We start from the raw sequence: 57,671 nt of genomic DNA, 5'->3' as shown, positions 1-57,671 counted from the left end.
CGGCAGCCCCATTCAACAGAATAGAACTTTTGGTCGCTCCCTGCAATAACACACTAAAATCAAAGTTCTTATATTGGAAACCGAAAGGAATACCGAACATCAATTCCGGACTACGCGGATTTCCCATTGCCGTACGGTCTTCATCATCAATCACCCCGTTGCGGTCCAAATCTTTGTAGACAACATCCCCCGGAATCAATTGTCCCCAAGGCTGATAACCGATCTTGTTCAGACGATCGGCTTCTTCCTGATCGGCTGCAAAATGGTCGAACACATAGACGAAGTTTTCGTATAGACGTTTACCGGTTTCCTTGCGCCAAGAATTCTTGCGGGCAACTTCCGCTTTATATTCCAGACGGTTACGGGAGAAAGTCAGGTTCGGACGGATATAGTAACGGAAATCTTTCCCGATCTTATCGTTCCAACTCAATTCAATGTCCACACCGCGGTTGCTCACTTCACCCAGATTCTGCAAAGCAGCATCCTTACCTACAATGTCCGGATATCCCATGATACCGTCACCGTTCATATCGGTAATAATGTCAAAGCGATATTCGTAAAATGCGTCTACAGTCAATGCCAACCGTTGATTCAAGGTAGTAAAGTCGACACCGACATTCAGTTTACGAGCTTTTTCCCAAGTCAGATTCGCATTAGCCAGATTACCTTCGGAAGTTCCGCCTACATTCGTGCCGAAGTTATTACCGAAATCGTAACCGCTACCACCACCGTAGAAAGCCAGATAAGGGAAACGGCTACTGACATTGTCACTACCTACCAAACCATAGGAAGCTCTTACTTTCAGAAAGTCAATCCAAGAAGCCTTCTTCATAAAATCCTCTTCAGAAACTACCCAACCGACTGAAGCTGCGGGAAAGAATCCGTAACGTTTGCCCGGAGCAAAGTTTTCGGAACCATTGTAACCGAAGTTAAATTCCATCAGATACTTCTGATTGTAATAGTAAGCAAAACGTCCGGTAATGCCCTGACTATGATAGGCCAGTTCATTGTTGACAGTACGGTTGCCACGGTTTGCCAATAACATGGCTGTCAGTTCGTGACGGTCGTTGAACAAACGGTTGTAATCCAAACGTGCCTGTATATAAGTACGTCCGTCGGAAGCATTATGACTGAACCCGTTGCCGATAGTCTGGTCAATATCATATTTGTTACCCGTTTTGTAAGCACCCGTATAGTGTCCGCCTGCCATATAAACATCCGAACCTTCGATCGGCATAAACGTGGCATATTTCGGATATTCACGATAACCGTCTTTGTAAGTATCTAGTTTGCGGTTAATCCAGCGTCCTTCGGAAGCATCATAAGAGAACATCACTTCCGCTTTTAATCCTTTCATCAGGAATCCCATATCCAGGTTCATGGCAAAACTACCGTTCAGATAAGTGTTCTTTTCATTCAGATAACCGGTACGGCTCAATTCACCCAAGATGTTATAGCGATAGATATTATCTCCATAAAGCATTCCACGAGGATTCTGCTGAATATATTCCTCATTTTGAGGATGTGAGTTTTCCTCTACCAGGATAGGCAGATAAGGGGGCTGTGTAGCACAGATTGTCATCAGGCGACCGGCAGTCGTACCTGGCGCATTACGGTCGGTAATACGGGCACCCAAGTCTAGACGGGTACTCAAATAACGATTAATATTGATATCGATGTTCGAGCGGAAGTTGTAACGGGTGAACCTGGTTTGCGAGTCATATTCACCGGCATTCGAATATTTGTAGTTACCGCCTTGTGAGAAGTAATTGGCCAATACATAGTAACGTACCTTGTCCGTACCTCCACGAATGGAGAGGCTGACATCTTCCTGCAAGCCCGGTTTGAAGGCAAAATCATAATAATCCCAGTCATATCCCAAGCCATCGGAGTTATCCCCTTTGGCACGGCGGAAGTTATCAATAGCCTGTTGAGAGAAAAGGTTCAAGCTGCTGATATCAGCTCCCGTCATCTTGGCATCGTTCAGTCTGGCTTCATTATATAAAGTTGCATAATCGGCAGAACCTAAATATTCGGGGAAACCGATCGGCTGGTTAATACCGATAGAGGCTTTCAGGTTCACGGTTGCCTTTTCCGCTGCCTTACCACGTTTGGTAGTAATAACGATTACACCATTTGCACCACGGATACCATAAGCGGCAGTGGCCGAAGCATCTTTCAGGATAGTAAATGTTTCAATTTCATCCGGTGCGAGGTAACTCATGTCACGTTCAATTCCATCGACAATGACAATGGCACTCTGATTACCGTAAGTTGCTTTACCACGAATAAACAATTCACTTTGGTCAACTCCCGGCTCACCACCTGCATACTGGTTTACAATCAAACCCGGCAAACGTCCGGCAAGCGCATTGTTGATATTGGCAGTAGGACTCTGCGTCAAATCTTTCGTTGTGATGGTAGCTACAGAACCGATCATGGTTTCTTTACGTTGTTTGGTATAACCAACCACAACCACTTCCTGCAATGCTTTCGTATCTTCCTGCAATAAGACAGTCAGTTCTTTCTTCGCACCGGGAACAATCTCCTGCGGTTGGTAACCCAGATAAGAAAACACCAACGGAGCTTCCGCATAAGGCAGTTTCAATGTAAACTTACCATCCATATCCGTAATCGTACCTGCATTGGTCACTCCTTTCACGACAACAGACACACCGATCAACGGGTCATTTGTCGTCTTGTCCAATACCGTACCCGACACTGTTATTTTATTACTTTGTGTGGCCTGCACCTTTGCCATTCTTCCCGTTTGCGCCACACCCTGCAAAGGTATACCTGCAAGAAGAGTGCAAGAAACAGCCACCAGACAAATATTTCTTTTTATATGTATCATCTTTTTTTTTCGATTTTCTATGTGTAATAAATCAATCTTATTCCTCTGCTTTCTTACCGAAATCCGGTCCGACCCAGTTGGGCTTTTCAGTAGCCTTACCCTGCACCCAGTCTTCATAGCGGGCACGGATTTCAATCATGGTCGCTCCCGGAACTTCCGCATTCAGTTCTATCGTCAGCCGGTCTTTATTATCATTACGATTACCAAATTCCGGAGCTTTGGCCCAATCATATTCCCAAACGTAATATCCTTCGGGATGAGCCAACGTCCAAAGCACATCAGAACAGCTGCGCAATGCAGCGATAAACTTATTCTTGGTCTTTTCCGGATAAAGGCTGTTAGTCGGCTGTTTCACCATATCCAGGAAGTAACGGACAAATATTCCACGGAATAAAAGATTATCTCCCGAATTTCCTTCACCACTGAATACCGGATAGTTGGAATCCATTTTCTTATTCACTTGGTAAGAGCCGAAAGCAACCGCATTACGAAGATATTCCTCCTCACCGGTAGCATTGTACAATTCCAGGGCAGCCGCCATAAATGTTCCCTGATTATAAGACAAGGCTACTTTATCAGGATCTCCCGGTGTACCGTCATCTTTAATACTCAAATTATCATATACCTGTCCGGTGGAAATATCACACAGATAAGCCGTCATCCAGTTGTATACCTCTTTGGCGAAGTTCAGGTAATAAGCAGCCTGCTCTTCCCAACCGTCTTTAGCCTCCTTAACGGTAAGCTGATACAACTTCATAGCCAACAGGCAACCGGGACCATTAGAGCAAGACATACGCGAAGCCGGCGCATCCGTTTTCCATGCCATTCCTCCTGCCCCTTTGTAGTCATTCTTCGCTCCCTTGATATGATTCCACATCTTCATCAACGCACTGTAGTAATCCTGATCGCCAGTCAACTCGTATACCCGCAGGGAAGCTAGTGCCATCCATTCCATATCATCATAGAAGTTATTCCAAAAATCCTTGCCACCATAACCGCAATGCTCATTCCAGTCATCAAAAGCCGGCAGGAAAGGTTTCATGATGTTTTCATACAAATAAGTCTGATATTCGGGATTGTTCGCATGGCGGATATAAGCATCGGTGATAACATCCAATGCATGTCCCTGTGACCAACCACCGCTACCGCCTGTACTTGTTGGTTCTCCGGTTTCCGGTGTATTCGGTTTTTCCCAATAGATGCTTCCGCAAAAGGTATTCCGTCCACTGGCATTCTCATAGAAATATTTGATATATGTTCCTGTACTTTTGTCGGCTGCATCCGTCCAGTTCACATCCGACACATATTCGCCGGATGAGTTACCTTTGTAGATGTCTCCCAAATCGCCATCGTCACAAGCTGCGAATATTGCCAGTGCACCGCTTAACAGCAAAACTCTTTTTGATAATGATACTATATAGTTCTTCATATTATTATTCAGTTTTAATCTTCATTCGTTTCCGAAGCTACCCAACGGTGGGTGTACGTTCCAAACTCTGCATTGAAATAAAGGGTTACATCGGTTTTCACCGTAGCATAATATACATTTCCCTGTATAGCACCCCACTGCAGTAATTCGTCGCAGAAACGGAAACTATAATCCCAGGCATCAGTACCCAATGCTAATTGATATAGATTATAATAACTCTTATCGGTATCTAAATTAGGCTGTCCCTTATCTCTTTCCTTATGTCCCCAACGGTAAGTCGTTCCGTTGATCTCCATCTTAAAGCTATGACGGGTTTCACCGCTTCCTGCCCAATCCTCTTTTTGCTTACGTGCTGTATAATTCTTCACGCCCCATTTGCCATATCCCAGATAGTCGAAGTTTTGTCTGTACCCTCCAGACTGGTTATAAAGATATACGGCTCCTATCTCATCATAACTGATGGTTTGTTCACCCATATTGATAGTAATACGATAAATACCCGATTGAGGGACAGTCACCGTATATTCTTCACCATCGTTACGTTCACGCAGCACTCCATTATCGTCTACATAATAATAACACTTACGACCTTCGACAGTAGACATAAAGACAAACGGCTGGTTGGCTTTCAACTGAGTGAAAGTCTGATAGATTCCTTCATTCTGACGGAGCATTTGTTGTGCTTCCGCTTCATCACCATCATCTTCCGTACCCACACCCGTGATGTAAACCGGGTCATTTTCAGCAGGCATATCATCGATGCCATCCATCATGAAGATCACGAAATAGCCTTCCAGACTACTAAGAGCCTGATCCAATCCGCAATAAGCACGCACCTTCCAACGCAGTGTACCGTTGGTATTGCAACGGAATTTAGCCAGTTTACCTATTGTATTTGCCTGATAATGGGTCAAAGTCAACTGTGATTCCAAACCGTTATTGTCAGAAAAAATCGTTTCTACCGGTTTGGTAAAGTCTCCCCCGATCGTATCAATCAATACTTCATAACGATATACTGTATTTCCGTGTTTCTCGGTAGGCGTCCATTTCAGAACAATATCCGTCAACGAAGCACCCGAAAGTACTACCCGCTCGCCACTAGCCATTGCATCCATTGTTCTAACAGGTTCAGGCGGAACAATCGGTTCATAATCATCCGGATCAAATCCCGGATTCAGTTTATTGTCACAAGCCGTCAGTCCGATAAGAAAAAACAGCAGGGCAAATTTGATTAGTTTTTTTGTTATCATATTGTTTCTCATATTATTATATTCCTAGTTTTAGTATGAATGAGGACATTCAATTGGTTCAAAGCGGCTCTTATCTCCATTATAAGTTGCAGGAAGTTCCGCTCCCCAGGCTGGTTTATTTTCGTTTATATTTTGCAGACAAACTTGCGCATCCAGTCCGTTACCGCCATTTCCCCAGTTCTCAAAAACGGTAGTGCCTCCAATACCTTTCGAAAATACCCAATATCCCATCAAATCAGGATATTTTTCCGCATCAAGTATTTTACACATATTCGTTTTTATTTCACTTTCGTCCAAAGCTCTTTTCCACATTCGTGCCTGGTAGACTTTGCAATATCCTACCCGATATGAATCTCCGGAACGTCCTATCAACAACGCCTTATCATTTCCACCCACATCCGTCAGATTTAAAGACGAGTTGGGAGCACAATCCTCATAGGAATTATCGGCAGGAGTCAACGTTTCTCTTTCTCCGTTGATATACATTTTATACGCCTCTTTGGTGCTTGATTTCGTTCCATCATATACAATAGCGACATGATACCATTTACCCGGAGTTTTACGTCCACCCTCTGGATTATCGCAAGGAATAGTTTGCTGACTACGGAAACGAGGATCATCTTTACCATTAATTTTAGTAGCTATTTCAAAACGAGGATTCTCATTTTTATTTTCCGCGCGAAACAAGAAAACACTTTCCAAACCTATAAACGATTGCATAGCACGAGTATAAGTCGGATAGAAAACAATCTCAAAAGTAAGCTGATTCATACTTTTCACCTCCGGATGTGACTCTGCATACTTTTTAATATCAATTTTGAAACATACATCATGTTCCAAACGATAACATACCGGATTCACATAGACTGGTAAGGTTAACTTCTGACCTGCTGCATCGGATAGCTCTAATGTTGTAGTCCCGAGCTTCTTTCCTGTCAGTTTTAACTTCGTAGTTCCGTCTTCCGTAACCAATTCAGCTGTTTTCAAATAGACTTTATTGTCCTCAGTAAGCTGTGCTAACTTATAATCGCCATTTCCTCTAGCGATAGCAATTTCAGTAGATGCTTCATAACCACCTATAATTAAAGAAGTGGCATCATTTTCCAGTTTAAGGTTATATGGATTCACTTTCACCGCAATCTCCTCCACAGAACCTTTCTGGTCTGTCACAATCACTTTCACATCACCTCTAGCTTTGGGTTTCAAGGTAATCAGGTTCTCTTTTTCAGTAGCTTCCACAATCGTTGCATCCGTAATAGGCTCGCCGTCTCCCACCTGATAAGTGAAACTATATCCGCCATTACCTCTCTCAATAGAGATATATTGAGATTCGGCATCCGGTTCGGCAAAAGTGGCTTCATTACTTTTCAGTGTCAGATCCACGATGTTCACTACCACAGGAATAGTGATTGTCTTACCTTTCTTATCTGTTATCGTAATATTTACCGGATCGGCTCCAGTCTCGAACTTGGCAGTCAACGGAATAACTTGTCCGGATAGTTCACCCACTTCCAAAAACTTATCAGCACCTTCCGGTATGGAAATCTGATAATCTCCGTTACCGGTCAAAATCTTCACCAGTCTCTTTTCACCGATAAAAAGGTTAAAACCTTCTTCCGGTGCATCTACCGTCAAATTCCAGAGTTTTGCTACCCGAACCAGCACTCTAGCCACTTTCTTACGTCCATCTACTATTAATATAGTGGTTTCCGTACGGTTATTTTCTTCCAACTGGCTATTTTCGGTAGCTTTTATAGTCACCTTATTACCATTGATTGTAGCCGTTGCCACACTTTCATCAAATGGTTTCACATAATAATCCCCATTGCCGGAGGTGATACTCACCGTAATTTCGTCTCCTTGTAGTAGTGTCACCGAATTATTATCGACAACTAGGTCAGTTGCCGGTTTCACTTCCTGTTCTTCTTTATCATCACTGCACGAACCCATAAAAAATGGAATGGTCAATGCTGAAAGAAATAAAAAACTAAGTTTCCTTTTCATTAGATTAAAGATTAATAAATTAATACTTTTCAAGTTTATCTACTTAAAACTTCGATGAGACAAAGATAAAATCACTAAACTCTACCAAAAGAAAATTAACTATCCTTTTTTACCTTTTGGCACGGATATTTACTATATTAACACGGATATTTACTTCTTCTTTTTCTTTAAAAATTCCCGCCACAGGCTACTGCTGAACCTCTTCCAAATGTTTCATCCGAAACTCTTTTGGCGTGCACTCATACTTTTCACGGAACACCTTAAAGAAAGTAACTTTGTTCGAGAATCCCGAATCGAATACAATTTCATCAATCGTCTTTTTAGTGGTCAGCAATAAATCTTTCGCTATGTGCAAACGACATTCCTTAATCAGATCGGTCGGGCTATCCTCTCCTATCTCTTCCATCTTCCGATAAAGACTCCGGGGACTGATTGCCAGCCGATCGGCGATATAACGTGGAGTCAAATCTTTGTTCGTTATATTATCATTGATAATCTTCAAAACCGACTGTAGGAACTTCTTCGACTCTTTATGCGTCAACTTCCCGTCCGACTTTTCAAAAGAACTGATCGGCGAACTGAAATAATTTTTCAACACCTCTTTCCGTTCTATCACCTGACAGACAGAAATACGAAGATACTCCGCACTAAACGGTTTTGTGATATACATTTCCGCACCGGCAGAAAGGGCTTCCATCTGTTGTTCCATCTCGTGTCGTCCGGAAACCACAATAATAGGAATATGCGCCGTCTCTTTCACCGATTTAATCCGCCTGGTCAGTTCAATGCCACCCATTCCCGGCATCATGACATCACAGATAATCACATTCGGATAAACCTCATTCATCACCTGATCCAGCCGTTCAGGGTCTTGCAAGGTTACCACATTGAAGTCAGCCGAGAAGATTTCTCCAATAAACCATAGCATTTCGATTTCATCATCGACAACCAAAAGCGTAGGACGCATCTTATCAAACTCATACTGGGGAAGTTTCAGTATCGATTGAGTATCTATCTTAGGGATGTATTCCGCTGTGAGCCGCTTGGTTTCCACCACTCCGGTAGTCAGTTCCACGACCGGCAAGGTTAGTGTAAACATCACCCATCCGTCAGGAGTATTTTCCACTTTCAACGTACCATTCAGCAACTTTGCCATATTATAAGAGATGGCTAGCCCCAGTCCGTTCCGTGAAAAGTTCTTTTCATCCTGATTCTCGAAATTATCCAAAATGGCATACCGATTAAAAATATACTGAAAATCCTTTTCCTTGATGGTACTTCCTTCATTCGCTACACGAAGAGTCAGCATGTTTTCCCCGCTCGTATCCACTTCAATCTTGATACTTTGTCCGTCGGGAGTATATTTAAAGGCATTAGAAATCAGATTAATAATAATCGTATTCAGAAACCCTTTGTCCGAGTTCCACATCACCTGCTCGGGTATCTTGCTCAAGAAAGTGATGTTTCTGGATTTAGCCATTTCAACAAACGTTTTGGCTATTCCTTTCACAATGGAAGACACATTCAATGATTCAACCCGCACTTCCCTGTTTCCCGTTTCAATCCGACGAAATTCGATCAACTCATGAATCAGGTTGTTGAGACGCTCCGCATTCGTCTGAATCATCTGTACGTAGTCCACGACAAATTTACTAAGTCCCTTCGATGAAAGGATTCGTCCGCAAGGACCATAAATCAAAGTCAGCGGAGTACAAAATTCATGTGCGATATTAGTAAAGAAACGAAGTTTGGACTCAAAGACATTCTTTTGATGGCGTTTCTCTATCTCGTTCAGCAATTCCTGCTTTTTACGTTTGGAGCGCAGGATAAAGGAACGTATCAGCAAGGCTGCCAGTAAAAGCAGACACAGGGCATAAATCAAATAAGCCCACCAGGAAGCATACCACGGATCACCTATACGAATCACCAGAGAATAGACATCACTCTCTTTATCAAAGACACTATTGTAATATTTCACCAGTAAGGTATATTCGCCGGGAGCCATATTCGTAAAAGAGACTCCGCTTTCCGAACCATTGTTTACCCATTGGTCACTCAATCCTTTTAGTTTATAGAAATAGGTACAGTTATTACCATTCAGATAATCCACAGAGGCAAATGAAACAGAAAAGAAATTCTGGTCATACTGCAAATTCAAGACTTCAGTTTCTTTTTTCCGGGTGAGAAATTCGCCCAGATTGTATTGTTCACCGAAGATAGACAGCTTATCAAAATAAACAGGAGGCATATAAAGCTGCTCCGGACGGCCATCCGCCCGGATAGCTACGACTCCATTGATTCCGCCAAAGAACAGAGTACCAGTCTGGGAATCCCGAAAAGCGGCTCCGTCACTAAACTCTACCACCTTTAAACCATCTCCAAAACCGTATGAACGAAAGACATTCCTTTTCGTATCGAAATTGATTAATCCAAGATTGGTGCTCAACCAGAAGTCGTCGGACGAGTTTCTAAGAATTGCATGAATGGTATTATTCAGGAAACCATTCTTGGCATTGAAGAGCTGATAAGAGGTTTCCGATGTGTACTTTATCAATCCGTAGCTCGTTCCGAAAAGATAGTTATTGCTGCTGTCTTTACTGATAGCGAGAATATTATTCAGGGTCATGTTTTCGTATTTGTGAGTAGACACCGGTTCCAGGCCATTCGTCGTTTCGTTATAGCGGAATACCCCATATCCTTTATTGCCAAACAACAGGTTGGCTTCATTCTCCGCATAAATAGTAAAGAAATAGTTCGATCCCAGTTCGCCGTCATTGATGATGTAACGTTGCGCATCCACAATCACCGGATTGTCCGATGTTCCGGCAATACGAGCTTTCACCACTCCCATGCCAACACTCGCCAGCCACAGTTCGGAATCTGCTGTTTCGTAAATGTCATGGATGTATTTGAAATCTTCGTTACCGATCCGTATTGGTATACTCTTGATACGTTTTTCCCGATATGAATAATAAGTTAATCCTTCTTCGTCTCCTATCCAAAGCAAATTCCGGTGGCTCTTGGCAAAACAATAAACGGCATTACTACTCAAAGCACTATTAGAGGTAGTCAACACCTCTGCCCGACAGTCGGAGATGTTTTTATCGAATTCGTAATCATAGATTTTAAGAATTCCGTTTCCTTTGGTTCCCACCCAGAAAGTACATTCATCATCAAGATAGATGGCACGCACGGGGCGTTCTATTTTCTCGGTGTAATTGCTAAGCACCATTGATTTGATAGAATAAAGCGGGTTCGAATAAAGATAAACGCCCTGTCCGTCAGTACCAATCCAGACAACATCCTGAAAACGGTCTTTCTTGAGACAGAATACACCGCTGTTGATAGGTAACGACTGAATTTGATAATGATCCGTCTCCTTCTGTTTTTCCAACAGGAGAATGCCATCCATCAAAAAGCCCACAAAATAGCTGTTATGATAATGAACAATGGACGAAATTTTGCCACGTTCCTGTATTTCCTTACCCAGATTGGCAATAAATTCATTCTTCTGGGTCGGAATATGGAAAGCATAGAAATTAAATTCCTTATCTATATAATAAAGAGATTGCTCGTCATTGAAACAATAAATCAAGGAAGTCTGATAAATCAGGTTTGTTTTCTGGGGTAACAGGGTGATATCTCCCGATGCGGCTTCCTGCTGTATGTCATAACAGCGGTTGTATCCTTTCATGACTACCCACATCCGGTTGTTACCGTCGATAAAGAAGTTTACGATATCGGAAATCGGGATTCCCGTGATATTGATTTTCTTGAAGACTCCTTCTTTTTTATGATAATAATAGATGCAGTTACTATCCTGGATAATGAACAGATTGCCATGACTATCCTTATTCATAAAGAAGAGTTTCTGAAATTCATTATAGTGAGTGATTGTATTGGTTTTCCGGTTCAAACGGTTCAACCCATAGTAGGTTTGAATCCAGTAAATATCTTCGCCCGTATACACAATATTGTCAATCAGATTACCAGATAAGTAATCCTCTTTGTCACGAGTCTTAAATTCCTCAATCTCCTGTCCATCATAAATATTCAGTCCGTCGCAGGTCCCGATCCACATCAATCCACGCTCATCCTGGCACAGAGATGTAATCGAACTATTAGACATATACTCTTTATCTGCAACTTGCTTCAAATTATAAGCATAAGCGTTATGTATCAATAGATTAAGAAAAAATAATAGAATATAAACCGACTGTTTTCCCATAGTGTATTATTCTTAGATTTGCTATATGACAAAGGTAAACAAAAAAACATTCCGAGCTTTTTTTTGACCGGAATATAAGTAAATTTCCGTGCCAGAGTAGTTAATTTTAGCGACAAGAGGCGATTTAACCTCTCTATTACTAGAAGCACATTCCTTTTCTCCCTATTTTCGTCGTAGAAATTATTTTCAAATCTATAAATTCATTTGTTCATGAAAACACATTTTTCATTTAAACACTTGCTATTTCTTGGAGGTGCCGTGTTGTACAGCCTGCAATCTTCTGCCGTTAAGAATCCGGTAGACTATGTCAGCACACTGGTAGGCACTCAATCCAAGTTTGAACTGTCTACCGGAAACACGTATCCGGCTACGGCATTGCCGTGGGGAATGAATTTCTGGACACCGCAGACCGGTAAAATGGGAGACGGTTGGGCGTACACGTATGATGCCGACAAAATCCGGGGATTCAAACAAACACATCAGCCCAGTCCCTGGATGAACGACTACGGGCAGTTTGCCATCATGCCTATCACCGGCGGACTGGTATTCGATCAAGACCGACGTGCCAGTTGGTTCTCTCACAAAGCGGAAGTTGCCAAACCTTATTATTATAAGGTATACCTTGCCGACCATGATGTAACAACCGAGCTTGCTCCCACAGAGCGTGCCGTCATGTTCCGTTTCACGTATCCGGAGACAAAGAATGCCTACGTGATTGTAGACGCTTTCGACAAAGGTTCTTATGTGAAAGTGATTCCGGAAGAAAACAAGATTATCGGCTATTCAACCAAGAATAGCGGCGGTGTGCCGGAAAACTTCAAAAACTATTTCGTGATTCAATTCGACAAACCGTTCACATTCGTTTCCACAGTTTCCGAAAACAACATTCTTCCGAATGAAACAGAAGCGAAAGGAAACCACACAGGTGCGGTAATCGGATTCGCCACGAAAAAGGGAGAAATCGTACACGCACGTGTTGCTTCCTCCTTTATCAGCCCCGAACAGGCGGAGTTGAATCTCAAAGAGCTTGGCAAAAACAGTTTCGACCAACTGGTAGCGAACGGAAGAGAGATCTGGAACCGTGAAATGAGTAAGATAGAGGTGGAAGACGATAACATTGATAACCTGCGCACCTTCTATTCTTGTCTATACCGTTCCATGCTTTTTCCACGCAGTTTCTACGAGATAGACGCTAAGGGAGAAATCATGCATTACAGCCCCTATAACGGTGAAGTGCGTCCCGGCTATATGTTTACCGACACCGGTTTTTGGGACACGTTCCGTTGTCTGTTTCCTTTCCTCAACCTGATGTATCCGTCAATGAATCAAAAGATGCAGGAAGGTTTGGTAAACGCTTACAAAGAGAGCGGTTTCCTGCCGGAATGGGCCAGCCCGGGACATCGGGATTGTATGGTAGGCAACAACTCGGCTTCCGTAGTGGCCGACGCTTACATCAAAGGGTTGCGCGGGTATGATATCGAAACTCTTTGGGAAGCATTGAAACATGGAGCAAATGCACATCTTCGCGGGACTGCTTCGGGGCGTCTCGGTTACGAGTCTTACAACCAACTGGGATATGTTGCCAACAATATCGGCATAGGACAAAACGTTGCACGTACACTGGAGTATGCATATAACGACTGGGCAATTTATACATTAGGCAAGAAACTCGGTAAACCGGAGAGCGAAATCGACATTTATAAGAAACACGCGCTGAACTACCAAAATGTCTATCATCCGGAACGCAAACTGATGGTTGGCAAAGACAACAAAGGCGTATTCAATCCGAATTTCGATGCAGTGGACTGGAGCGGTGAATTTTGCGAAGGAAATAGCTGGCACTGGAGCTTCTGCGTATTCCACGACCCGCAAGGACTTATCAACCTGATGGGAGGCAAGAAAGAATTCAACGCGATGATGGATTCCGTCTTTGTCATCCCAGGTAAACTGGGAATGGAAAGCCGCGGCATGATTCACGAAATGCGTGAAATGCAAGTAATGAACATGGGGCAATATGCGCACGGCAATCAGCCTATTCAGCACATGGTATATCTCTACAACTATTCGAGCGAGCCCTGGAAAGCTCAATACTGGATACGTGAGATTATGAACAAACTATATACCGCCGGTCCCGACGGTTATTGCGGTGACGAAGACAACGGACAGACTTCCGCCTGGTATGTATTCTCCGCACTCGGTTTCTATCCGGTTTGCCCGGGAACGGATGAATATATCATAGGAACCCCGCTTTTCAAATCAGCGAAGTTACATTTGGAGAACGGAAAGACCATCACTATCAAGGCAGATAACAACCAGCTTGACAACCGCTACATCAAGGAAATGAAAGTAAACGGGAAATCACAAACCCGTAATTTCCTTACACATGACCAGCTGATTAAAGGTGCTAATATTCAATTTCAAATGAGCCCCGTGCCCAATAAACAACGGGGAACCACAGAAAAAGATGTACCTTACTCTCTTTCGTTTGAATAAAATATTGTACTTTTGGAGATCAATGAATTATCTACCAAACAAACTATAAAAACATGAAACTGAAAAACCTTTTACTAATTGCCCTTGTTGCGATCGTCTTTTGCGGTTGTCAAAGTAACTATCAGCCTACTTCTATCACCGTTGCCTCCTACAATTTGAGAAACGCCAACGGTGGCGATTCAATCAACGGAAACGGTTGGGGACAACGTTACCCGGTCATTGCCCAAATAGTGCAATACCACGATTTCGATATTTTCGGCACGCAGGAGTGCTTTATTCATCAACTGAAAGATATGAAAGAAGCATTACCCGGTTATGATTATATCGGTGTAGGCCGCGACGACGGCAAAGAGAAAGGTGAACATTCTGCTATTTTCTATCGCACAGACAAGTTTGACGTGATAGAGAAAGGTGATTTCTGGTTATCGGAAACTCCCGACGTGCCGAGCAAAGGATGGGATGCCGTGTTGCCGCGTATTTGCAGTTGGGGACACTTCAAATGCAAGGATACCGGCTTCGAATTCCTTTTCTTCAACCTGCACATGGACCATATCGGCAAGAAAGCACGCGTGGAAAGTGCGTTCCTCGTACAGGACAAGATGAAAGAACTTGGCAAAGACAAAGAGCTTCCAGCTATCCTGACGGGAGACTTCAATGTCGACCAGACCCACCAGTCTTATGATGCTTTTGTGAGCAAAGGGGTGTTGTGCGACTCTTACGAGAAGGCCGGCTTCCGCTATGCTATCAACGGCACGTTCAACGACTTCGACCCGAACAGCTTTACGGAAAGCCGTATCGACCATGTATTCGTTTCTCCGTCTTTCCATGTGAAAAGATATGGTGTGCTGACGGATACTTACCGCAGCATCGTAGGCAAGGGAGAAAAGAAGCAGGCGAACGATTGCCCGGAAGAAATCGACATCAAGGCTTATCAGGCGCGCACTCCTTCAGACCATTTCCCCGTAAAGGTGGAACTGGAGTTCGACCAGCGTCAGCAGAAATAATCTTTGTATCTAATTATAACCTGAAAGTTTCACCACACAACCCGATATTCCTATGAGAAATATATGTTTTGTAGCCTGTATGTTATTTTGCCTTACCTCCGCAGTGGGAAAGACACCGGGAAATACCCGTTATCTTTCTATTGCCGACTCAATTCTATCTAATGTATTGAATCTCTATCAGACGAATGACGGACTACTAACAGAAACGTATCCTGTCAATCCCGACCAAAAAATTACTTATCTGGCGGGCGGAACGCAGCAGAACGGAATGCTGAAGGCTTCTTTTCTATGGCCGTATTCCGGGATGATGTCGGGTTGTGTGGCTTTATACAAAGCGACCGGAAACAAGAAGTACAAAAAGATTCTCGAGAAAAGAATTCTACCGGGAATGGAGCAGTATTGGGATAACAGTCGCTTGCCGGCCTGTTATCAGTCATACCCCACCAAGTACGGGCAGCACGGACGTTATTATGACGATAACATCTGGATTGCACTGGACTATTGCGATTATTACCAACTGACTCACAAGCCTGCATCTTTGGAAAAAGCCGTTGCATTGTATCAATATATCTACAGTGGATGGAGCGACGAGATGGGTGGTGGTATTTTTTGGTGTGAACAGCAGAAGGAAGCGAAGCATACTTGTTCCAATGCACCGTCTACTGTGCTCGGTGTCAAGTTGTACCGGCTGACGAAGGATGCCAAATACCTCGAAAAAGCAAAAGAGACGTATGCCTGGACGAAAAAGCATCTATGCGACCCTACCGACCATCTTTACTGGGATAACATCAACCTGAAAGGGAAAGTTTCCAAAGAGAAGTACGCCTACAACAGTGGACAGATGATTCAGGCGGGTGTATTACTCTATGAGGAAACAGGAGATGAACAGTATTTGCGCGATGCACGGCAAACAGCCGCAGGAACAGATGCCTTTTTCCGCACAAAAGCCGATAAGAAAGATCCGACTGTCAAAGTGCATAAAGACATGGCCTGGTTTAACGTAATCTTATTCAGAGGACTGAAAGCTCTGTATAAGATTGACAAGAATCCGGCGTATGTCAATGCGATGGTGGAGAATGCGCTTCACGCCTGGGAAAACTACCGGGATGAAAACGGATTATTAGGCAGGGATTGGTCGGGACACAACAAGGAGCAGTATAAATGGCTGCTCGACAATGCCTGTCTGATTGAATTCTTTGCAGAGATTTAACACTTCTTCTCCGCAACACTTTCATAATCAATACTAATCAACAAAAAAAGACTATTACCATGAATATAACTAAAGCCTTTTGTTTGTCCATAGCACTCTTGGGTGCTAGCAATATGCAGGCTATAACGAACAGTGATTTTGTCATCCAACAAGATAATACCCAAATCAACAACTATCAGACGAACCGTCCGGAAGCATCGAAACGTCTGTTTGTCTCGCAAGCTGTGGAACAACAGATTGCGCATATCAAGCAACTGCTGACGAATGTCCGCTTGGCATGGATGTTCGAAAACTGTTTCCCGAACACACTGGATACTACTGTTCATTTTGACGGTAAAGATGATACGTTTGTTTATACGGGTGACATTCACGCCATGTGGTTGCGCGATTCGGGTGCACAAGTATGGCCTTACGTGCAACTTGCCAACAAAGACGCGAAACTGAAAAAAATGCTGGCCGGCGTTATCAAACGTCAGTTCAAGTGTATCAATATCGACCCGTATGCCAATGCTTTCAACATGAATTCCGAAGGCGGCGAATGGATGAGCGACCTTACGGACATGAAGCCCGAACTGCACGAACGTAAATGGGAAATCGACTCGCTCTGTTATCCTATCCGTCTCGCTTATCATTACTGGAAGACGACGGGAGACGCCAGTATATTCTCCGACGAATGGCTTACAGCCATCGCCAAGGTTTTGAAAACGTTTAAGGAACAGCAACGAAAAGAAGATCCGAAAGGTCCTTATCGTTTCCAACGCAAAACGGAACGTGCACTCGATACGATGACCAACGACGGCTGGGGTAATCCTGTAAAGCCGGTCGGACTGATTGCTTCTGCTTTCCGTCCTTCGGATGATGCTACAACTTTCCAGTTCCTCGTTCCGTCCAACTTCTTTGCTGTAACTTCATTGCGCAAAGCTGCCGAGATTCTGAATACAGTCAACAAGAAACCTGATTTAGCTAAAGAATGTACTACACTGTCGAACGAAGTGGAAGCAGCCCTGAAAAAGTATGCGGTTTACAATCATCCGAAATATGGCAAAATCTATGCTTTCGAAGTAGATGGTTTCGGCAACCAACTGTTAATGGATGATGCCAATGTGCCGAGTCTCATTGCCCTGCCTTATCTTGGAGATGTGAAAGTGAACGATCCTATTTATCAGAATACCCGTAAGTTTGTATGGAGCGAAGATAATCCTTACTTCTTCAAAGGTACTGCCGGCGAAGGAATTGGCGGTCCGCACATCGGATATGACATGATTTGGCCCATGAGTATTATGATGAAAGCATTCACCAGTCAAAACGACGCAGAAATCAAGACCTGCATCAAAATGCTGATGGATACGGATGCCGGAACAGGGTTCATGCATGAATCTTTCCACAAGAACGACCCGAAAAACTTTACTCGTTCCTGGTTTGCATGGCAAAATACGCTGTTCGGAGAACTAATCCTAAAACTCGTGAATGAAGGAAAGGTAGACTTGCTGAATAGTATCCAATAGTCTTCTATTATGTTTTTATTGTATTCCCGCTTATGAGATAACTGTTTCTAACCTTGAAGCTTACGCTTCCAAAGTAGTTTCAAGGTTGAAGAACTTTAGTTTCAGGCCTTTGAAACCACAGTTTCAAGTAAGAGAAACTAGAGTTTCTCACCGATGAAACTAAAGTTTCCCGCTGACGAAACAAAAGTTTCAAGCAATAGAACTTTTAGTTTCAAGTACTGAAGCTCTCTCTTCCGTAATAGTCTGATAATCCTTGAATACCGCTCCGGATAGAGAAATAAGTACCCACATAGCAGAGAAACAATAAAATCCTTGCTTTCAACAAAGTGACAGCAAAGTTGTCGTCACCTTGCCGTCACATCATGCTGTCACACTGCAGTATATTTATAATCAATCATTTATACCCAATCAGGTGACAGATGACAGCATTTTATTTATTTTCCAATTTATATGTAGGGAGTATATGACTCCTAAAAAATAAATGACCCATATAATATGAACAATATGAAATCAACTTTTTTATTCCTACTTACTACAACCATGATGACCTGTACTGCCTACGGACAGTCTTCCAATCATAAAGAGAACAAATTACCCGATTGGGCTTTCGGTGGTTTCGAACGTCCAAAGAATGTCAATCCGGTAATATCTCCTATAGAAAACACTAAGTTTTACTGTCCATTGACCAAAGATTCTATTGCGTGGGAATCGAACGATACATTCAATCCGGCTGCTACACTCTACAATGGTGAGATTGTCGTGTTATACCGTGCAGAGGATAAATCAGGTGTCGGTATCGGACACCGGACTTCCCGCCTCGGTTATGCCACTTCTACCGACGGCACACATTTCCAACGGGAAAAGACTCCTGTATTCTATCCGGATAATGATTCACAAAAAGAGTTGGAATGGCCCGGCGGCTGCGAAGACCCACGAATTGCCGTAACCGATGACGGATTATATGTAATGATGTACACCCAATGGAATCGCCATGTACCTCGCCTGGCAGTAGCGACCTCCCGCAACCTAAAAGACTGGACAAAACACGGTCCTGCTTTTGCCAAAGCATTTGATGGAAAGTTCTTCAACCTGGGTTGTAAGTCCGGCTCTATCCTGACCGAAGTTGTTAAAGGGAAACAGGTTATCAAGAAAGTCAACGGGAAATACTTTATGTACTGGGGAGAGGAGCATGTATTCGCAGCTACTTCCGATGACTTAATCCACTGGACACCGATTGTCAACATTGACGGTTCCCTAAAAAAGCTGTTTTCTCCCCGTGACGGCTACTTCGACAGCCATCTCACCGAATGTGGGCCTCCGGCTATCTACACTCCGAAAGGAATTGTCCTTCTTTATAATGGTAAGAACCATTCAGGAAGAGGTGACAAACGCTATACCGCCAATGTCTATGCTGCCGGACAAGCACTCTTCGACGCCAATGATCCTACCCGCTTTATCACCCGTCTCGATGAACCGTTCTTCCGTCCGATGGATAGCTTTGAAAAGAGCGGGCAATATGTGGATGGAACCGTATTTATAGAAGGAATGGTCTACTTCAAAAACAAATGGTATTTGTATTATGGTTGTGCTGACTCCAAAGTAGGAGTAGCCGTTTATGATCCGAAACGACCGGCAAAATCTGATCCGCTTCCATAGTTATAAAAATACTCTTGATTACATTCTTTTTTAAAGGAAAGATGTAATCAGGACTAACTTATTTCTTAAAACTATATTCCCAAAAACGGCTGAAAACAGTAAGTTCTTGTTAAGGATTTGCTTTTCAGCCGTTTCTAGTATAAAATAAAGCTTTCCGAAGCAGAATTAAATGCTACAATCGGAAAGCCTTATAATACCCTATTGAAAACTGAATTGAATATTGAGAACCAGCTTTATTCTTTCATTGTCGGAGGCTTCTTCCTCCTTTCAACAATTAGCTGTCTTTTATAAGTAAGCCATCTTTATCCATTTATCTTATTCAAAACAACCGGTCTGTTTGCCGGAGCCTTACCAAAATTCTTATTAGGCTTTTTCCCCATTACAAACTTCAATGTGCTGCCATTTATTATATCCTGATAAGTGATATAACTCTTATCATAAGGCTTGCCATTCAAATACACTTTCTGGATATAGATATTTTCTTTGCTGTTATTGGGTGCTTCTACAGTAAAAGTGTTACCACCACGTACCTTCACTTCTACTTTCTTAAAACAAGGGCTACCGAAAACAAATACACCATCCGACGGGTTCACCTGATAGAGTCCCATAGATGAAAGAAGATACCAGGCAGACATTTGGCCACAATCCTCATTACCGATGATACCGTCCGGCTGGTCTGTGTAAAAATCGCTCATGATAAAACGAACCTTTTCCGCCGTTTTCCATTGTTCACCGGCATACGCATAAAGATAAGCAACATGATGGCTCGGTTCATTTCCATGTGCATATTGTCCGATCAATCCGGTTATGTCGCTCGATGCTCCTTCCCCCATACTGTCGGTATTGGTAAAGAAACCATCAAGCCTCGTTGTAAAAGGTTTGTCACCTCCAAACAAGGCAATCAGCCCATAGGGGTCTTGTGGAGCAAAGAAAGTATATTGCCATCCGTTTCCTTCACAGAAATCTCCAACAGTATGGATGGAACGTGCCGGATCGTAAGGAGTACGCCAAGAGCCGTCTTCCAGTTTCGGACGAATGAAATGGATAAAAGAATCAAAATAGTTCTTGTAATAATGAGCACGTTTTGAGAATGTTTCAGCATCTTCTGTCTTTCCCATCTTACGTGCCATAGCGGCAATTCCCCAGTCGTCCACTGCATACTCCATGGCTATGGAAGTAGCTTCATGAACTTTGTCGGCAGGGATATAGCCTTTTTTGACTACATAAGGTACTCCTTTCTGCTTTTCATAAGTAGCTGTAGCTATCATTGCTTGCAATGCTTCTTCCGCATCGAACCCGGTAAATCCTTTCAGATATGCATCGGCAATCACCGGCACGGAGCTATACCCCGGCATCTGATCGGTCTCTCCACTCATCAAAGGCCAGATAGGGAGTTTATCCTGCTGGCGATAAATGGAAATCATCGAATTGACTACATAGTCTACCATTTCAGGTTGAGTGATAGTCATCAGAGGATTTAATGCGCGATAGGTATCCCATAAAGAAAGAGTAGTATAATTGGCTTTCTTCGCATCTGTGTAGATCATATCATTCATTCCTCTATACTCTCCATTCACATCGCAAAAAAGTGTAGGGGCAATCATGGTATGATAATGTGCAGTATAGAACACACGTTTGGAAGCCTCATCATCCGTCTCTACTGTCATTTTCTCCAATTGTTTGTTCCATCGGTCGGCACTCATATCCACTACCTTATCAAAATCCCAGTGAGTAAGTTCGGATTGCAGGTTCATCGCTGCGTTGTCACAGCTGACAGAAGAAAGGGCGACTTTTATCTTCACTTCCTTCACGTTACCAAAAGTGAGGACACTCTTCACCGATGCCACTTTCAGTTGGTCCCAAGGTTGCGGGGTATTATCATCATAGGCAGTAAACTGCTCTATCTTCTTATCACTTTTCAACACAAAATAAACTTTGCGGGAAGGACTCCAGCCTCTCACATAACGATAACCCTCTACTGTATAATCATCTACCTTACGGATATAGCTGTCGTAAGCATTCGATCCGTTTCCTTCACGTAAGTCGATTAATATGGAAGCCGGTTTTCCTTCAGGATAAGTATAACGATGGAAGCCTACACGATCTGTAGCTGTCAGCTCGGCTTTGATATTGTAACGGTCGAGAAGCAAAGAGTAATATTCGGGACGGGCGATTTCATTCGCATGAGAATATCTGGAAGCATACCCATCACGTATATCATCCTGATTGCCTCTGGGAGTACGGATCTCATTCAATGGCATGATGAGAATATCACATAAGTCAGTACAGCCCGTACCGCTCAAATGGGTATGTGAAAAGCCAATTAAAATACTATCGGAATAATGATAACCCGAGCACCAGTCCCAACCTTTATGGATATTAGTAGGACCCAGCTGTACCATTCCATACGGAACACTCGTCCCAACAAAGACGTGTCCATGATAACCGGATCCGATATACGGATCGACGTACTGCAATAATCCTTCACTTTTTAAATAGTTCTGTTGCGCTACTCCATTTCCCGCTGCAAGCAAGACACAAGAAGTAAGTGCAAGTAGTTTAAATGCCTTCATTCGTATTTTTCTTTGGTATGATTGAAAATTATAGTTAGCGAATGATGCAAATATACTACCTATTTAGGAATTAACTAACTGTCGCTAGAGTTTACAAGAAAAATGGCAGGCAGGTTTACTCTTTTGGCAAGTTCCAACCACAGATTTACACGGTTTTCCACAGAAAGACTGCGTACCGTCTACTAAATAACATAATAAATGAATCTGTGGAAATCCGTGTTAATCTATGGCGAATCCTTTCCATAAATTCCCTTCGGGAAGAGGAGCTTCAAGCTCTATCAGTTCTTTTGAGACAGGATGTATGAACCGTACTCTCCGGGCATGCAGACAAATGCTCCCATCCGGATTGGAGCGTGGAGAGCCATATTTCAAATCTCCCTTGATAGGGCATCCCATTTTTGCCAGCTGACAACGAATCTGATGATGACGTCCGGTTTTTAAATCGACTTCGAGCAAATAGTAATTCTCCGAATGACCGATCAACCGGTAATGCAAGATCGCTTTCTTGCTGTTCGGCACTTCTTTGTCGTATGCATAACTTTTGTTCTGCTTTTCATTACGTACAAGAAAATGTACCAGTTCACCTTCCGGTTCTTGCGGAGCATTTTTCACAACCGCCCAATAAGTCTTTTTCACCTCACTAGTGCGAAACATTTCGTTGAGCCTTGTTAATGCCTTACTCGTTTTGGCAAAAATAACAAGACCGCTTACGGGGCGGTCCAGCCGGTGTGTCACACCGAGGAAAACATTTCCGGGTTTCTGATACTTCTCTTTCAGATACTGTTTCACAGTCTCCGAAAGCGGCGTATCCCCCGTCTTGTCTGCCTGGACAATCTCGGAAGCGGTCTTGTTGACTACAATGATATGGTTGTCTTCGTATACAACAGTCATTCTGTTCGATTACATATTCATACCACCATCTACCTGAATCACCTGACCTGATACATAAGAAGACATATCAGAAGCCAGGAAGGTAGCGATGTTTGCCACATCTTCAGGAGTACCACCACGACGCAAAGGAATTTTCTTTGCCCATTCAGCTCTTACTTCGTCAGAAAGAGCAGCTGTCATGTCTGTCAGGATGAATCCCGGAGCGATAGCGTTGGCACGGATGCCGCGAGAGCCCAACTCTTGTGCGATAGACTTAGCCAATGCAATCATACCTGCTTTGGAAGCAGCATAGTTAGCCTGTCCTGCATTTCCGTGAACACCTACAACAGAGGCCATATTGATAATGCTACCAGCTTTTTGACGCATCATGATAGGTGTACAAGCATGGATGAAGTTAAATGCAGACTTCAGGTTCACGTTGATTACCATATCCCATTGCTGTTCGCTCATGCGCATCATCAAACCGTCACGAGTGATACCGGCATTGTTTACCAATATATCGATCCGTCCGAAGTCCTTGTGGATTTCTTCAACGACCTTTGCAGTATCTTCAAAGTTAGCCGCGTTAGAAGCGTAACCTTTGGCTTTCACGCCCATTGCTTCCAATTCTTTAGCTGTATTTTCTGCATTTTCGTCAATGACAAGGTCAGTAAATGCGATGTTTGCACCTTCGGCAGCAAACTTAAGAGCGATAGCCTTACCAATACCGCGAGCAGCACCGGTCACAATGGCTGTTTTTCCGTCTAATAATCCCATACTAAAAGTTATTTAATTAAATTTCTGTTCTATGCAGTGCGCCAAACACAATGTTGGACACATATCTATTTCTTGTATCTTCATCCAGATGTGCACCTATATGGCCTCGAATATAAGGAACTTCAATTCCTTTCACACAATAATGTATCAAGTCGGCAGTCATCTCCACATCGTCAATATGGAAAACTCCTTTTGCCTGTCCTTCCAGAAGAACAGCTTTAAAGAGCTGGACTTCCTTTGCATCAAACTTCTTGCGAACTTTTTCCACCCGCCATATATCACGAAAGAAATAAGCACGCAGTGTTCCGTTTCGATAGACGACCTCTTTTACTGCGTCCAACCGGGTATATATCATCTCCAACAATTTCTCGTCCGGTGAGATATTTTTCTCGGCCACCCGCTTCATCATATCCGACAGAATATCCAATTCCGATTCCACAACAGCCAAATAAATTTCATCCTTACTTTTAAAATAAGTATAGAGCGTTCGTCTACCTTTTTTAGAAGCAAGAGCGATATCATTCATAGTTGTGTTTTCTACTCCCATCTTCGCAAAAAGCTGACGGGCTACATCTACTAATTTGGCTTTTGTCTTGGATACGGTCATAGGTTACAAATTGCACATTGCTGAATATTTTGAGCAAAAGTAATTCTTTTCTTGGAAATGCACAAATTGTTTGCAGGCATATTTGTAACAGGTTGGAAATAAGTTGCAATTACAGAGAATAACCTTTCAAGAACACAAATTAAGAACAGAATTTAAGAACCAGTTTTAAGAACAAAGTTATGGGAAGGCAAATTTTCATTAACCAAATGCAATGCAATTTCAATTTAAGACAACCCAAAGCAAATAAACCAACCAATATATATTTGGTTGTATATCTCAATAACAAACAAGTAAAGCTCTCAACGGGAGTTAAAGTATATCCAGAACACTGGAATATAAGAAAACAACAAGCGTATGTCAACGCACGTTTGTCAAAATTAGATAACAATAATAATACTATAGCTAATGATAGATTATCAGAGCTAAAAGATATGTTCTTAGAATTTAAGCATTATCTTTGTGAACACCCTACTGATATTGAAAATAGTATAACCATATTAAGAACACGCATATATAAAAATACAATGACTACAGAAATTAAGAAGAAGTCAGCAACGACTGTAATGAAAGAAATTATAGATGCTAAACAGGCAGCATCTAGTACTAAAGAACAACAAAAATTAAATGTTGGCAAATTTGAGAGGTATCTAAAAGAAAATAATATCTCTGACACTTGGGAATCCATGAATTTAAACACCTTTGAGAGCTATCAAAAATATTTAGTTGATAATGGAAGAGGTAGTGTAACAATAAGGAATATCATTCAGAATACTCTATTTCCGTTATTGAAGAAAGTTAGTAAAAGAGTGGATATTCCCTTCACGTGGTATGATAGCAACTTGAACAGCTTTGAATTTGTAAAAGATGAATCTAATAAAGAGCTAGCCAGTAATAAAAAAGTCACATTAACAGAAGAACAACTAAAACAATTATATGATTACCCAATAACAGGAACAGAATTACAAGTAAGAAAACGTACTGAAATAAGAGATTTATTCGTACTGCAATGTTTAGTTGGTCAGCGTGTTGGAGATATGCAGAAATTCTTCAATGGCGATAACGAAAAAGATGAAGAGGAAGATACAATATCTATAATACAGCAAAAGACAAAAGCAAGAGCTATAATACCATTAACCCCATTGGCAAAAGAAATCATATCTAAATATCAAAACACCGAACTGAAATATTATAAACCAAGCAACTCCAATCTAAATGCAGAGTTAAGAATAATTGCAGAAGAAGCAGGTTTAAATATTCCAATCACTTTTGAAGATAAGGATGGCAAACAAGTAAAACCTTTATTTGAATTAGTCCATACCCATACGGCTAGACATACATTCATTACTATAATGTGTAGAAGGGATATTCCTAAAGAAACCATAATAATAGCAACAGGACATGAAGATACAAAGATGATTGATAAAGTATATTCCCATTTAAGCAATAAGGATAAAGCCCAAAAGGTATCTACCGCTTTTAAGAAAAAATTAGATGGTGATATTTTTAGTATGGGCAAGGTGGAGACAAATTCTCTTAATGAAGCGAAGCCTACGAACGATGCAACTAATAATATCACCTTCGATACTTTGCTAGACACTCAATTTTTTGCGTCTAAAATCAATAAAGCTGTTGAACTACAATCACAGGTAGGTCACTTGAAGGATGGGAAACTGTGTAGCTATGACAATGAAATCACGTCTCTTATAAGCGAGATAGAAAAATTCTCCCAATCTTCCACTTCTGATTCTGATGTGGCAAAACAATATGTGAAACAGTTATCTGTCTGGAAGCTGTCAGACTTACATGACTGTTTTAGAGAAATGATTATCAAGTGTGTTAAGATTGGTATCAGTAAGGATGCAATTATGCAGTTTATCAATAAAGCACTGGAAATAGGCTTGTTGGATAAGGAAAGATTCACCAATATAAAAGAAATCACTACAGCCTTATTGGATAAAAGGAATCAGGGCTGACAAGCTTTTTTGGAAATCAAGGCTTCTGGTAAGCCTGAACATCATATTCTCCCCGAACAGCTACGGTTAAGGGGAGAATTTTTGCTTTATTGCATCCTCAACTCAAATATTCCACAATTTCGACTTGTCGTTTGGTGATGCGGTCGGGACTTTATACCTTTGCAATGTGATTGAAAGTCAGAAATGACCGAGTTTCTCGTCACCCAGATTCACCACTACAAACCTAAATCTACTTCAAATGAAAGAACTGACCTACGCAGACATTCGTAAAGTGGCACTAGAGCACGGTATCAAGGACACAAGGCTGCACATTGGACTTTGGGCTACTGACCGATACATCAAAAAGCGCAAAATGGTTCATGGCAAGACCTACACAATCTACCTGCCATATCATAAGCCGGAGCAGAAACAGTTTTAAGTCCTAGACCTACTTTCAACTATTAAACAGAGTACACCATTGTCAACTAATCATCTAATTAGTAGCACTATCTACTAATGTGCTTACTAATACAGCAAAGTTATGTGCTGAAGTATTGATATTACCAGATTATAAAGGTGTGCTTATTCCCCCCTTTAGCGGTGTGCTTAATCCCCTTTTGGAGCGTGCTTATTCACCCCCTGTCTACACTCCTAGATACTACACTCCATACAGCCATACTGTAAAGTTCTGACGAACTTTCAGTAGGTGGGATAAGTAGGATATATAAATCAATAATATATGTGGCATTATAATAATAATTTATATGAGAAACTAAGCGAACTAAGGAAAGTGAACAGACTAAGTTCCACTAAAATGAGATTCTTGTTAAAGACCAATCAGATTATTTTGATTAACCATATTGAGCGTTTGCCTTATGAAAGACACGAAACTTCCATTCAAGGAGTACACAGTAATGAGTAATAATCTGATTCAGAATCTAAACTGTTCAGATGTGTACAGGGCTTATACCTTGCTATTAACAGCAGATAAAGATTCTTTGGAAACCAATACTACATTAAAACAGCTTGCAGGGTTTGTAGGGGAAGAACTGGATAATTACAAGAAGAGTAAGAGTACATTATCCTTCAATGACAAATTAAGGGCTACAGGCGAGGTTGTTATACGTGATATAGATTCCAAACAGAAGGACAGACATTGGACTATGTACAGATTCAACCAAGTAGAGCCAGGCAATTATAGAAGAATTGGCAGAGAGTTCTACGATACTTACAATACTTTAGATTTGAAGCTAAGAGGATTCATATTAAAGCTATTCAGTGTAACAGAGCCGCATAGTTATGTTATCAAATTATCATCCATAAGGAAATTGGAGAAGCGTATTCACATGGGACATGATGCTATTGGTAGGTACATAGAGCAGTTAAAGGATTTGGATTTATTGGATGAAATTGGTGACTGTCTGATTCTAAAGGTCAAAGGCTTAATAATAGACCAGCCTAAAGATAAACAGGTAAAGAAACTAATTGCCATGTTCGACCACATGATAGAGTTCAACGAAGGCAATAACAAACCATTATCCAGAGAATGTATGATTTATAAGAAGTATAAGGAGAATGGATTTAAAGATGTCAAGAATATCCACGCTTTTATGAAGTCAATACAAGCAGGTACAGTAGGAAGAAAGCGACCTGTTAAGGAAGATATACCTTATGAGATTATTCTGTAGTTAGTTTGTAAGCAATAAAGCTCCAAACCATTAATCAGGTTTGGGGCTTTTTATGTATATCCCCAACTCAAAAATATAAGTACTCTAAATTCATACCCCCGACCCTTTTCTTGAGGAAGTGTTTCTATTTAGACTTTATGCAGCTATAAGGTGAAATATTTGATTCGTCAGTGAGCGTATCAGATGTATATCGTGCACAAGCCCCTTCTGTTACCCAAAATACCCCTCACCAATCATTAGGAAAAATGAAAGGATAACATGAATTGCTATTCAGCCCACAAACCTTTTGAACTTCTGAAATGTGCGGACTTATCAATGATTTGTATATGTCTACATATAAAGATGCACAAAGATAAGTGATAAGAAAGAACTTCATGTTAAGCCCTCATTTTGTCCTTAAATACACTATTTACTAATCTATTATTATGCGTATGGAGAATTTAAAGATTTTATTGACGTTTGGAATAATTCTAATTGTGCCAGTAGTCTTAATGCCACAGTTCTTTATTGGATTATTAATACTGATTGTGGCTTGCTTAGCTTTCAGACAGAGGAATTTCTAATATTAACTAAATAAATTACAGATTATGGAATCAACATTACAGATTATGCCAGTACAGAGAACTAGTAGAAACTTTGGTGAATATGCAGAAGAAGCGGTAATAATTGAAGAGCCAATTATTAAGCAGAAACGACCTCTATTCATTGAAGCCAATACGATTGAAGCCAGTTTGGAGCATCTAAGGAATGATTGTATTATACCCGTATTCGCAAAGGACAACGAAGCTACATTATCTCATGTGGCTTTCATTGAAGCGGTACAGGATGCAACCAATACATTCTTTAGCGGTGAACAGATTGAATCGCCAGATATTCGTGTTTCTCATGTAATCAAAGGTAGGATTCCCGAAGCAATACACAAACCAGCCAATCAGTTATTAGAGAGTGACAAGACTATCTACTACGAAAGATGTGCTTTTGTTATTGAAGTTCCTACTATCTATGAGACAGTGCACGGTAACAGGCTAACACTTACTATTGGTGGTGTCAGAGCTTATAACCATACCAATCTTTATTCAAAGAAAGGTGCAGAGCGGTTTAAAGTGTTTATTGGCTTTACTTGTAAGGTTTGTACAAATCTATGTGTATCTACGGACGGTTATCTTAGTTGCTTGGAAGTTACCAATACAAGGGATTTATATCAAGCGGTATTGGAAATGTTCCACAAATACGATGCAGCCAAACACATACATTTGATGCAGTCTTTAGGCAATACCAGTATGACAGAGCATCAGTTCTGCCAACTACTTGGAAGAATGAGACTTTATCAGTCATTACCGCAAGGCTATCAGAAAGATATACCTAAAATGTTGCTTACTGATACACAGGTTAACAATGTGGCTAGGGCTTATATCAATGACGAGAACTTTGGCAGCTTAGGAAATGATTTGTCTATGTGGAAACTTTACAACTTGCTCACAGGTGCAAATAAGAGTAGCTATATAGATTCATTCTTGGATAGAGCCTATAATGCTACAGAACTTGCAACGGGTATATGTTCCGCTTTACATGGTGATGACAAATACCAGTGGTTTCTTAGTTAGTGGTATTACAGAGTACTTAAAAGGGGCATCCATATAATAAGGGTGTCCCTTGATTATTCATTACCTATTAATACTCAAAAGATTATGTTACAAGCGTTACTAGTCGTTATATCTTGGACTATCTTGTTACTTGTTATGTGTGCAATTTCACCTATTGTATTCTTCTTGATGATTATTTGGACTATATACAAGATTATTACGGTGAAGTAGTACATGAAGAACTAATAAGGGTATCTATATACTATATATAGGTACTCTTTATTAGCTATAGCCAGTAGTATAACATTCACTTCTGTTATTAGTGAATGTTTAGCTAGTAATCAGTAAGTTAGATATTCCAACTCAAAATTAATATTCACTTTTATTAGTTTCACTATAAAACAGAACGTTATGTCACTTAAATATTCAAGTACAACAGCAGATTATCTGCAATGGAGCGAAGCGATGAACTTAATAAGAAAGTTGGCAAGGGATAGTAATTATAAGATGTCACTTCTTATCGCTTTGGGTTGCTTCACAGGTCTAAGAATTTCTGATATTCTTGCTTTGAGGTGGAATCAGATATTAGATGCAGAAGAGTTCACCATTACAGAGATTAAAACAGGGAAGCAAAGGACAATTAGGATTAATATGCAGCTACAACAACATATCAGAGATTGTTATGAGCATATAAATCCAGTTGGTATAAATGCTCCTGTATTGATAAGTCAGAAGGGGACAGTGTACACAGTTCAGAGAATCAATGTCATGTTGAAGGAGATTAAGAAAAAATACAGGCTACAAATAGGCAATTTTTCGTGTCATTCTCTTAGAAAGACCTTTGGCAGACAGGTCTACAACATGAATAACGATAATTCAGAGCTTGCACTTGTTAAGCTCATGGAGCTATTCAATCATTCCAGTGTATCAATTACTAAGAGATACTTGGGATTAAGGCAAGAGGAATTATTAAATACCTATGATTGTCTTAGTTTTTAACACACAGGTTTAGTTATAATACAAACGCTTTTCGTATATTTGTGCCGTTCCAGTAATGGAATAACATATTTATTTAACGAAAGGCGTTTTGCATTATCCTTGTCTCTGAATTTCGCCAAAATTTTACACTACGAGGATATGCACAACGCCCATACTTGGCTATATACCTGTTATTTAACAGAATATCATAGTCTAGGTGTGGGCAACTTGTGTGTATTTGTAGTGTGGGTGTTTGGCGATACCTAGAGACAGATATGCTGATAGTTCCCACACCTTTTTTGTATGTAGAATTGTATCTATTGGGAACTAGATACAATAAATGATAGACTATGGAACAGGCATATTTACAACTAGTCCCTACTTCTCAAACAGTATGTAGACAGTTAAAATCTTCACTAAATCCAGAGATTAGGCATTTTTATCTTAAAATTTTTGGGTAAATAAACTGAGTGATTATTATATTTGTGACAAAATAAAGTATTATAGCAACCAATTATATGCTATCAGTTCTCCAGTACTTTAAATACTATGATTAACTACTTTCTTGGGGAGAATTGGGAAGTATAAATCAATATCTATAAGAAGCAGACATACTACTTATTTACCTATTCAGTTCTATTATCAGATAGTAGAACAAGATTCAGCAAATAGAAATATCATTTTTTGAGTAGGATGATTATTCATCTTTGCTTAAAAAGGTTGAATGGTAACAACATACAGAACTATTAAAATTAAGATTATGTATTCATTGATAATTTTATTAAGCAGAGGTAAGATGTCAGACTATGCAGATTTTAACAGTAGCGGTAGTGTGGCATTACATATAATAGTCATACTTGTTATTGTAGGTTTCTTCTTATATGCCTACATAAAAAATAAATTGGACAAACATTAAAATTATAAGGATATGGCAACAGATTATAGCGGATTAATGAACAGCATTAATTCAGAAAAAGAAAGAAGTAGAAGGATGATGAGTTCACTAAGGGTTGAAGATAAAATTGCTATCTTACAGCTTGTATGCCAGTTGATACTTTCAGCAGATGGCAGTATGGTAGAGGAAAGGGATAACTGTGTGGTTGATTATGTCCTAAAAGAGTTAGGATATGATACAGATAGTGATTCTGGAGCAATTGCAGGTAATATATTGTGGAATCAAGCTACAGAAACAAATCCTTTTAAAGCTTTCCAGATTGTATCAGAGCTTAATAGGGATGTAAAAAATGAAGTTAGAGTTATATTACTCCAGATTTGTAAAATGGGTGGCAACTTCATGAATAGAGTAAATATAGCCCAACAGATATTTCAAAGGACAAATATTGAATACTATCCTTTATGATTACACTAGCAGAAGCGCAACAGATAACAGTAGAATCTTATAATGATTTGTGTTATAGAAATGGAGGACAGGTTAGAGGGAATGATACAATTTCTGATATAGTGAATGTTGGATGTCACTACCTGTTATCCCATTACAATGATATAGTACAAACCGCCTATAAGGATGAAGTATATAACATTGTTCCGCAAAATTATCAATATATGGCAGAAGCCAAAGTTATAGCAGGTGCAATGAAACAATGGTTGCCAGACTTGTTAACTCAACAAAATATTGAAGGAATTGCTTCTATGATTATTCTCAATATTGGTTGGTCTGGAATGTGGGATTTTTTATGTGGTTATTTTAAGCAAGAACATGACAGAGTAATATGAAAACATTCTTACTGGATAGCTTTAATAGATATAAAAGATTCAGTGAAGAACTGGATGTTAAGACTATATTATGCAATAAGTCTTGGTTAATATTCAATGATTGTGGAGATAAGGAATTGTATGTTTTTCAAGAAAACGGTTCTCTCATTGCGTCAGTAAATGGCAATGTTACCAATGCTAAATGGCAATACATACCTGCCAATAAATCTCTTGTTGTTTCTTTCAGGGAACAATCATTTATGTTTCATCCTTCATTTATTAATAATGTCATATTCGCTTTACAGCAAGATGGCACAGAAAGGTTTGCCTTTATGATAAATGAAGAGCAAAGTGAATCTTTTTATCCTAAATCTCTTAAAGAACTGAATAACTATTTTGAAGGAATAGAACGTAAAAGAATCGAAGCGGAAGAACAAGAGAAAAGATGGTTGATTGAGCAACAACGGAAAGAGCAGCAACGCATAGAGGAAGAGTATAAAAGACAGCAACAATATCGTATAGAGCAGGAAAGGCTACGACAAGAAGAAGCTAGAAGAGCAGAGGAAGAAAGAAGAATCGAACAAGAGAAACTTGCGAAAATCAAGAAAGAGAATGATATACTAAAACAATATAAACTATTTTTGGCAGCAAAAGTTTTAGGCTATATTTTAATAGCAAGTATTACTGCAACACTTACAATCTTGGCATATAACACTTCTTCTGACGGGGCTTGGCTTATTGTTCCACTTATAGTTTTCTATATATCATATCGTCTTCATAAAGCAATTATTTCATGGCTACGGAGAAGAATACTATCTAATCATTTACAAACTAAAAAGAAGAAAAAAGAAAAGGAAGATAGAAAGAGAAAAGAAGAATGGGAAGAGTATAAAAAACAGAGAGACCAAAGAGATTTTGAACGAATTGAAAAGTATAGAATGGAAAGAGAAAGGCAAGAAAAAAGAATGAGAAGAAAAAATAATAAAATTACGTGGTGAAGCATTTAATTTACGATGTGTGCTTAATAGTAATAAAATGCTTTTGAAGTGATTGAATTAAATGAAGTGAAATCAATAATTAGACTCACCTTAAGAATTGTTTGGATTAACCACCTATTTGTGAAATCATTTTAATGAATAGAGAATGAAAGTATTTAGAATATTAATAGCATTGATTGTATTGAGTACTGGATTTTATTCTTGTACAAATAAAGAAAATAGAACTAGGGATAATGCTATTGACAGTACATTACAAACTAATGCTACTGCCATATTGGGAAGCAAGTTATCAGAGATAAATGCCCAATCTGGGCAGGTTATAGTTATGGAAGTTCAGACAGGTCAAATAAAGGCTTTAGTTGGACTTACTAGGAAAGATAGTGCGAACTACCAATCATGCGAGAACTTCTCTGTATGGCAGTCTACTGGTCTGATGCACCCAATATCACTATTGGCAGCTTTAGAAACTGGTAAGGTGAAGTTGAGTGATAAGGTTGATACAGGAAATGGTATCTACCAAATTCATGGCAGAGAGCTTAAAGACCATAATTGGCATAGAGGGGGATATGGTGAGCTTACAATACAAGAAGGATTGGCAGCTAGTTCCAATATTGCTACTTATAAGACAATGGAGAAGGCTTTTGGTGATAATCCTCAAACCTTTTTCGATTTACTTGCTAATATGAGCTATGGTAAACCGGATAGCATCAATGGAATAGCCAATCTAAATCCTGCATACTTTGTAACTCCTAAAGATAACAATTGGGCTAAGAGTGATTTTGCATGGTCAAGTATTGGATATAATCAACAAATATCACCTATCCAAATACTAACCTTCTATAATGCTATCGCCAATGATGGGAAGATGATACAGCCTCAACTATATAAGGATAGTGTAGTAGTTATTAATCCACAAATAGCAAGTAGGGTTAGTATTGATAGTTTGAAGAAAGCTCTAGTATTTAATATTACTGACGGATTAGGTCAACCTGCCAAGTCTGATAAGGTACTAGTTGCAGGTATGCAGGGAACTAGTTCATTATCTACTAATGAGGATAGTACTAAGGATATGTATGCAGTTGAGTTCTGCGGGTACTTCCCTACTGATAATCCCAAGTATAGTATCATTGTATCTATTAATAAGACTGGATTGCCTGCAAGTGGTGGACTAATGGCAGGTGATGCATTCAGAGAATTTGTTGATAAAATAATGGAAAAATAATCATGGATGGTATAATTGAATTTGATTTAATCAAGAATCAGGCTTCCAACATTATAAAAGTAATAGGTGTAGGTGGTGGCGGTGGAAATGCTGTAAAGAATATGTACAGTCAAGGAATTAAAGATGTTTCTTTTGCTATATGCAATACGGACAGCCAAGCTCTAAGCCGTTCCAATGTACCTACTAAAATACAGTTAGGAGACACTGGTCTAGGAGCAGGTGGTAATCCTGAAAAAGGACGTGCAGCAGCAGAAACAAGCATTGAGCAGATAAAAGCTCTTTTTAATGATACTACTCAAATGGTATTTATTACAGCGGGAATGGGTGGTGGAACGGGTACTGGGGCAGCACCCATAATAGCTCATATTGCAAAAGAAATGGGAATATTGACGATAGGAATCGTTACAATCCCGTTTCAATTTGAAATGAAGCCTAAAATAGTAAAAGCTATTAAGGGAGTTAATGAGATGAAAGAAAACGTGGATGCATTGTTGGTTATCAACAATGAACGTTTGAGAGAAATATACGCTGATGGAATCACTACAGCTAAAGAAGCGTTCTGTAAAGCTGATGATATTCTAACAACTGCAACCAAAAGTATTGCAGAAATAATCACCATTGAAGGAACTATAAACAGGGACTTCTGCGATGTTGAAACCATAATGAAAGATGGTGGAAGTGCAATTATGGCAATGGGTAGAGCCAAGGGAAAATATAGAATACAAAATGCAATATTGGATGCTCTCAATTCTCCTTTATTGAATGATAATGATATAGAAAAAGCACAAAAGCTATTATATATTATCTATTCCAGTAAAGAGAATCCTATTCTTATTAATGAATTGTCTGAATTGAATACATTCATGGAGGAATTAGACCCAAACATTGAAGTCATTTGGGGACTATATGACGATGATAGTTTAGGAGAGGATGTGAAGATTACACTAATTGCAACAGGTTTTGATAACAAGAAAGATTCTGTGAACGCTGAAATTAGCGATGATGAAAAGCTTAAATCTGAAATTGAGAAATATTACAAACCTACTCCTGAACCATTGAGTAAGCAAGCCCAATCAGCTATTGTTGAATCAAATAATGATACGAAAGAAGAGATAACAGAGACGCAAGAGCCTATTACATTTGAAGAAACGACATCTCATTCTACAAAAGAAAAACTTATTACTCGTCTTAGTAATATAATAAGTAAATTGATGGAAGATGAATAGCATAGTAGTGTTTTCAAGAAACTGTTTATCGCATAATTTCTAAACAAATACAATATGGAAGGTTGGATAGTTTTAGGCTTAATACTAATAGTTATCGCCTATTTCTTTGGCAGGATTGGATTTGCATTTGAGGAAGATAAGGAACAGTCTGAATATGCAAAAACAAATGTCGCTATTGATAAAGCAATTGATGCAGAAGATAACAAGACACGAAATCTAGTTATCAGTACGCTGAAGGAGATTGGTTGTCAACCAGAAGTTGATGATGAAGATAGAATCTGTTTTAAATACCAAGGTGAGGAGTTTTTTATAGATGCAGATAACAATTATCAGTTTGTCACTCTCTGGGACACTTGGTGGCTATGTGTAGATTTGGATAATGCCAATGTTGAGAATTTAAAGGAAGCAATAAACTTGAATAATATAAATACTATTGTTTCCACTGTCTATTCCATTGATGAAGATAATAACCAGATGGGAATACATTGCAAGGCAATAATTGTATTTACTCCTTCAATAACAAACAGAGGAAATTATTTGAAAACAATACTCAATGATTGTTTCAAGGCTCATGATTTACTAAAAGAACGGTTTATACGTCTTAATTTCAAACAAGAGAAACATGAAGCCAAAAGGGTAGTTATAAAAGGATTTAATTAATAATATCATGAAGAAGTTTTTTAGTTCTATGTTTAATACTTCTCCCCAAGTAAAGAATATCTCAAAAGATAAGGAAGAAGATGATTTGGTTGATAGATTAGAGAATGAAACGTATCTGTCAAATGAATTTAGGTTTCAACACCAAAATGAAAAGTATCAATTACGTGCCACTCCTAATGAGAAAGTGACTTTAGGCGTATTACTTAATAGGACTTTTGATATAAGGCAAGAAGAAGTTTCTGATTTATATATTGTTACAGATAACATACGTGAGAAAAAAGGAAGGCTTATTGTTGACAGAAATGAAATCTGGAACTTTGATTTATGTAATGCAGTCCTTATCAAACATGATAATGGAGATATAGGCTATAGATTTAGTGAAAATGTTGTCTTGTCTATTTCCTATAGAAAGGGTTATGCCAAACAGGAAGATGATGATAAATCTATTGGCAGAGTGAATGACACTATCATTGTACATTTAAGAGGATGTGGCGGTGGAAAAGAGACATGGTTTATTCGTGCATCTATTATGCTGCCAACATTTAGCCATGAAGGAGATAAAACATATATTAGAACTGCGAATCAACCTCAAACATTAAGTGTTTTGTTTGCCTATGACAATACAAGTCCAGAACAAAGAATAGAGGAGTATAAGGCTATTCATGATAGAACAATTGAAAAATTTAACAATGGAGAAGAATTAGAGTTTAATGAACATTGCATTATATCTCAAATGATACCCACTATTGGAAAGGATTTTTATTGGGGGAATGAAGTTTTAAAAGAAAATAGATATTGGGATGCAATTGTATATTTGGAGAACGTATACCATGCTTTGCGGGAAAGTTGGTTAAGGAGCGATATTACAGATGAGGACAAAAGGATGTTTTACCAAACCTGTTACATTATAGGATATTGCTATGCAGAAATGTGTTTATATGAGAAAGCCCTTTTTTATCTGGAAATAGTTCGTCCGTTAAATAACATTACATACAACATTGAATACATAAACTGTTTAGCAAACAGTAGAGATATAAGGGCAATTTACACTATTCATGGTGAACTTAATCAATTGGCACAATTAAAAGAAAATGAGATTACGGATAGTGTTATATATTATCACAATTTTTTGCGTAGGAGAAGAGCATACACCTTTGTTGACATGGGACGGTTGGATGATGCAGAGGAAGCGTTTAAGGAAATGTTGAATGAAGATGCAAATAAGGAATATGCCAAAGGCGAACTGGAGTATATTCAAGAACTGAAAAAGCGAAAGAGTACTGAAAGTTAAATAGAAGATATTATTATATCTGATATTTGTAGAGAATAACCTCTTAATAAGTGACGGTCTGATGGAGGTGATGTGTTTAAGAAAATAATAGTAAATTTAAAACAGAATTGAAATGACAAAAATGTCTCAATGTAGTACATGTATTGGAGATGGAGTTCATTGTGAGCATTATCGGCCAACCGATGATAGTCCTTGTCCTAATTATATATTTGATACTTCAAGTACGGAACAAGGTACTATTAAATATGAAGTTAAGAAAGCTTTGTATCGATATATCGCGCTAATTGTTATAGTCCTTATACTTCTTTCTTTTATTGGAGCAGTAACTTTTTGGGATTATGTATCTATTATTCCTTATCTAAGTTTTTTGGTTTTTCTCTATTTAGTGATTGCGCACTTTGATAGAATATTACAATTGGTTAAGGAGAAATTTTGGAATAGAAAGATAAAACATCATGAAACAAAGAATATTGAATTCGCCACTGGAAATGACCAAAAACAAGCTAATCATTCTGAAATAAGTAAGATTGTAGATACGGTTATGAACACATCAAATAACAGAACGAGAGATTTGGTTACCAATATTTTAAAAGAAATTGGTTGTCAGCCAGAAGTTGATGATGATAATGACATCTGTTTTAAATATCAAAATGAGGACTTTTTTATTAATGCAGATAATCGAACCGCTTTTATCATAATCTGGTCTAACTTTGGAAGTCTTTCTTTAAATGACCCTGATATAAATATCCTGAAAGATGCTATAAATCAAACTAATATGGACGGACGTGTTACTTTAGCATATTTTATTAATAATGAAGAGAATACTATAACTGTATATTGCAAGCATTATCTACCATTTGTACATGAAATACCTTCAATTCAAGAATATCTACGAAGTAATTTGGACAATTTCTTTTGGACACATCAATATTTAAAAGATAAATTTAATACTTTAAAAGAGAATCCTACAATGCAGAGTTCAAGAGAACGAATCATTATAAAGGGTTTTAATGCCAAACGTGATAATGAATAATAAGAAAGGCAGCATTTGGAGTTCATTCGTAGTTAGCTTTCTTTTATTAATATGGAAGTAATAGATTGTATAATTCTTAGTAATAGAATATCATGGAAGCAATTTTAGCAATAGTAATCACTGCAATCCTTTTCTGTTTTTTATAAGAAAGGGAAAGAATGAAATTAGTGAGCAAACAACAGAAGATGTTATTGATTCAGCCTATACAGAAGCATATAAGCTAGTTATAAAACAAAAAAAAGACGTAAACGAAGTAGACCATATATTAGAATCAAAAGGACTTGATGAATCTCAAAGAAATTCAATTATAGTATCATTACTACAAATTAAAAGTGACAAGAAAGCTAAAAGAGAACTGCGTATCGCAAATGCTCCTAGTGATATTTTATATGGTGGAATATGGTGTATGTGTGGGATTGTATTAACGTGTTTATCTCTGCTTTTAAGTGATTCTATAGGTATTGGATTCTTATTTTGGGGAGCTATTGTTTATGGGATTCAAAGATTTGTGAGAGGACTGTTTTATAAGTTCATTAGAATGAGTTAGTGGTAAATAATATATAGATAGGTTTTAATTATATGCTAAAGAACTAATGAAAAATATATTATTTAAAATACTTCAATGGATAATCAGCTTGATTAGTTGGCTTACCCTGTCTCCCTTATTCTATTATCTCACATGGAAATGGAAATTAATAGGTAAGAAATTAAGAGTAACTTTATTACTTATCTCACCTATATTTTTGATGATTTATATTGTATTATTTGTTCTTGGATTGTATGCTTATGATAGCTACCAACGAAAATACAGATTTACAAATAAAGATACCATAGAAAAGATAACTGGAGTAAAATACCCTAATTTTAAAATTGTAGAATATACTAAAGGAAGAACATCTTTTCAAGGAGATTATAATGACCAATTAATAATTGAATTTAAAGAAACTCCTTCTGCTGCTTTTTACCAAAAACTTGATAGTTTGATTGCAGTAGAACAATCTGACTGGTCTAAACGTGATAACGTATATTCATATAGTAAAATGTGGGGAAATGGTCTGCCTGCCCCTAAAGGGGAAGATAATGAAGAAGATATGACTTTCTCTATTGAATTTGAGAAAGGAAGCAAAAAGGCTATTATTGGTTATGGAACTTGGTAATGATATGATATTTTTGCAAGTGACAGATTAATAGTAGGTGTTGTATTTAAGAAGATAGTAGATAATATCATTGAAGAATAATCATTATCTTCATAGCATAATATACAAGAGACATGGGAGAAATAAAACAATATGAATATCCTAAATGTAGTGAAAATGATTCTAAGAATTAGTGGTGAAGATGCTGTTTTACAGAGTAGGATTAACATATTGAAATCAAAATGTAGCATTAAACGATATGATAACGATTAGTGCAATGCCATATTCCACATATTCCTATGATGGAATGCCCAAACCAACATGGGTAAAAGCTACTTGTCCCCCAAACGGTATTCCTCATAATTTCAGCTTATCTGATGATGATATGCTGACCTATTATCTTGAAATATTTAGAAATAGAACAGCTAAGGATAAGCCATATATAGACCAATATAACTCTATAGAAGAATTGGAAGAAGATATATATGGAAACTGTTTATATGATTGGATTCCTAAAGATTTTAAGGAAATATATTATACTCTTGATAAACAAGAATTTTTCCATAAAATAAATGTGTTGATAAAGCAACATGGTAATGCCATTGTAATAAAACATCGTGCTTTATGTATAAAAACAGATGAGAATATCAGCTTGTATTCTTTTTACAAAGGTTTATGCCCAGATAAAGATATATTGTCTATATGTATTCCAATAAGAATATTTGAATTAGGACTATGGGAGGAAGGAAGCTTAATGTATATGACTAACGAAGATTATGATAATTTATTAGAAGAACTTCTAGTTAAACAAGAAGCAGGAGAATTAACGGAAAACAAAATAGAAGAAATAATAGGTTCTGTAATCACAAAACATTGGTTTATTGATATAAAGCCAATCCAATAGGGATATTGGCTATGGTTATATTTGCAAAGGATTTTATTTAATTACAAAAAAGTTAATTAATGAAGCTTGATATTGTCAAATACCTTATAGATTGGAAATTTATTTATATTGTTTGGATAGTATGTGCTTGGGTACTTACTAATAAACCATTACCCAACTATCACGATTATTTATTTGAGGAATACGAGTTGGTATGGTGGATTATTGGCTGTATAATCACACTGATTACAATCTGGCATTTATACAAAAGAAACTGGATGCAAGCAACTTTATTGTTTTTGCTATTTGCAGTACCTAAGTGCCTTGTATATATTGGCAATACGGAAGTAGTAAGTGAATTGATTTTTAGATTATTAAAGATATGAGATACTTAAAGCAAATAGAATACCCCATATTAGTAGCGATGATATTCAGTTTAATTAGGGCATTTATCCATAGTTTGATAAGTGAGCAAGATAGGTTTAGCCGTTTATATTGCTTAGTTTACAAAGAAAGACTTGATTACATAAACAATCTTGAAAATTGGATTTTCATGGTTGGCATGATAATTCTCATTCCTACATTTACTTATAAACTAATAAATAAAGAATGGAAGGATGTGTCTTGGCTACTATTATTTGCTTTATTATTAATCCCTTGGATTTCTTATATTTACTGTTTCAAATAAACAATAATCAAAATAGGAAGCCGAATTTCTGCATTTCTAAGGCTCCAATTAAATATGCAACAGCAGGGGAAAAGAAGTAATATTCACTTGTTGCCTTTTTAGTTCACTTACTTCTCTTCTTAACCAGTTTATGCTTATTCTTATGCAAGATATACATTCTGAATTATTGGAATATATGTGCGTATCTCTTCAAAAGGATTTGATTTGAGGTAGCAAATAAAATAGATTTTAGAACAGAGATATGCTCAATATTTATAATTTCGTTTATATTGGGTAATTGGAAATATGAGAAGGAGTGCAGGATATAATCATATAAACAAACTACAGTAATGGTAATATCAAGCATTTCTATTTATTCGTTTTCTGATTTATTTGTAGAAAATATTTCTTTTTATTATTTTATGTTTTACCTTTGTAAAGTAATTTATCAATTTAGCATATGGTAAACGATAGGGATATACTACTGAAAGATATTATGAATGATTTTAGTGAGTTAGACAATGTTATCACTGAAACTAAACGTATGATTAACATAACTCATAATGTTAAAATTATACAGGGTAATATAGACAAGCGATTCAATGATATTACTTCATTTAATAAAACTGATTGGATGTTTTTAGCTTTCGCAATAGCTTTACAAATATCACGTCAATATTTGCTAACGGATTTTAAAGAGAGATTAAATGATAAAGATGCTGCAAACAACACATGGGGACATACAAAAGAACATTCGAATAGATTTCATCGTTGGTATCATCCTTCTATAGAGGATATTAAAAATAATCCAGTTCCTTTTGATGCCAATTATGGTAGTCCTAATTTTAGTCTAGGATTGCATGGAACTCAACATCGCTACAAAACATTAGGACATGACCCTCTGTTAGGCTGGTATTGGGGAACGATGAATATTTTAACAAGCACTTTAACAACATGGGATTTACAATCTTTTCATATAAAAACAGGGTATATACAAACAGGTGCTGCACGAGATAAAATATTAAATAGAGCATCAAATGAAAAAATTCTAGAATATTCCGTTAATCGTAGCCTGAATGAAGGTAAAGAAGGAAAATTAGCACTCGCAACAGCTTTCTTAAAAGAATTTGTGCATTTAAGAACCGATATAAAATCAACCCAAAGCCTACCACTTCCTTGTATATCCAGATTATCACCTAATTTAGCTAAAGAATTATCGACATATGGTTTTGATATTCAAAATTTAGAAGCCGTAGGGAAACAAGCTACTCTATCTATTTTACTAAATTGGGTTATTGCGAGTATTCATAAGTTGTGTCAGCCTCAAGATGTTAAATCTGACTTATACGAGGTAAAGACCCGTAAAATACTATTATATTCTAATTCAATAGCTACCTCCAGTAATATCTTATTTTCAATATTGACAGAAAATTATAATAAACTAGATATAGGAGGTAGTCTTGTTGCTATTTACAGAATTATCAATGATGTAGATTTTATAGAACGAATAAAAAGAGAATTTATCTCTGATGAATTTCAAATAATTATAGATAGCAATAAGAATCAATACGGTTTCTAATATTTAACAATATGATAGATAAAGTAGTAGCTCAAGTGGGAGGGCATATAATAAAACATGGTAGCAAATATGCTATAGCAATAGGAACAGCAATTGTAGGTGCTGTGGGATTTAAAGCGGGAAAGTCTGTAGGGAAAACAGAGGGAGTAAAAAAAGGCTATGAGCAAGCTTCTGAAATGTATGAAAAGAAATTTAAAAAACAAGAACAAGATTTTCAACAGAAGTACAACAAACTTAAAGACAAAATAAATACTTTATTCAATCGTTAATTTCAATTATACAATAGTTCATAAACAATTTTGTAGGTAGTAAGTGAATTTTCATTTACTGCCTTATTTTTTTATCTAATTCTTTCTATCTTTAAGGCATAATTTAAGATTAGAGATATGGAAGATATAAAGCCAATAGATAAGTTTACATTAGACAAATATGTAAAAGAAGAAGATGATTTGCTAGAATATGTAGAAATGTTGGGTTGTAAATGTCACCCTGACTATGATTTCATAAGGGTCAAAAAGGAGATAGAGGATAAAGCAGAGACAAATGAAACAGAAGTAGCAACAGAACAACAAGCAGCAGCAGAAGAAGAAGAAGAAACAAAGTACGTATTCATGGGTACAACTGTAACACAAGAATTTAAGAAACGGTACAATGCAAAAGTGCTTAATGCTCACTATACATTTGAGAAATATATACAGTATGAGGATATACAAAATACTTTGGAAGCATTGGATATAGATAGAGAAAAATTCTGGTATCTATTATTGTTCGTCTCTGATTACATTTATGGAAGTTGCTTGGAAGGAATTAAGGTTAAAGAAACTTCAAGGGTATTAGTGGAGAAACTCATGCAACAGCTTGGGAAGAATATTGGTAATAGTGGCTGTATATTATCTTTTATAAAACCAATGACACTAACATTAAAATTACAGGAAAAACATCGCTCCATAGAAATCGACGACCCTATATCATTAGCTTACATTTATCTTGTATATGAAGCAGGGAAGGACTATTTCAGTAATGATAAGCCAACAAGATTTGATACACAAGGAATAGATAGAAAAGGCAAAGACACAGAATATAAAACTATTCTAGTAGCAATGTTCTATAAATTATTGAAGAGTTTCTTTAAACTATTGCCCAAAACAAATACAAGTAAATCTGCAAAAGCATATAGTACAGTTTCTTTGAATAAGACACTATTAATTTCAAGACTTGTTTATTTGACCAACCTATCCAAAGACAAACGGTATACGGGAGTTGATGAGAAAAATAGCAAGCTGTGTCCTAACTTCATAAAAGACCAGATAAAATCTTACAAAGATTATGAAATTCTTAGAGCTAACAAATTTTATAAATGATTCATCAAGGAGGGGTAAATTTATTGGGCTGTTTTTACCCCTCTTACCACCTCTCAAAACATTGCCTTTATTCATAATTTCCATTGTAATTTTGCCACCAGAAAGGAACGAAAGTAGATAATGTTTCTACTGGGCAGTCTCATTTTTAATAATGAATAAAAAAAATGAATTAGCACTCCAAGTTTTAACGTTGGCAGTGCTAGCAAGTAAGGGAATCAAGATAGCTAGGCTATCAGGTAATCGTAACTTTGACGAAAAGGTGGTTAAAGCCAAAATGAAGTCCATGAAGGCAAATGGAATGTTAGTTCCCGCTATCATAGTGGATGCAAAGAAAGTTATAGAAGCCGGATTGGAGATTGTAGATTTTGAAACGGGAGAAATCATTAGCGGAGCTGATGCAGCCCGGTATGTTGTGTTAGTGGATGCAAACCACCGTTACAAAGCTCATCTAAATCTTCTGGAAGCTAACAAGGAGTTAAAAGATGAAGAGAAGTACAAAGGTGAGTTCTATCTTATCTATGCTTTGAATGAAGAAATTGCAGTCTCGAGAATGTTTTCGGAGATTAACATTTGTACAAATCCTTGGAAGGGGGGCGACTTTCCTAAGGGAGCTAAAATGGCGTGCAAAGAGGAGCTTCCGCTACTTGATTTTATCGTGGAGCTTACTGAACAAGGTTATCCATTACCCACTGCTTCCAAATGGGGAACGTTTAAAGCGGGTATTACTAAAGAGATAATGGCAGATGCAATGGCGGGTAAGATAAGTGACAAATTACGGAAAACTAATGGATTGGAAAGGGGGAGAAGATTATTAAAAGCAGTAGCAGAACACCTCTCTAAAGAGATTCTCAAAAGTAGAATTCTCATTGATTGGATTATCTATCAGTACGATGAAGCAGACGATGACCAAAAAGGTGCTACGATTGACAATCTGTTCAAGTTCTTTTCAAGTTTGAACAAAGAGAAAGCAGAACAGATAGAGAAAGCCAAAGGACAGCGAGGTGGAGATACCAAAGAGACCATTATAAATCGCCTTCTCAACAATTTCTACGAGCAGTTCACACAATCTCAAAGTGCTTCTACTGATGAGTAAAATTAAAAGCCAGTTATCGAAATTGATAGCTGGCTTTTTTTATCTAAATATGAATTGTCACATCTAAATGCGGACTAAAATTCTAATCTCAAAATTATGCCTTATACATAATTAATCCTATCTTTGTGTCGTTCAAACAAGGCTATTTAAGAACAACGTTTAAGAACCAAAGTTATAAATCATTGAAACACAATACTTTTGAGCAAAAGTAATTCTTTTCTTTAGACCATACAAGAAAATAGAGAGAATATTAACATTTGTATATTAATAGGTGCTAAGAAAAAGTTTCATCATTATTTCATTCATTCTCAACTAAATAAGAAAAAAATGATGATTTACTCGAAAAATATTCAGCAAATTATTTGTTTGTTTCAAAAAAAGCCGTACCTTTGCACCCGTTAAACATCGCGGAGTGGAGCAGTTGGTAGCTCGTTGGGCTCATAACCCAAAGGTCATTCGTTCGAGTCGGATCTCCGCAACTAAAGATAAGAAGAATCGCAGAAATGCGGTTCTTCTTTTTTATGACAACTCTTCGTTTACTGACTTTATTCACAACCTCATTTCAGTTATCAACAAGGATATTAACAAAGTTATTAACAGGTTAATTGGTTTATAATAAACCAATTAACCTAATATCTCCCTTTTCTATCAACAAGGCAGTATTTAGTTATTCACAACCTAAGATGGGACATAAAAAGTTCATTGAGGGAATTAAAAAGGCTGCCATAAATAAGCCATTCTACATAAAAAAAATAGTGACGGTATATGACAGCGATACCGTTAGTATCCTGAACATATACCGTCACTATTTTTTCTACATCAATCAGCAATCTCACGTTTATTCATATAGTGCAACCAACAGAGATTCCCGATTGACCTTATTTATGCTTATAGAACTTCCATACCTTTTCCGCATAACGTTTTCCTAACAATAATTGGGCTTCTGTATTAAAATGAGGATCCTTCTCATCTTTATACCATCCCAATCCTTTCGACGATACCCAATCGCAATGAGGGATAAATGAAGATACTTTTTTAATCATCTGATTGAAGGGAACAGTACCCGCTTCTCTCTTCGTCCAGTTCCATTGAGAAATCTGTCCGACAACAACCGGCAGATCTGGCATGTTTAAATCTTCCCGCAGATCTTTCACCAAAGAAATCAGTTTTTGTTTATACGCTTCCGGATTGGAACAATCGGCTTCTCCCTGATGCCAAAGGATCGCTTTCAAAACGCCTCCCTGTTTCATTGCAATCCGAATCCGGGAGAGGGCTTCTTCATAATATCCATCTTTACTGCCTTTTAGCCAAGAGTTGATAGAAGAACCACCACGCGCATTTACTACCAGTCCGAGAGGGCGTTTCGTTTTCCGCGTCATTTCTTTGGCAAAACCATAAGCCGGTCCCAAGCGTTGCATCGACAGGTCTTTACGGACTGTCGAATAACGATTGAGAGGATTTACTGCCGGTTCAAAATTCCCCTTATCATTCAATAGATATACATTTTGCAGCGTATCCATGACCTCCGGAGTCAATGTTGCACGCCCCGCCATGTTGGATTGACCGATGCATACATACAAATCAAAAGTGGATGGAACATCTTCCTTTACATTTCCCGCAAAAGCAAACAGGGATTGCAGGAGGAAAAAAGACAGTAAATAAATAGACCTAAGCATACGAACAGTGTTTATGATTAATAGTTTCTATAAATACGGATAGCATTCAGAATAGGTTCTCCTTCTTTTTTATGAAAGTCGACACTTACTCCTTTTCCATCCTTTACTGTTATTACAAACTTTTTGATAACAGCACGGGCATATCCGTAATCACGGGCTACGTTGAAATCATCTGAAACGGTTGTTCCATTGATTGAAATACCAAAGCTGCGATTTCCGGCAAATGTTTGTTCCGAGTCAGCTCCCAGATTATAGACCAATGCTTCTCTTTCTTTGTCCGACTCCAACTCTGCCCAGTGCAAATATACGGAATATTCTCCATCTGGTACATCAGCCTTAAAAGATTTTATTCCAACACGTTGAGTCTGGAAGATTGGATTCATGTCCGTTCCGTGAATATCGATATCCGAACCAAGCATGGTGCCGAATCCTGTTTTACGACGATAAGATGTTCCGCCGATAAATCCCCAACTACCGGGCTTATATTCCTGTTCGGGAATCCATGCTACGTTTGCCGCACGGTCTTCAAAATATCTCGGAGAACCTAACATTACATTTATTTCCGTGAATGGCACAGCTTCGTCTTTCAACTGCGAGCCTACTAACTGGAACTGAATCCGAAGCATATCACGCAACTTATTATCCCCAGTCACAGCAACAGCTTCCAGCAGATTCTCTCCACCCACAAACGGTACATCAAACAAAGCATAATTATTTTCTATCTTTTTCTTTCCCAGACTCTTGTTATTCACAAACAGCTCTACTTCTTCCGCATTAGAGAATACAGGGACGGATTGGATACATTCTTTCTGTGCCGTATTCACCACTCCCCCACGGCTTTTCCACTCCCGATTACCAATGACAAGTATCGGACGACGTGACAAGGCTGTCTTATAGAACCAATAAACATCTTTCTTCTCTCTGTTTAATCCGACAACGCCTTTATTGTTTACATGAGGAACAGCATCTACACGGGATTCGGAATAAAAATCATTCAGATTCCACAGACTGGAACCGGCTATAAACGGACGTTTCATCATTTCATTGAGGTAATGTTTATGATATACCAGTCCATATTCCTGCGAGAAGTCGAAACGTTCCGGCTGGTACGAATGAACTCTCGGATCTACCCCTGGCCCATATTCCGTTATCATCAGCACTTTCCCTTTGTATGCTTTATGGGCTCGGTCGAGCAAACGCTGGAACTCATTGATATCCGGTTCATACCAACCTTGATACAAGTTCCATCCCTGAATCATCGGGATTTCGGTGAGATGAGCATCTTCGTAGTATTGAGGCATATTGTGATAAGCCATCATCGTATATCTTGAAGGATCTTCCTCACGGATAGTCGCCTCCAAGGCACGGGCTACTTTTTCCGTGAAACGGTAGTAATCTTCCAACTGTTTGCCTTCGGTATAGGGACGACGCAGAAAAATCTCATTCATATACCCCCAAATCATTACAGAAGGACGGTTGAAATCCTGACGTACCATCTCTTTCGCCATCTCAACAGAATTATGCAGGAACTCTTCGGTTTCTGTAACAGCATTAACGACGGGAATTTCAACCGAAGTCACAATGCCCAATTTATCACACATTTCCATGATAACAGGATCTTGGGGATAGTGTGATACACGCAGGTAGTTTCCTCCCATCTCCTTCAATAGCAATACATCCTGTACGTGCAATTCGTCACGCAAAGCATTTCCTTTCTGAAAATAATCCTGATGGCGGGCAGTCCCGATCAGTTTGCGTCCTTTGCCATTCAGGAAAAAACCTTTTTCCGAATCAAACTTGAACCAGCGCAAACCTAACGGATTCACCACTTCATCCAGCAAAGTACCCTTTCTTTTATCAAGAATACGGGTATATACCATATAACGATAAGGATCGTCTATATCCCATAGACGAGGGGAATCTATTTTTATCTTTTTGGAGATGTCCGTCTTCGTCTCGCCGGCTGCCAGTTTTACTTCTGCCTGCGTCTTTTTCACTTCCTTGCCATCCGCATCACAGATTATATTTTCTACCCTGATTTCCGTAGGCTGGGGCATATCGTTTGTAAGTAGCGTAGTGATTTCTACCGAAGCAGCGGAGTTATTCACTTCGGGGGTACGGATATAAACTCCTGACGAAGCGTAATCATTCGTTGCAATGTGTACCGGATTCATAAACTGCAAATAGACGTCCCGGTAGATACCGCCAAAGAAAGTAAAATCGGCAGATAAGGGGGGGATATTCGGATTATAGACATTGTTTACATAAATGGCAAACAGGTTTTCCTGTCCATAACGCAAATGGGGAGTGATGTCAAAACAGAAGCGGGTATACCCTCCTTTGTGCTCTCCAACGAACTGGCCGTTCAGGTAGAATCGTACTTCCTGATTGGCTCCTTCAAAGTAGATCACTGCCCGACGTCCCTCCTGGCTTTTGTCTATAAACAACTGTTTTCGATACCAGACCGGCCCCCGATAGAATCCCGGAGTTTCATCGTCTGCATCTTTATCATTCCAGGTATGAGGTATATTGACCGTCTCCCATGAAGAGTCGTCACAGCCAGTCATTTGTGCTTCAAACGGAGATCCTTTTGTAAATTTCCATCCGTCGTTGATGGTGTATACCACGCGTTGCTGTGCCTGCGCCCATCCCACAATAAACAATAGAATAAAGATATAGAATAACTTCTTCATAATCTATGTATGCATCTAATTAAAACTTTATTTTTACCTCTCTGCCTGTGTAGACACACTCTTTACTCTCAAGAGCAGCACCGTCAGGCAGATATAACTTCACACGCATTTTTACTTGTTCCGGCATACCGGGATAACTTCCTTCACGCAGCCCGATCGTCAATGTCCGTTCCGAATCTTTCCATTGCATCGGTACTTTGGAACATACTCCGTCTTCATAGCGGTAGGAGTCGCCTTCGTCCTCATACCATAAGAAAAAAGCGTCCGCTCCTCCGTAAATACGCAGTTCCAATTCACGGTCGGGGTATTCCATCGCATATTGTTTTACTTCTGCCAAAGGTAAGATAGAACCGGCTTTTACATACAGGGGAAGGATGTCGAGGGTGTTTGCCTGCATTTGTTCTCTTCCTCCTTCAAAGGCCTTTCCGGTCCAAAAATCGTACCAATATCCGCCGTTGTGTTCCGGCAGATAGACACTGATGTTCTTTTCTTCCGATTGCGGATGAAATACCGGGCGTACCAATAAAGAGGTGCCGAACATATAGGCGTTATCAATATCAAAAGTCCGGGTATCTGTGGTGAAATCCATTGCCAAGCCTCTCAACAGGGTATAATTGTTGGCTGTGACTTGGTGGGACATCGAGTAAATGTAAGGCAACAGACGGTAACGCAGATGGATATATTTCACCTGATTATCATAGAATGGTGTCCCCTTTTCACCGAATTGCCAAACTTCACGCGGCACATTCGTACCGTGAGCACGGAAGACAGGAGTAAATGCACTGAACTGGAACCAACGGGAATATAACTCTTTATAATCATTGCTTTTCAACCCATCAGGATATTTTGCATCACGTTCTGTGACAAAGAATCCTCCTGTATCGGAAGTCCAATATGGAATACCGGACATGGATAAGTTCAAACCGGCAACCAGTTGTTTATGCATATTCTCCCATGAAGCCGAGACATCACCCGACCATACCGCCGTACCATAATGCTGTTGTGAAGCAAAGGCGGAACGGGTTAAGATAAATATGCGCTTCTGATCGCTTTCGGCCCGAAGACGTTGATAAAAGTCCTTCAGCATCTCCAAAGAATAGGTATTCAGATAACGGTGGAAACTACCCAGATAAGTATTTCCGGCTGATTTCGTCCTCTCTTCCTGCTTCAACTGTGTGAATCCGTCACGGAAGGAAGGCTCTGTCGCATCCATCCACCAGGCATCCACACCCATATCATAGAGTCCTTTCTTGAGATATTGCCAAAAGATATCCCGTGCGGCAGGATTGTAAGCATCAAAGACTTTATAGCCTGCCCATGTAGGTTCGCTAAATAAGGCACCGATAGAATCGAGTGACTGATAAACAGCTGTTTCCGGTCCGAATCCGGGCCATACGGAAAGCATAAAGTGAACATGATCCTGCTGATGCAGTTCTTCAATGACTTGCCGGGGATGATCGAAGTTCGCCGGATGGAAAGTCAGACTGTTCCAATGGGGTTTATCTCCCCAATATTCCCAGTCCTGCACAATGTTATCCAACGGAATCCCCCGTTTACGATACTCCTTTACAACGGCTTTCAACTCATCGAACGATTTATAGCGTTCTTTGGACTGCCAGAAACCATATACCCACTTCCCGAACATCGGCACGTCTCCCGTCAATTCCCGATAACCGGCAACGACTTCGTCCATATTCTTGCCATATACAAAATAATAGTCGGAGGCATCGCCTACCTCGGAAGTAAATGAGTATCCTTCCTCCGTATCTTCAAACTTTGTTGAAGAATAATTATCCCATAAGATACCATATCCGTTAGTCGAGATAAGGAACGGATTGACTATATCCATATTAGCCTGTAATAGAAGTACGGATTTTCCACGATAGTTCATGATTCCGTTCTGATACTGCCCCAGACCGTAAATAGCCTCATCGTCAGTAGGAACAAAGCGTTGGGTTACTTCGAGGCATTGCTCACCTCCGGCAACCGAACGTTTGAAGTGCCGTGCCTTTTTAGCTTCTTTCTCTTTCAGTAATAACTTTCCTGTCGATACTTCCTGAAAAGTGAAAGCCGCATCTTCTTTATCAAAAGCAACGGAAAGCTCACGGGTAGAAAAGATCAGTTGCTGCCCTGTATCTTTCCATTTATAATCTTTGAATGCCGGTTTTTGCGAATCGACAACCAATCTTTTTGTTACCAGCGTATCACCTTCGGGAAAAGACAGAATCCGCACGCATCCCTCCGACATAAACTCAACCCTGTATTGGATACTATCGGATACGAAAGCACATCCCCTGCCGTCTTCATGAACCGGCGAGGAACACCCGAAACAAGATAATACGGATAAAACTAATAACCAATTTTTCAAACTCTTCATCAATACATTTATTTGACAGTGTAGATGGTATAGCCCAATGACAAATTACGGACAACGACATTTCCTTTTAAATAGAACGTAGGCATATTGAATCCATTTACGATATTATCTTTATACAGTTCCACTTTTGCACTTTTCCATTCGCCTGTATTGTCGGTACGTATCCGGGATACAATTTTAAACGGTTCTTTCGGTTCGCGCTGTGTGGACGAACGTATAAAAAGAGATTCATTTCCTTTGTCCAGGTATTCAAAATAGAGATACCCTACATAGTTATTCATTTGCAGTTTGGAAACCAATTCTTTGGGCAAAGAGATAGAAAGCGTTTCTTCGGCATTGTAACCACCTGATTTTCGCTTTCCCTGAATCTTCATGTCCGACTCACGCAAACGCATCATCTCAACCGCCAAAGCGGATTTGGCTGTCTTGACATCATTTTCTATTTGTGACAACAAACCTATCGCCACCGGATAACGTCCCTGGCTAATCAACAACGCTGCCTTATCGAGCGAACGTTGACAAGCAGATACATCCATCTTCGTCTTTTCCAGGAAACGGGCTTCTTTTCGCAAACGGAAAAGCATTAAAGGTAAGGTTAAGCCACGCTCGTCCGCCTGTTCGCCTTTGAATTCTGCCGCATACTTTAAAGTGGTACGCAGTTCGCGGTCACCGTTTTCGATGGTAGGTTCTATTTCATGCCCTTCGGTATAGTCGCTCCACGAAGCGATAAACATCATGTCAAGGCTGTCTTTCTCCGCCATACAGAACTTCCACATACTTTGGTAAGTTTCTCCATTATTGCGAGGGATATAATAGAAGTGTCCGCGTCCCCAGCCCGCACATCCCCGGTTATCCATTCCCGGCATAGCAAATCCTGACTTAATGGTATAAGCAGGATTGTTACTATGCCAAATCGAGTCACGGAAAGGTTTCATAAACTCAATAACATCATCCTGCGTGGCATAATTATCCCATTCAGCATGTGCCTGATCTCTTGTACGGACACGGGCAGGAAGCCATGCGGTCGGTATTTCTCCCACTTTTTTCCAGGCATCCATATCATCACTGCGGGTGACAGGAATGTATTTATCGTTTTCCAGTTTTCCCCAATCCGCCCAACGACGTAAGGCAACGGGCTGCTTCATTCCTTGCGGAAACTTCACCTGTGATAATACTTTCTTGTATTCATCGACTTTTGCTCCGGGACCGAAATGATAAAAGACAGGCATTCCCTTCACCATAGGAGCAGTCGGACCGGTAAAGACACTATCTACTAAATATTGGTAACATTTAGCCATATATTCGGTCTTTGCCTCACGGGTGTTAACTTCCGGATAAATCTTCGTAATCCAGTCATAATACAACCAACCGTCGCACCAGTTTACACCGATCTCAAAGTCATACTTCGCTGCCACTTTCTGCATTTCACGCAGCAAGATGTCATTTTCGTGAGGCTTGAATCCCCATTCGATAAAGAATCCGTCTATCTTGGCAGCTTTTGCCGACAATATCTGATATTCGATATAATCCGGATCGAGATTGGACTGCATTCCGACTTGGGGATAGGCCACTGCCGCTATTTCATGCCGTCCTTCACTGTCTATCAGGTCGGCATTATAACACAGGGATTTCCTTCCCGTACTTGATTTCTCCGTATTGGCATACATCTCCCAACGCCCCAACTTTGCGTCATGTTGCCGGGTATAACGCACACCGTGGAAGTCAGCATACACTTTCTTTCCGTTCTGCGCCAAGGCCGGTAATGCGATAGATACCAATAAAAAAAGAAGAAGTTTCCTCATTGTTCCAAACTTAATTATTCAACTTATGTATTTTATTACCCTTCGACGATACTTAATCAATCCTCACCCAATACGAAATCGTGCTTTTCCGGATAACTGAAAGTATTGTCTATCATCCAACGACCTTTATAAATCTTAGCTCCGTCCATCTTGAAGAGTTCTTCTCCCTTCTCATTTACAAGTCCTTCAGCCCACCACTCTTCAGTCGGTTTCAGCATCAAGATTCCGTCAGGTCCGTTACAGATACTTTTTATATCGCCTATGCTGTAGACCTTTTCACAAGTCGGTTCGGCGGACGCATTAGTCGTAGCGTCGGTAACTCCTGTCAAATCAAACTTATAGACAGCCGAAGCAGCTGTAAGCCATAATTTATCTTCTTCACCATATACCGGAAACAAATCATGTCCGCCCGATTCTTTGTCGAACGTATAAATACGAGTCTGATTTGTCAGTTTAGGATTGCTCCGGTTACCATCATACTTAAAACGGAATAATGCGGTAACTCCGCCCGTTATTGTAGCCGTGGCATACAGATACGACCTTTTCTTATCCCAAACTACATTATGCGCATTACCCAGCTTCACCGTATTAGCCTTCGCTCCCAATACCTTAACTGTGTCAACCACAAAGGTACTAATTTCACCGTTCTTAGATTCTGCCGTCACAATATTTCCATCGGGTAATACCTCCGCAGAGTGAGGATTCTGTCCGCAATTTGCATAGAACATTAATTTATGGTCCGACAAACGGATTAAAGCCACAGCTCCGCCGGAGGCAGTCATCAAGATATAGCGTCTATTGAAAACCGGTTTCACTTCACTCGGATTGACAAACCAACCCTGTTGGGCAGCAGGAACACAAGCCGTATAAGGGTCCCAACTCCAAATATTACGATGTGTCTCCGCATCCCTAATGACGATAGCCCGTCTGGATTGTTCCGCCAATACATAAGCCTTTTCAGGAAGTTGAAAGATTTGATCTTTTACTACAGGAGCGGCATCATCATCGGAACATGCTCCCAAAGCTATATTAAATCCTAAGAGGATTGCAAATAAACTAAACTTCTTCATGGTTATAACTATTTTAATTCTAAATATTCAATTTGTCTTTTTAATGTTTCCGTTAATCTATTGAACCGATTTTGTATCATAATAATCGATCAATGAATGAACTGCAAGATTTACCTGTCGCATCTGCGACAGAAAAGATGTATAAGGCTCGTATTCGATGGAGACTATTCCTTTATTAGAAGCTTTTCCGTTAGAATCGTAGCCGTCATTATATTCAAAGTGTACCCACCCCACACAATTTCGGGTTTCCAGCAAACGCAGGCAGAAGTTCTGATAAAACTCACCTCTATTTTTCTGTGTATGCACCAGCCAGCCACCTCCTTCGGTATTGGTATATCCAGTTCCCTGATAACTGGCATCTTCTGCTTTCGTATAGAATTCCGAAACTAAAAAAGGTTTCGTTCCACACCAAACTTTCAGGTTTGCCAAGAAATCTGCTTCCGGTTGCCAACGGGCATAATAATTGATAGAAACAAGATCGCAATAACGGGCACAAGCTTCCACCACTTTCTGATTGTATTTGCTCCAGTCATGCAGACGTGTCCCCAAAATCAAATGCTCTTTATCATATCGTCTGACGGTAGCGGTGGTCAACTGATAATAATAATCGGCAACCATCCCCCGAAAGTCTTCCTGATTTTTCTTGGTGATCGCTCCGGCAGAAGCTATACCGTTATCCCGCATGAACTTTTCTGCATACTCACGAGCTGCTTTATAGCGTTCGGGTAAGGACAAGAAATGTTTCAGATCAATTCCTCGCAAAGGGTCAGTATTCTGATAACTGGCAAACGGCAATTCATTGTCAAGATAGAAACCTATAAAATGCCGGTCACCGGCAAATAAAGCTGACTTCTCTTGTACGAGACGATCTATGTACGTAGCAAATGTCGGTTCGAAAAGAAGAACGAGACGATTATACTTGTCATCATCAAACGCGTAGCCCAAATTCTTGCTCATATCCCACATAAAGGTACGGAGCAGATACAGATTCTCTGCATAAGCAATCTTTTGCGTCTTAGGTGTCAACAAGTTAGCACGTACTGCAGCAGGAAATACTTCAATACGGTTCGAACCATACGAAATATAGTTTATATGATTGTCTGCCAACAGTTTGCCTGTCTCTTCACTCCATCGCGCCTCACTACCGTATCGAGTACTGAAAGCCTTCTTATGAGCAGTAGATTCTCCCGGACGAACATGCTGAATTCCATGAATAATAACAGCTCCATTATCCGGATCCAGTAAATAAGAACGGCCTCCACAACTAGCCACTCGGAAAAAGCCTTCTTTTCCAACCACAGAAGAGGGTTGCAAACCGATTCGTCCTCCCCATGCAGTCCGGCTATAATCCGAAGAAGGAGTATACCAATTCATATTATCAATGGTACGTGTTTCCCTTGAATCTGCCGTTGTCCATGCTTGGAATGTTCCGTTCTGCCATTTCCGGTATTCAACGTTCAAAAAAGTATATTCATCTTTTTCCAAAGGAGTATCTCCTCCTTCCGGTTTCAAAGGTTCTATTTCGTTGGAAGAGGAGGAACAACTAAGCGTTAACTGCATCAGTCCGACCAAAGATAAAAAGAGGAAATACCTATATATTATATGTTTTCTCATATTACTTTCAGCTACCGCACATTATTACTTAACCAATGTGCTCGTTATCAATCGCATCTTTCGTATATTCTATCTAAGTTCACCGGGATAGCTGTTAATAACTCTCGCGTTGGCTATTAATAGAAAAGTTATCCTCCACTAGGAGAGAACTTCCTTCCCCCTTGTTGCAAACTTCTTTTATCCTTATTATAAACTATAAACGCAAGCTTTGTTTTTATAATTGCAAGCTTTGTTTTTATAAACGCAATTTGCATTTATAAAAACGTAAGCTTCGTTTATAGTTTGTATCGGACAGAAAACAACTTTATTCCCAATGAAAGGGAAGTTTAGTCTTAATAGAAAAAAACTTTTCTATTAAGACTTCAGGCCGTAGGTAATACTACCCAGCTTACTTCTTCTTAGGGAATTTGATTTCAACAGTTGCTATCTGTTTGGTCGTATTATTATCCATCTTACCGGAGACATCAAGAACTTTCATGACACCATATCTTTCTCCACCAGCACTTGAGGCACCACCGGTCTTAAATCCAATCACACTACCGACAAAGTTATCAATTGTCATATATACTTTCTGATCTGCATTTCCTTTCAAATATTCATTCTGAATAGAGGAACGGGAAGCTGTATCATAATCAAAATCTGTAGGGAATAGGACATATTTAGTCATATTCTTTGCCGGCAAGTTACTCAAAGACTTTCCATCTGATCCTTTATATAAAGGATTTTTACTTTCTACATTTTCCATAGAATAAAAACGGAAAGAAAGAACACCACTGTTAGAATTTATAAAGAACTTTATATCAACATTCCTAGCGCTTTCCACACTGGAAATAGCTTCATCCACCGAATACGTCTTCATATCCTTCAATGAAATCAGAGCAAACGGTTCCGCATTTGCCAAAACTTGGCTACCGAC

The 57,671-nt window shown here is 39.2% G+C and carries 41 protein-coding genes and 1 tRNA gene (2 of these 42 only partly in view); 26 read left to right on the top strand and 16 right to left on the bottom strand.

The features are described from left to right. The 5 genes from H8S63_RS04450 to H8S63_RS04430 all read right to left on the bottom strand — a co-directional run. A protein-coding gene (locus tag H8S63_RS04450; RefSeq protein WP_186925828.1) for a TonB-dependent receptor crosses the window boundary here: on the bottom strand, window positions 1-2,854 show its 5' portion. Its footprint begins 392 nt before the window's first position; only the first 2,854 of its 3,246 coding nucleotides appear in the window; the start codon lies at window positions 2,852-2,854; its stop codon lies beyond the left edge, outside the window. 37 nt (window positions 2,855-2,891) lie between these two features. After that, the gene (locus tag H8S63_RS04445; protein WP_186925827.1) at window positions 2,892-4,283 is read right to left on the bottom strand and encodes a glycoside hydrolase family 76 protein; all 1,392 of its coding nucleotides are present in this window, start codon (window positions 4,281-4,283) and stop codon (window positions 2,892-2,894) included. Window positions 4,284-4,297: 14 nt separating this feature from the next. After that, window positions 4,298-5,545 carry a SusE domain-containing protein gene (locus H8S63_RS04440; RefSeq protein ID WP_186925826.1) on the bottom strand — a complete coding sequence of 416 codons (1,248 nt, stop codon included), beginning with the start codon at window positions 5,543-5,545 and terminating at the stop codon, window positions 4,298-4,300. A gap of 18 nt (window positions 5,546-5,563) precedes the next feature. Continuing rightward, entirely contained in the window at window positions 5,564-7,537 is a 1,974-nt protein-coding gene (locus H8S63_RS04435; RefSeq protein WP_186925825.1) for a LamG domain-containing protein, read from the bottom strand. Window positions 7,538-7,724: 187 nt separating this feature from the next. Further along, a complete protein-coding gene (locus H8S63_RS04430) occupies window positions 7,725-11,765 on the bottom strand; it encodes a response regulator (protein WP_004304948.1) in 4,041 nt (1,346 codons plus the stop codon). A 210-nt stretch (window positions 11,766-11,975) separates the two neighbouring features. On the opposite strand from H8S63_RS04430, the gene H8S63_RS04425 reads away from it, so the two are divergent. From H8S63_RS04425 to H8S63_RS04405, 5 genes are all read left to right on the top strand, one after another. Further along, a complete protein-coding gene (locus H8S63_RS04425) occupies window positions 11,976-14,258 on the top strand; it encodes a GH92 family glycosyl hydrolase (RefSeq protein WP_120067066.1) in 2,283 nt (760 codons plus the stop codon). A 53-nt stretch (window positions 14,259-14,311) separates the two neighbouring features. Continuing rightward, window positions 14,312-15,262, top strand: a complete 951-nt coding sequence (locus H8S63_RS04420; RefSeq protein ID WP_118407158.1) for an endonuclease/exonuclease/phosphatase family protein — start codon at window positions 14,312-14,314, stop codon at window positions 15,260-15,262. Between the two features lie 52 nt (window positions 15,263-15,314). Then, on the top strand, window positions 15,315-16,472 hold the full coding sequence (locus H8S63_RS04415; protein ID WP_370527601.1) for a glycoside hydrolase family 76 protein: 1,158 nt from the start codon (window positions 15,315-15,317) through the stop codon (window positions 16,470-16,472). A gap of 59 nt (window positions 16,473-16,531) precedes the next feature. Then, on the top strand, window positions 16,532-17,977 hold the full coding sequence (locus tag H8S63_RS04410) for a glycoside hydrolase family 125 protein (protein ID WP_117684357.1): 1,446 nt from the start codon (window positions 16,532-16,534) through the stop codon (window positions 17,975-17,977). A gap of 495 nt (window positions 17,978-18,472) precedes the next feature. Next, the gene (locus H8S63_RS04405; protein WP_182423462.1) at window positions 18,473-19,633 is read left to right on the top strand and encodes a glycoside hydrolase family 130 protein; all 1,161 of its coding nucleotides are present in this window, start codon (window positions 18,473-18,475) and stop codon (window positions 19,631-19,633) included. A 302-nt stretch (window positions 19,634-19,935) separates the two neighbouring features. Here the strand turns inward: H8S63_RS04405 and H8S63_RS04400 are convergent, their stop codons facing one another. From H8S63_RS04400 to H8S63_RS04385, 4 genes are all read right to left on the bottom strand, one after another. Beyond that, the gene (locus H8S63_RS04400; protein WP_186925824.1) at window positions 19,936-22,206 is read right to left on the bottom strand and encodes a GH92 family glycosyl hydrolase; all 2,271 of its coding nucleotides are present in this window, start codon (window positions 22,204-22,206) and stop codon (window positions 19,936-19,938) included. A gap of 219 nt (window positions 22,207-22,425) precedes the next feature. Beyond that, window positions 22,426-23,097, bottom strand: a complete 672-nt coding sequence (locus tag H8S63_RS04395; protein WP_004299905.1) for an RluA family pseudouridine synthase — start codon at window positions 23,095-23,097, stop codon at window positions 22,426-22,428. Between the two features lie 9 nt (window positions 23,098-23,106). Then, on the bottom strand, window positions 23,107-23,853 hold the full coding sequence (gene fabG, locus H8S63_RS04390; RefSeq protein ID WP_004299904.1) for a 3-oxoacyl-[acyl-carrier-protein] reductase: 747 nt from the start codon (window positions 23,851-23,853) through the stop codon (window positions 23,107-23,109). 16 nt (window positions 23,854-23,869) lie between these two features. Continuing rightward, complete coding sequence (locus H8S63_RS04385) at window positions 23,870-24,460, bottom strand: TetR/AcrR family transcriptional regulator (RefSeq protein WP_004299903.1); 591 nt, start codon at window positions 24,458-24,460, stop codon at window positions 23,870-23,872. Window positions 24,461-24,639: 179 nt separating this feature from the next. Between H8S63_RS04385 and H8S63_RS04380 the strand changes: the two genes are divergently transcribed. From H8S63_RS04380 to H8S63_RS04280, 21 genes are all read left to right on the top strand, one after another. After that, window positions 24,640-26,433, top strand: coding sequence for a site-specific integrase (locus H8S63_RS04380; RefSeq protein ID WP_004321018.1), 1,794 nt, complete (start codon window positions 24,640-24,642; stop codon window positions 26,431-26,433). A 238-nt stretch (window positions 26,434-26,671) separates the two neighbouring features. Next, complete coding sequence (locus H8S63_RS04375) at window positions 26,672-26,851, top strand: hypothetical protein (protein ID WP_061448373.1); 180 nt, start codon at window positions 26,672-26,674, stop codon at window positions 26,849-26,851. Between the two features lie 436 nt (window positions 26,852-27,287). Continuing rightward, the gene (locus H8S63_RS04370; protein ID WP_118158708.1) at window positions 27,288-28,100 is read left to right on the top strand and encodes a hypothetical protein; all 813 of its coding nucleotides are present in this window, start codon (window positions 27,288-27,290) and stop codon (window positions 28,098-28,100) included. A 587-nt stretch (window positions 28,101-28,687) separates the two neighbouring features. Further along, window positions 28,688-29,704, top strand: a complete 1,017-nt coding sequence (locus tag H8S63_RS04365; protein WP_004317145.1) for a DUF3871 family protein — start codon at window positions 28,688-28,690, stop codon at window positions 29,702-29,704. 390 nt (window positions 29,705-30,094) lie between these two features. Next, window positions 30,095-30,682 (top strand): tyrosine-type recombinase/integrase, encoded by a 588-nt coding sequence (locus H8S63_RS04360; protein WP_008777193.1) that lies wholly within the window; start codon window positions 30,095-30,097, stop codon window positions 30,680-30,682. A 907-nt stretch (window positions 30,683-31,589) separates the two neighbouring features. Then, the gene (locus H8S63_RS04355; RefSeq protein WP_118158712.1) at window positions 31,590-32,021 is read left to right on the top strand and encodes a hypothetical protein; all 432 of its coding nucleotides are present in this window, start codon (window positions 31,590-31,592) and stop codon (window positions 32,019-32,021) included. Beyond that, on the top strand, window positions 32,018-32,395 hold the full coding sequence (locus H8S63_RS04350; protein ID WP_118158713.1) for a hypothetical protein: 378 nt from the start codon (window positions 32,018-32,020) through the stop codon (window positions 32,393-32,395). Before H8S63_RS04355 ends, H8S63_RS04350 begins: the two co-directional genes overlap by 4 nt. Then, the gene (locus tag H8S63_RS04345) at window positions 32,392-33,372 is read left to right on the top strand and encodes a hypothetical protein (RefSeq protein WP_178286128.1); all 981 of its coding nucleotides are present in this window, start codon (window positions 32,392-32,394) and stop codon (window positions 33,370-33,372) included. Before H8S63_RS04350 ends, H8S63_RS04345 begins: the two co-directional genes overlap by 4 nt. 145 nt (window positions 33,373-33,517) lie before the next feature. Then, complete coding sequence (locus H8S63_RS04340) at window positions 33,518-34,594, top strand: penicillin-binding transpeptidase domain-containing protein (protein ID WP_255467626.1); 1,077 nt, start codon at window positions 33,518-33,520, stop codon at window positions 34,592-34,594. A 2-nt stretch (window positions 34,595-34,596) separates the two neighbouring features. Continuing rightward, window positions 34,597-35,820, top strand: a complete 1,224-nt coding sequence (ftsZ, locus tag H8S63_RS04335; RefSeq protein WP_118158715.1) for a cell division protein FtsZ — start codon at window positions 34,597-34,599, stop codon at window positions 35,818-35,820. 54 nt (window positions 35,821-35,874) lie between these two features. Next, the gene (locus tag H8S63_RS04330) at window positions 35,875-36,480 is read left to right on the top strand and encodes a hypothetical protein (RefSeq protein WP_118158716.1); all 606 of its coding nucleotides are present in this window, start codon (window positions 35,875-35,877) and stop codon (window positions 36,478-36,480) included. Window positions 36,481-36,487: 7 nt separating this feature from the next. Then, window positions 36,488-37,771, top strand: a complete 1,284-nt coding sequence (locus tag H8S63_RS04325; protein WP_118158717.1) for a hypothetical protein — start codon at window positions 36,488-36,490, stop codon at window positions 37,769-37,771. Window positions 37,772-37,883: 112 nt separating this feature from the next. After that, on the top strand, window positions 37,884-38,804 hold the full coding sequence (locus H8S63_RS04320) for a hypothetical protein (RefSeq protein WP_118158718.1): 921 nt from the start codon (window positions 37,884-37,886) through the stop codon (window positions 38,802-38,804). A gap of 593 nt (window positions 38,805-39,397) precedes the next feature. After that, window positions 39,398-39,961 (top strand): hypothetical protein, encoded by a 564-nt coding sequence (locus tag H8S63_RS04315; RefSeq protein WP_147393837.1) that lies wholly within the window; start codon window positions 39,398-39,400, stop codon window positions 39,959-39,961. Window positions 39,962-40,199: 238 nt separating this feature from the next. Further along, entirely contained in the window at window positions 40,200-40,844 is a 645-nt protein-coding gene (locus H8S63_RS04310) for a hypothetical protein (protein WP_118158720.1), read from the top strand. A gap of 59 nt (window positions 40,845-40,903) precedes the next feature. Then, on the top strand, window positions 40,904-41,209 hold the full coding sequence (locus H8S63_RS04305; RefSeq protein ID WP_118158721.1) for a hypothetical protein: 306 nt from the start codon (window positions 40,904-40,906) through the stop codon (window positions 41,207-41,209). A gap of 741 nt (window positions 41,210-41,950) precedes the next feature. Further along, entirely contained in the window at window positions 41,951-43,069 is a 1,119-nt protein-coding gene (locus tag H8S63_RS04300; RefSeq protein ID WP_118158723.1) for a hypothetical protein, read from the top strand. Between the two features lie 11 nt (window positions 43,070-43,080). After that, complete coding sequence (locus H8S63_RS04295) at window positions 43,081-43,338, top strand: hypothetical protein (protein WP_118158724.1); 258 nt, start codon at window positions 43,081-43,083, stop codon at window positions 43,336-43,338. A 117-nt stretch (window positions 43,339-43,455) separates the two neighbouring features. Next, window positions 43,456-44,430, top strand: coding sequence for a hypothetical protein (locus tag H8S63_RS04290; protein WP_118158725.1), 975 nt, complete (start codon window positions 43,456-43,458; stop codon window positions 44,428-44,430). A gap of 151 nt (window positions 44,431-44,581) precedes the next feature. Further along, complete coding sequence (locus H8S63_RS04285) at window positions 44,582-45,523, top strand: hypothetical protein (RefSeq protein ID WP_118158726.1); 942 nt, start codon at window positions 44,582-44,584, stop codon at window positions 45,521-45,523. A gap of 406 nt (window positions 45,524-45,929) precedes the next feature. Next, window positions 45,930-46,002 (top strand) — tRNA-Met (locus H8S63_RS04280). A gap of 399 nt (window positions 46,003-46,401) precedes the next feature. On the opposite strand, the gene H8S63_RS04275 is transcribed toward H8S63_RS04280, so the two are convergent. The 7 genes from H8S63_RS04275 to H8S63_RS04245 all read right to left on the bottom strand — a co-directional run. Continuing rightward, window positions 46,402-47,199 (bottom strand): sialate O-acetylesterase, encoded by a 798-nt coding sequence (locus H8S63_RS04275; protein WP_186925823.1) that lies wholly within the window; start codon window positions 47,197-47,199, stop codon window positions 46,402-46,404. Window positions 47,200-47,216: 17 nt separating this feature from the next. Beyond that, entirely contained in the window at window positions 47,217-49,892 is a 2,676-nt protein-coding gene (locus H8S63_RS04270; RefSeq protein ID WP_186925822.1) for a glycoside hydrolase family 2 TIM barrel-domain containing protein, read from the bottom strand. 19 nt (window positions 49,893-49,911) lie between these two features. Next, complete coding sequence (locus tag H8S63_RS04265; protein WP_186925821.1) at window positions 49,912-52,269, bottom strand: TIM-barrel domain-containing protein; 2,358 nt, start codon at window positions 52,267-52,269, stop codon at window positions 49,912-49,914. An 8-nt stretch (window positions 52,270-52,277) separates the two neighbouring features. Beyond that, window positions 52,278-54,071 carry a glycoside hydrolase family 71/99-like protein gene (locus H8S63_RS04260; RefSeq protein WP_186925820.1) on the bottom strand — a complete coding sequence of 598 codons (1,794 nt, stop codon included), beginning with the start codon at window positions 54,069-54,071 and terminating at the stop codon, window positions 52,278-52,280. Window positions 54,072-54,127: 56 nt separating this feature from the next. Beyond that, window positions 54,128-55,141, bottom strand: a complete 1,014-nt coding sequence (locus H8S63_RS04255) for a DUF6528 family protein (protein ID WP_186925819.1) — start codon at window positions 55,139-55,141, stop codon at window positions 54,128-54,130. Window positions 55,142-55,198: 57 nt separating this feature from the next. Beyond that, on the bottom strand, window positions 55,199-56,755 hold the full coding sequence (locus tag H8S63_RS04250; protein WP_186925818.1) for a hypothetical protein: 1,557 nt from the start codon (window positions 56,753-56,755) through the stop codon (window positions 55,199-55,201). A gap of 388 nt (window positions 56,756-57,143) precedes the next feature. Further along, a protein-coding gene (locus H8S63_RS04245) for a hypothetical protein (RefSeq protein ID WP_186925817.1) crosses the window boundary here: on the bottom strand, window positions 57,144-57,671 show its 3' portion. The gene runs 1,011 nt beyond the window's last position; only the last 528 of its 1,539 coding nucleotides appear in the window; its start codon lies beyond the right edge, outside the window; it ends in the stop codon at window positions 57,144-57,146.

Origin of the sequence: Bacteroides sp. NSJ-39, from assembly GCF_014287315.1 — a bacterium.
Classification (GTDB): Bacteria; Bacteroidota; Bacteroidia; order Bacteroidales; family Bacteroidaceae; genus Bacteroides; species Bacteroides finegoldii.
This window is presented reverse-complemented; position numbering and strand designations above follow the sequence as displayed.

What these genes read in the sequence shown, in the direction of transcription:
- H8S63_RS04445 (WP_186925827.1), bottom strand. Translation starts at nt 4,283, where the DNA reads ATGAAGAACTATATAGTATCATTATCAAAAAGAGTTTTGCTGTTAAGC.
- H8S63_RS04440 (WP_186925826.1), bottom strand. Translation starts at nt 5,545, where the DNA reads ATGAGAAACAATATGATAACAAAAAAACTAATCAAATTTGCCCTGCTG.
- H8S63_RS04435 (WP_186925825.1), bottom strand. Translation starts at nt 7,537, where the DNA reads ATGAAAAGGAAACTTAGTTTTTTATTTCTTTCAGCATTGACCATTCCA.
- H8S63_RS04430 (WP_004304948.1), bottom strand. Translation starts at nt 11,765, where the DNA reads ATGGGAAAACAGTCGGTTTATATTCTATTATTTTTTCTTAATCTATTG.
- H8S63_RS04425 (WP_120067066.1), top strand. Translation starts at nt 11,976, where the DNA reads ATGAAAACACATTTTTCATTTAAACACTTGCTATTTCTTGGAGGTGCC.
- H8S63_RS04420 (WP_118407158.1), top strand. Translation starts at nt 14,312, where the DNA reads ATGAAACTGAAAAACCTTTTACTAATTGCCCTTGTTGCGATCGTCTTT.
- H8S63_RS04415 (WP_370527601.1), top strand. Translation starts at nt 15,315, where the DNA reads ATGAGAAATATATGTTTTGTAGCCTGTATGTTATTTTGCCTTACCTCC.
- H8S63_RS04410 (WP_117684357.1), top strand. Translation starts at nt 16,532, where the DNA reads ATGAATATAACTAAAGCCTTTTGTTTGTCCATAGCACTCTTGGGTGCT.
- H8S63_RS04405 (WP_182423462.1), top strand. Translation starts at nt 18,473, where the DNA reads ATGAACAATATGAAATCAACTTTTTTATTCCTACTTACTACAACCATG.
- H8S63_RS04400 (WP_186925824.1), bottom strand. Translation starts at nt 22,206, where the DNA reads ATGAAGGCATTTAAACTACTTGCACTTACTTCTTGTGTCTTGCTTGCA.
- H8S63_RS04395 (WP_004299905.1), bottom strand. Translation starts at nt 23,097, where the DNA reads ATGACTGTTGTATACGAAGACAACCATATCATTGTAGTCAACAAGACC.
- fabG (WP_004299904.1), bottom strand. Translation starts at nt 23,853, where the DNA reads ATGGGATTATTAGACGGAAAAACAGCCATTGTGACCGGTGCTGCTCGC.
- H8S63_RS04385 (WP_004299903.1), bottom strand. Translation starts at nt 24,460, where the DNA reads ATGACCGTATCCAAGACAAAAGCCAAATTAGTAGATGTAGCCCGTCAG.
- H8S63_RS04380 (WP_004321018.1), top strand. Translation starts at nt 24,640, where the DNA reads ATGGGAAGGCAAATTTTCATTAACCAAATGCAATGCAATTTCAATTTA.
- H8S63_RS04375 (WP_061448373.1), top strand. Translation starts at nt 26,672, where the DNA reads ATGAAAGAACTGACCTACGCAGACATTCGTAAAGTGGCACTAGAGCAC.
- H8S63_RS04370 (WP_118158708.1), top strand. Translation starts at nt 27,288, where the DNA reads ATGAAAGACACGAAACTTCCATTCAAGGAGTACACAGTAATGAGTAAT.
- H8S63_RS04365 (WP_004317145.1), top strand. Translation starts at nt 28,688, where the DNA reads ATGGAATCAACATTACAGATTATGCCAGTACAGAGAACTAGTAGAAAC.
- H8S63_RS04360 (WP_008777193.1), top strand. Translation starts at nt 30,095, where the DNA reads ATGTCACTTAAATATTCAAGTACAACAGCAGATTATCTGCAATGGAGC.
- H8S63_RS04355 (WP_118158712.1), top strand. Translation starts at nt 31,590, where the DNA reads ATGGCAACAGATTATAGCGGATTAATGAACAGCATTAATTCAGAAAAA.
- H8S63_RS04350 (WP_118158713.1), top strand. Translation starts at nt 32,018, where the DNA reads ATGATTACACTAGCAGAAGCGCAACAGATAACAGTAGAATCTTATAAT.
- H8S63_RS04345 (WP_178286128.1), top strand. Translation starts at nt 32,392, where the DNA reads ATGAAAACATTCTTACTGGATAGCTTTAATAGATATAAAAGATTCAGT.
- H8S63_RS04340 (WP_255467626.1), top strand. Translation starts at nt 33,518, where the DNA reads ATGAAAGTATTTAGAATATTAATAGCATTGATTGTATTGAGTACTGGA.
- ftsZ (WP_118158715.1), top strand. Translation starts at nt 34,597, where the DNA reads ATGGATGGTATAATTGAATTTGATTTAATCAAGAATCAGGCTTCCAAC.
- H8S63_RS04330 (WP_118158716.1), top strand. Translation starts at nt 35,875, where the DNA reads ATGGAAGGTTGGATAGTTTTAGGCTTAATACTAATAGTTATCGCCTAT.
- H8S63_RS04325 (WP_118158717.1), top strand. Translation starts at nt 36,488, where the DNA reads ATGAAGAAGTTTTTTAGTTCTATGTTTAATACTTCTCCCCAAGTAAAG.
- H8S63_RS04320 (WP_118158718.1), top strand. Translation starts at nt 37,884, where the DNA reads ATGACAAAAATGTCTCAATGTAGTACATGTATTGGAGATGGAGTTCAT.
- H8S63_RS04315 (WP_147393837.1), top strand. Translation starts at nt 39,398, where the DNA reads ATGAAAAATATATTATTTAAAATACTTCAATGGATAATCAGCTTGATT.
- H8S63_RS04310 (WP_118158720.1), top strand. Translation starts at nt 40,200, where the DNA reads ATGATAACGATTAGTGCAATGCCATATTCCACATATTCCTATGATGGA.
- H8S63_RS04305 (WP_118158721.1), top strand. Translation starts at nt 40,904, where the DNA reads ATGAAGCTTGATATTGTCAAATACCTTATAGATTGGAAATTTATTTAT.
- H8S63_RS04300 (WP_118158723.1), top strand. Translation starts at nt 41,951, where the DNA reads ATGGTAAACGATAGGGATATACTACTGAAAGATATTATGAATGATTTT.
- H8S63_RS04295 (WP_118158724.1), top strand. Translation starts at nt 43,081, where the DNA reads ATGATAGATAAAGTAGTAGCTCAAGTGGGAGGGCATATAATAAAACAT.
- H8S63_RS04290 (WP_118158725.1), top strand. Translation starts at nt 43,456, where the DNA reads ATGGAAGATATAAAGCCAATAGATAAGTTTACATTAGACAAATATGTA.
- H8S63_RS04285 (WP_118158726.1), top strand. Translation starts at nt 44,582, where the DNA reads ATGAATAAAAAAAATGAATTAGCACTCCAAGTTTTAACGTTGGCAGTG.
- H8S63_RS04275 (WP_186925823.1), bottom strand. Translation starts at nt 47,199, where the DNA reads ATGCTTAGGTCTATTTATTTACTGTCTTTTTTCCTCCTGCAATCCCTG.
- H8S63_RS04270 (WP_186925822.1), bottom strand. Translation starts at nt 49,892, where the DNA reads ATGAAGAAGTTATTCTATATCTTTATTCTATTGTTTATTGTGGGATGG.
- H8S63_RS04265 (WP_186925821.1), bottom strand. Translation starts at nt 52,269, where the DNA reads ATGAAGAGTTTGAAAAATTGGTTATTAGTTTTATCCGTATTATCTTGT.
- H8S63_RS04260 (WP_186925820.1), bottom strand. Translation starts at nt 54,071, where the DNA reads ATGAGGAAACTTCTTCTTTTTTTATTGGTATCTATCGCATTACCGGCC.
- H8S63_RS04255 (WP_186925819.1), bottom strand. Translation starts at nt 55,141, where the DNA reads ATGAAGAAGTTTAGTTTATTTGCAATCCTCTTAGGATTTAATATAGCT.
- H8S63_RS04250 (WP_186925818.1), bottom strand. Translation starts at nt 56,755, where the DNA reads ATGAGAAAACATATAATATATAGGTATTTCCTCTTTTTATCTTTGGTC.